The organism is Streptomyces sp. CB01201, assembly GCF_002803085.1.
In the GTDB taxonomy this organism is placed as follows: Bacteria; Actinomycetota; Actinomycetes; order Streptomycetales; family Streptomycetaceae; genus Streptomyces; species Streptomyces hundungensis.
The window spans coordinates 1-57,671 of sequence record NZ_NNBJ01000010.1; the positions used below are offsets into that span (position 1 = coordinate 1).

General features: G+C 71.3%; 48 protein-coding genes (1 of these 48 running past the window's edge). 21 read left to right on the forward strand and 27 right to left on the reverse strand.

Features of this window, described 5'->3' with window-relative positions:
* Positions 1–521 precede the first annotated feature (521 nt).
* The 4 genes from CG740_RS20645 (at position 522) to CG740_RS20660 (ending at position 8,530) form a co-directional block, all read left to right on the forward strand.
* Positions 522–1,082 (forward strand): hypothetical protein, encoded by a 561-nt coding sequence (locus CG740_RS20645; protein ID WP_159030370.1) that lies wholly within the window; start codon positions 522–524, stop codon positions 1,080–1,082.
* A gap of 1,870 nt (positions 1,083–2,952) precedes the next feature.
* Entirely contained in the window at positions 2,953–6,876 is a 3,924-nt protein-coding gene (locus CG740_RS20650; RefSeq protein ID WP_234376402.1) for an SGNH/GDSL hydrolase family protein, read from the forward strand.
* A gap of 654 nt (positions 6,877–7,530) precedes the next feature.
* Complete coding sequence (locus tag CG740_RS20655) at positions 7,531–8,031, forward strand: hypothetical protein (protein ID WP_100576688.1); 501 nt, start codon at positions 7,531–7,533, stop codon at positions 8,029–8,031.
* Between the two features lie 73 nt (positions 8,032–8,104).
* Positions 8,105–8,530 (forward strand): hypothetical protein, encoded by a 426-nt coding sequence (locus CG740_RS20660; protein ID WP_100576689.1) that lies wholly within the window; start codon positions 8,105–8,107, stop codon positions 8,528–8,530.
* Between the two features lie 109 nt (positions 8,531–8,639).
* On the opposite strand, the gene CG740_RS20665 is transcribed toward CG740_RS20660, so the two are convergent.
* The gene (locus CG740_RS20665) at positions 8,640–9,329 is read right to left on the reverse strand and encodes a peptidase inhibitor family I36 protein (protein WP_100576690.1); all 690 of its coding nucleotides are present in this window, start codon (positions 9,327–9,329) and stop codon (positions 8,640–8,642) included.
* 659 nt (positions 9,330–9,988) lie between these two features.
* Here CG740_RS20665 and CG740_RS41940 point away from each other — a divergent pair.
* Positions 9,989–10,255, forward strand: a complete 267-nt coding sequence (locus tag CG740_RS41940; RefSeq protein WP_442802841.1) for a DUF6349 family protein — start codon at positions 9,989–9,991, stop codon at positions 10,253–10,255.
* 753 nt (positions 10,256–11,008) lie between these two features.
* Positions 11,009–11,539 carry a hypothetical protein gene (locus CG740_RS20670; RefSeq protein WP_234376403.1) on the forward strand — a complete coding sequence of 177 codons (531 nt, stop codon included), beginning with the start codon at positions 11,009–11,011 and terminating at the stop codon, positions 11,537–11,539.
* A 278-nt stretch (positions 11,540–11,817) separates the two neighbouring features.
* Here CG740_RS20670 and CG740_RS20675 read toward each other — a convergent pair whose 3' ends face one another.
* Positions 11,818–11,997, reverse strand: coding sequence for a hypothetical protein (locus tag CG740_RS20675; protein ID WP_100576692.1), 180 nt, complete (start codon positions 11,995–11,997; stop codon positions 11,818–11,820).
* Positions 11,998–12,321: 324 nt separating this feature from the next.
* Here CG740_RS20675 and CG740_RS20680 point away from each other — a divergent pair, with 324 nt between their 5' ends.
* Positions 12,322–13,677: a Tm-1-like ATP-binding domain-containing protein gene (locus tag CG740_RS20680; protein WP_100576693.1), complete on the forward strand. Its 1,356-nt coding sequence runs from the start codon at positions 12,322–12,324 to the stop codon at positions 13,675–13,677.
* A gap of 162 nt (positions 13,678–13,839) precedes the next feature.
* A complete protein-coding gene (locus CG740_RS20685) occupies positions 13,840–15,126 on the forward strand; it encodes an MFS transporter (protein WP_100576892.1) in 1,287 nt (428 codons plus the stop codon).
* On the opposite strand, the gene CG740_RS20690 is transcribed toward CG740_RS20685, so the two are convergent.
* The 6 genes from CG740_RS20690 to CG740_RS20715 all read right to left on the reverse strand — a co-directional run bounded on the left by CG740_RS20690 (position 15,099) and on the right by CG740_RS20715 (position 23,632).
* Positions 15,099–16,733: a right-handed parallel beta-helix repeat-containing protein gene (locus CG740_RS20690; protein ID WP_100576694.1), complete on the reverse strand. Its 1,635-nt coding sequence runs from the start codon at positions 16,731–16,733 to the stop codon at positions 15,099–15,101. The genes CG740_RS20685 and CG740_RS20690 overlap by 28 nt on opposite strands.
* Before the next feature lie 186 nt (positions 16,734–16,919).
* Entirely contained in the window at positions 16,920–18,257 is a 1,338-nt protein-coding gene (locus CG740_RS20695; RefSeq protein WP_100576893.1) for a carboxyl transferase domain-containing protein, read from the reverse strand.
* 88 nt (positions 18,258–18,345) lie between these two features.
* On the reverse strand, positions 18,346–19,773 hold the full coding sequence (locus tag CG740_RS20700; RefSeq protein ID WP_100576695.1) for an acyl-CoA synthetase: 1,428 nt from the start codon (positions 19,771–19,773) through the stop codon (positions 18,346–18,348).
* Positions 19,774–19,935: 162 nt separating this feature from the next.
* Positions 19,936–21,513, reverse strand: a complete 1,578-nt coding sequence (locus tag CG740_RS20705; protein ID WP_100576696.1) for a GAF domain-containing protein — start codon at positions 21,511–21,513, stop codon at positions 19,936–19,938.
* 225 nt (positions 21,514–21,738) lie between these two features.
* Complete coding sequence (locus tag CG740_RS20710) at positions 21,739–22,776, reverse strand: rod shape-determining protein (protein ID WP_100576697.1); 1,038 nt, start codon at positions 22,774–22,776, stop codon at positions 21,739–21,741.
* 289 nt (positions 22,777–23,065) lie between these two features.
* Positions 23,066–23,632, reverse strand: a complete 567-nt coding sequence (locus CG740_RS20715; RefSeq protein ID WP_100576894.1) for a hypothetical protein — start codon at positions 23,630–23,632, stop codon at positions 23,066–23,068.
* A gap of 147 nt (positions 23,633–23,779) precedes the next feature.
* Here CG740_RS20715 and CG740_RS20720 point away from each other — a divergent pair, with 147 nt between their 5' ends.
* On the forward strand, positions 23,780–24,475 hold the full coding sequence (locus CG740_RS20720) for an SCO2400 family protein (RefSeq protein WP_100576698.1): 696 nt from the start codon (positions 23,780–23,782) through the stop codon (positions 24,473–24,475).
* A 115-nt stretch (positions 24,476–24,590) separates the two neighbouring features.
* On the opposite strand, the gene CG740_RS20725 is transcribed toward CG740_RS20720, so the two are convergent.
* A complete protein-coding gene (locus CG740_RS20725) occupies positions 24,591–25,013 on the reverse strand; it encodes a MarR family winged helix-turn-helix transcriptional regulator (RefSeq protein WP_100576699.1) in 423 nt (140 codons plus the stop codon).
* 171 nt (positions 25,014–25,184) lie between these two features.
* Here CG740_RS20725 and CG740_RS20730 point away from each other — a divergent pair, with 171 nt between their 5' ends.
* From CG740_RS20730 to CG740_RS20750, 5 genes are all read left to right on the forward strand, one after another.
* Entirely contained in the window at positions 25,185–26,219 is a 1,035-nt protein-coding gene (locus tag CG740_RS20730) for an NADP-dependent oxidoreductase (RefSeq protein ID WP_100576700.1), read from the forward strand.
* Positions 26,220–26,398: 179 nt separating this feature from the next.
* Positions 26,399–26,824: an organic hydroperoxide resistance protein gene (locus tag CG740_RS20735; RefSeq protein ID WP_100576701.1), complete on the forward strand. Its 426-nt coding sequence runs from the start codon at positions 26,399–26,401 to the stop codon at positions 26,822–26,824.
* Positions 26,825–26,985: 161 nt separating this feature from the next.
* A complete protein-coding gene (locus tag CG740_RS20740) occupies positions 26,986–27,801 on the forward strand; it encodes an EI24 domain-containing protein (RefSeq protein WP_100576702.1) in 816 nt (271 codons plus the stop codon).
* 153 nt (positions 27,802–27,954) lie between these two features.
* Positions 27,955–28,845, forward strand: coding sequence for a hypothetical protein (locus tag CG740_RS20745; RefSeq protein ID WP_100576895.1), 891 nt, complete (start codon positions 27,955–27,957; stop codon positions 28,843–28,845).
* Between the two features lie 62 nt (positions 28,846–28,907).
* Positions 28,908–30,305, forward strand: coding sequence for a PepSY-associated TM helix domain-containing protein (locus CG740_RS20750; RefSeq protein ID WP_100576896.1), 1,398 nt, complete (start codon positions 28,908–28,910; stop codon positions 30,303–30,305).
* A gap of 70 nt (positions 30,306–30,375) precedes the next feature.
* On the opposite strand, the gene CG740_RS20755 is transcribed toward CG740_RS20750, so the two are convergent.
* Positions 30,376–31,644 (reverse strand): pyroglutamyl peptidase, encoded by a 1,269-nt coding sequence (locus CG740_RS20755; RefSeq protein WP_442802842.1) that lies wholly within the window; start codon positions 31,642–31,644, stop codon positions 30,376–30,378.
* Positions 31,645–31,714: 70 nt separating this feature from the next.
* Positions 31,715–32,347 (reverse strand): TetR/AcrR family transcriptional regulator, encoded by a 633-nt coding sequence (locus CG740_RS20760; RefSeq protein ID WP_100576703.1) that lies wholly within the window; start codon positions 32,345–32,347, stop codon positions 31,715–31,717.
* Between the two features lie 121 nt (positions 32,348–32,468).
* Here CG740_RS20760 and CG740_RS20765 point away from each other — a divergent pair, with 121 nt between their 5' ends.
* Positions 32,469–34,955, forward strand: coding sequence for a beta-glucosidase family protein (locus CG740_RS20765; RefSeq protein ID WP_100576704.1), 2,487 nt, complete (start codon positions 32,469–32,471; stop codon positions 34,953–34,955).
* 398 nt (positions 34,956–35,353) lie between these two features.
* Here CG740_RS20765 and CG740_RS20770 read toward each other — a convergent pair whose 3' ends face one another.
* Entirely contained in the window at positions 35,354–36,247 is an 894-nt protein-coding gene (locus CG740_RS20770) for an SGNH/GDSL hydrolase family protein (RefSeq protein ID WP_100576705.1), read from the reverse strand.
* Between the two features lie 325 nt (positions 36,248–36,572).
* On the opposite strand from CG740_RS20770, the gene CG740_RS20775 reads away from it, so the two are divergent.
* Positions 36,573–37,067, forward strand: coding sequence for a DUF3145 domain-containing protein (locus CG740_RS20775; RefSeq protein WP_100576706.1), 495 nt, complete (start codon positions 36,573–36,575; stop codon positions 37,065–37,067).
* Positions 37,068–37,161: 94 nt separating this feature from the next.
* Here the strand turns inward: CG740_RS20775 and fabF are convergent, their stop codons facing one another.
* From fabF to CG740_RS20800, 5 genes are all read right to left on the reverse strand, one after another.
* The gene (gene fabF / locus CG740_RS20780; protein WP_100576707.1) at positions 37,162–38,424 is read right to left on the reverse strand and encodes a beta-ketoacyl-ACP synthase II; all 1,263 of its coding nucleotides are present in this window, start codon (positions 38,422–38,424) and stop codon (positions 37,162–37,164) included.
* A gap of 78 nt (positions 38,425–38,502) precedes the next feature.
* Positions 38,503–38,751: an acyl carrier protein gene (locus tag CG740_RS20785; RefSeq protein ID WP_053730594.1), complete on the reverse strand. Its 249-nt coding sequence runs from the start codon at positions 38,749–38,751 to the stop codon at positions 38,503–38,505.
* A gap of 59 nt (positions 38,752–38,810) precedes the next feature.
* Positions 38,811–39,806 carry a ketoacyl-ACP synthase III gene (locus tag CG740_RS20790; protein ID WP_100576708.1) on the reverse strand — a complete coding sequence of 332 codons (996 nt, stop codon included), beginning with the start codon at positions 39,804–39,806 and terminating at the stop codon, positions 38,811–38,813.
* Positions 39,807–39,819: 13 nt separating this feature from the next.
* A complete protein-coding gene (locus CG740_RS20795) occupies positions 39,820–40,737 on the reverse strand; it encodes an ACP S-malonyltransferase (protein WP_100576709.1) in 918 nt (305 codons plus the stop codon).
* 89 nt (positions 40,738–40,826) lie between these two features.
* On the reverse strand, positions 40,827–42,023 hold the full coding sequence (locus CG740_RS20800) for a PucR family transcriptional regulator (protein WP_100576710.1): 1,197 nt from the start codon (positions 42,021–42,023) through the stop codon (positions 40,827–40,829).
* A gap of 343 nt (positions 42,024–42,366) precedes the next feature.
* Between CG740_RS20800 and CG740_RS20805 the strand changes: the two genes are divergently transcribed.
* Positions 42,367–43,026, forward strand: coding sequence for a pirin family protein (locus CG740_RS20805; protein WP_199846526.1), 660 nt, complete (start codon positions 42,367–42,369; stop codon positions 43,024–43,026).
* An 18-nt stretch (positions 43,027–43,044) separates the two neighbouring features.
* Here the strand turns inward: CG740_RS20805 and CG740_RS20810 are convergent, their stop codons facing one another.
* Positions 43,045–43,863: a serine hydrolase domain-containing protein gene (locus CG740_RS20810; protein ID WP_100576712.1), complete on the reverse strand. Its 819-nt coding sequence runs from the start codon at positions 43,861–43,863 to the stop codon at positions 43,045–43,047.
* A gap of 132 nt (positions 43,864–43,995) precedes the next feature.
* Between CG740_RS20810 and CG740_RS20815 the strand changes: the two genes are divergently transcribed.
* The gene (locus tag CG740_RS20815; protein WP_100576713.1) at positions 43,996–44,469 is read left to right on the forward strand and encodes a MerR family transcriptional regulator; all 474 of its coding nucleotides are present in this window, start codon (positions 43,996–43,998) and stop codon (positions 44,467–44,469) included.
* 6 nt (positions 44,470–44,475) lie between these two features.
* Positions 44,476–45,504 (forward strand): aldo/keto reductase, encoded by a 1,029-nt coding sequence (locus tag CG740_RS20820; RefSeq protein ID WP_100576714.1) that lies wholly within the window; start codon positions 44,476–44,478, stop codon positions 45,502–45,504.
* Positions 45,505–45,563: 59 nt separating this feature from the next.
* Here the strand turns inward: CG740_RS20820 and CG740_RS20825 are convergent, their stop codons facing one another.
* The 7 genes from CG740_RS20825 to CG740_RS20860 form a co-directional block, all read right to left on the reverse strand.
* Positions 45,564–46,772 carry an acyltransferase family protein gene (locus CG740_RS20825; protein ID WP_100576715.1) on the reverse strand — a complete coding sequence of 403 codons (1,209 nt, stop codon included), beginning with the start codon at positions 46,770–46,772 and terminating at the stop codon, positions 45,564–45,566.
* A complete protein-coding gene (locus tag CG740_RS20830; protein WP_100576716.1) occupies positions 46,769–47,812 on the reverse strand; it encodes an alpha/beta hydrolase in 1,044 nt (347 codons plus the stop codon). The genes CG740_RS20825 and CG740_RS20830 overlap by 4 nt, the downstream gene beginning before the upstream one ends.
* Positions 47,813–48,497: 685 nt before the next feature.
* Positions 48,498–49,184, reverse strand: a complete 687-nt coding sequence (locus tag CG740_RS20840; RefSeq protein WP_267895417.1) for a response regulator — start codon at positions 49,182–49,184, stop codon at positions 48,498–48,500.
* Positions 49,181–50,485, reverse strand: coding sequence for a sensor histidine kinase (locus CG740_RS20845; protein ID WP_100576718.1), 1,305 nt, complete (start codon positions 50,483–50,485; stop codon positions 49,181–49,183). Before CG740_RS20845 ends, CG740_RS20840 begins: the two co-directional genes overlap by 4 nt.
* Positions 50,486–50,606: 121 nt before the next feature.
* The gene (locus CG740_RS20850; protein ID WP_199846527.1) at positions 50,607–51,473 is read right to left on the reverse strand and encodes a DUF4429 domain-containing protein; all 867 of its coding nucleotides are present in this window, start codon (positions 51,471–51,473) and stop codon (positions 50,607–50,609) included.
* A 129-nt stretch (positions 51,474–51,602) separates the two neighbouring features.
* Positions 51,603–52,814, reverse strand: a complete 1,212-nt coding sequence (locus tag CG740_RS20855; protein WP_100576720.1) for an alpha/beta hydrolase — start codon at positions 52,812–52,814, stop codon at positions 51,603–51,605.
* 217 nt (positions 52,815–53,031) lie between these two features.
* Positions 53,032–53,715 (reverse strand): TetR/AcrR family transcriptional regulator, encoded by a 684-nt coding sequence (locus CG740_RS20860; protein ID WP_234376406.1) that lies wholly within the window; start codon positions 53,713–53,715, stop codon positions 53,032–53,034.
* Positions 53,716–53,831: 116 nt separating this feature from the next.
* Between CG740_RS20860 and CG740_RS20865 the strand changes: the two genes are divergently transcribed.
* Both CG740_RS20865 and CG740_RS20870 read left to right on the forward strand, forming a co-directional pair.
* A complete protein-coding gene (locus tag CG740_RS20865; RefSeq protein WP_100576721.1) occupies positions 53,832–55,430 on the forward strand; it encodes an MFS transporter in 1,599 nt (532 codons plus the stop codon).
* Between the two features lie 163 nt (positions 55,431–55,593).
* Positions 55,594–55,974 carry a peptidase inhibitor family I36 protein gene (locus CG740_RS20870; RefSeq protein WP_100576722.1) on the forward strand — a complete coding sequence of 127 codons (381 nt, stop codon included), beginning with the start codon at positions 55,594–55,596 and terminating at the stop codon, positions 55,972–55,974.
* 39 nt (positions 55,975–56,013) lie between these two features.
* On the opposite strand, the gene CG740_RS40405 is transcribed toward CG740_RS20870, so the two are convergent.
* Both CG740_RS40405 and aceE read right to left on the reverse strand, forming a co-directional pair.
* On the reverse strand, positions 56,014–56,175 hold the full coding sequence (locus CG740_RS40405; RefSeq protein ID WP_199846528.1) for a hypothetical protein: 162 nt from the start codon (positions 56,173–56,175) through the stop codon (positions 56,014–56,016).
* A 260-nt stretch (positions 56,176–56,435) separates the two neighbouring features.
* Positions 56,436–57,671 carry the end of a pyruvate dehydrogenase (acetyl-transferring), homodimeric type gene (gene aceE, locus CG740_RS20875; RefSeq protein ID WP_100576723.1) on the reverse strand. Its footprint extends 1,497 nt past the window's final position, so the window shows 1,236 of its 2,733 coding nt (coding positions 1,498–2,733); its start codon lies off the right edge, out of view; it ends in the stop codon at positions 56,436–56,438.

Here is a 57,671-nt window from a genome sequence, read left to right on the forward strand (position 1 = left end):
TCCACAGCCTCGTCGAAGAGCCCGCCAACCGATGGCTCGTCCGGCACATCCCCGCTCGGTGGCGACGCGTCGCCACCGGTGCGTCCCGCTAGGCCGTTCCTTCGGATCACCTTGCTGACCAGATGAAGATGGCGGCGAGGTGGAGTCCGGCGAGGACCTCCACGGCCACCCCGCCTATTCACCTCCATCTTCGCCGACGCCGGCATGGCCGCGACTGCTGTCCAGCACCGCACGGCGACACCCGTTGATGGACCGCATAGCGGTGGAGAAATGGCCCGATAGGGAAACGGCCCCTGGGCCGAAGGCGATGCTGGTGCGGTTGCAACTGTTGGCTAGCGACCCTGAGGTCCCGTCAGGGCAAAGGGAGAGGGCCCCACAACGTGGGGCCCTCGACCTCTTGGAGCACCGACGGCAACAGGGTGTTCCGAGGGTACGCGCTTCTGTCCTACCCTGGTTAAAATCTATGTGCACGAGTGTGATGACGGGGAGGAGATGGGGTGGCGGGCGAGGGTAGGCCGGCGGTGAGGAAGCCGTATCTGGCTGGTGGGGCGGAGTTCGCTGCGCTCTACAACGTGAAGCGGCTTCAGGTCAGCCAGTGGATCAGCAGGGACCAGACGCTCGGCTACCGGTACGCCAAGATCATCAGTGGCTCGCCCTACTGGCTGCTCCAGTTTGTGAAGGGCTTCGGCGACACCACGCCCCGCCCGAAGTGTCTTAACGAAGCCGAGCTCGCTCGCCTGGTCAAGGAGCAGGACCCGGGATATTGGGTGGGTGAAGTCGACCAGCTCCCGCCGTTGGTAGGGCAGACGGAGCTGGTAGCTCTGTTCGGGTTGCCGTCGACTGCGCTGCTCCGCAAGGCTGTGACAACCGGTCGCCTTCGTCCCTCTGACTACACGCTCTCCGGTTCGCCGATTTGGCTGCTGGAGTCGGTGGTCGAGGACGCTCCGGCGCTTCAGCAGGGTGCGCGCACCGTCGACTGGTCTCTCGATGAGAGCGTTCTTGCGGCTCTTCGTACGGGGACCTATGGCGGTCCGGGGGCGAGGATCATCCCGCGAGGGCCTGCCGCGAAACAGGCCAAGTAGTCATTTCCCATGGCTAGTTGATATTGATCCAGCCCGCCTATGCATATAGAATAGAAGCGTATTTGCTGGGGTGTGCCCCTATTCCTCTTGGGGGTGTCGCGAGCCTGACTGCCGCTGCCGGATGGTGCTGCTTGCGTGGTCCGCCACGCCTGAGTGTCGCTGTTGCCGATCGATATTCGCCACACCCGAAAATAGATTCCAACAATCCAGGGTCTTGGTTCTATCTCTGAGGGGGCTTTGTCGACCCAGCAGCAACCGTTGTTCGGCCTCGAAGACATCCAGCGCGTACGCCACCCAGAAAGCGTCCGTGACCTGACCATCCAGCAGCGTTTTGAGGCGTTTCACACCCTTCGAGTTCGCGCTGAACAACAACTTCCGCTCCCGATACGTCCGGCTCCTGTTGGCCGAACGCCCGGAGTGGTCCCCGCTATTCGAGGTCCGGGCCCTGCGCACGGCTAACTACGGCCTCTTGGAGCCAGATCGTGAACGCATCAGCGGACGCCGCATGACTTCCTGGAAAGAATTGGCATTATTCCCCTAGAGTGTGTTACGCGAAATTCTCAGGGGTCTCCGGATGGGCGGATCGGAACTGCTTGTGCTTGCAGTTCGACTGTCCGCGATTATCCCTCGAAGTTTTCGCCCCGGTTCAGACCGTGCGGCGATATCCCACGTACCCCTGTCAGCTTTCGCCCCTTTTGCCTTCGGTGTGTCAAAGGCGGAAGCTATTAAACCATAGCCAGAGACATCCAGAACGGGCGCGTGGTGGTCACCTTAGTGGTCGGAGATTGGACTGCTTCGCTCCGAGGTTACTTGATTTCTGGTCCTTCGCACTCAACTAAGGCTGATCATAGGTGAGTTCATGCACGTGGCCGAATGCCGGCTGCCTCTGGCAGGTCAGATCCGGGATCTCACCTGCTGGCGTGGGGGCAGCGGGACGGGTGCGTTGAGTTTTATTGAGGAACCTTTAAAAAATATGTGCGCTTCAACATCTCGCTCCTTTGGGCAGCTGCAGCCTTGTCCCTTGGTTCAACCTGATTGGCGCCAACTTGCCTGTTGGGAAATGGAGTTGATACTTCCTCGTGTGGTGGTCCGCACGGCAATCCTCCGGAGAGGGAGGTAATGTTATGGAATCTTTATCTACCCCTATGGGGCGATTCGCCCGAATTTTTGATCTGTAATGGTGTTCTAATATTTCAGTCATCGAGTGGCAAAGTAGTCCCGATCGGACGCTTAGCGGGATGGGCCATATCGGTGCTCGGGGATGAGGGAAGTGTCATAGTTCAAAGGGGGATCGGGGGTTTCTCGCCGCGCTGAGCATGCGGCTTATTTCGCCATGACGATCTTGTGGTGAAATGAGGCGCGCGTGACTCTGAGGTGAGCGTACATATCGGACCATGTGACGGAAGCGAAGTTTTCGCATGCGACATCCGGGATGGAAGTCTCGTGCCTTATCCACTGGCGTCAGTGGGGCGCCGTCGCTGAACTAGAGCCAGTTGTGTCTGAGCAGTAGTCGTATTCCGGGCCGCACCGAGGGTGCCCCCTGTCGATCCTTGGGCCCTGCCTCTCTGTTTCTGGCGCGTATTTCCATGTCCGGCCGGAAGGCCGCTGTCTCCAGTCCGTCGATCGGCTGGGGGCGGCCTCATGCCTGCCGCGAGGCGGGCGCGAACCACCAAGAAAGATCAGATAGTTGAGACGCAACCTCCTGAGATGTGCGCGCATACCGGTGGCGACAGCGGTTGCGCTGTCGCTGTCCGTTGGTATCGCGACGACTCAAGCCTATGCAGCGGCCGCTCCTCCCGGGTCGGCTGATGGCTGGTCAGCACCGGCCCAGCAGCTCTCTAGTGCCGAGCCGGGGAGCCAGCCCCGGGCCGTGCCCGACAAGCAACGGGAAGCAGTCCTCGGCAAGGGCTACGCCAAGTCGGGGGACCAGGCATTCACCACGTCCGGTGACGGCACCGGGTTTCATGTCCTGGTCGCGGACGAGAAGGCAGGCTACGCGTGGAAGACCGCCGCGAGTCTGTCCGAGCCGGGCTTCGAGACGGACACGTGGATCGGAAACGCGTGCGTGACCGAGTCCGGCACGTACGCGGCGGTGGCGTATGCGCCGCGCACCTTCGTGAACAAGCCAGAGCTGATCACACGCGGCGCGTTCACGGCCGTGGTCAACCTGGCTTCCGGGCAGATCACGAAGCTGCCGTTCCAGGCGACGCTCGGCTACTTCTCGCCCGGCTGCGGCAAGGGTGACGAGGCGGTGTTCACCGCGCTCACCGACGACACGTCGAACACGAACCAGACGCGGATCGTCACGGTCAACGCCAAGACCGCGAGCGTCGGGGAGAAGCAGACCGTGGCCGGCGAGGTCACCTCAGCCATCCCGACGGCCAAGGGGATCGTCGCCGCGTCGGGGACCCACATCGTCACCGTCAAGGACGGCAAGGTCCGCCCGGTGGCGCAGACAAAGTCGTGGCCGTTCCAGCTCAAGGCCGACGCCGGCGGCGGTGTGACCTTCATCGAGCGCGCCCCGGCTCCGGCGCTGGCGCGTAACGCCCCGGCTTCCGGGACAGTCGGCGGCACCCCGGCGGACACTGCCGCAGTTTCCCGGGTGAGCGCGGAGCAGATCGGCACGGCGAACGCCAAGGCCGAGCCCGCGCAACTCGCTCAGGGCAAGCTCTCCGAGTTCGACCTCGCGGCTACGCCCGGCGGCGAGTTGTACGTCACCGGTGCCGCCGCTTCCACAGCGCATGTGGCCAGTCCGTTGCGTAACCCGGGAGGGATCAGCAAGGACGCCCGGATCTCCAGCAAGGGACAGGCCGCTGTTACTTCAAAGTGGGCGGACGGCAAGGACTCGCGCATCCGACCCGACGAGGCGCTGATTGAGCGCACCGTGCGGACCACGGTCAAGGTCCTGGACACGGGCAGGGAAGTCGTCTTGGACGCGCCCCCCGCGCTGGACCGGCTCGGCGGAGCCCAGTCTGTGCAAGCTGGCACGCAGACCAGCCCGGTTCTGGCCGCACAGGGCGCCGCACCCCGCAGCGCGCTGCGGGCACCGGCCAATGACACCGTCGACGCCGAGCGGTACTGCTCGGTGCCACGCAACGACCCGAAGAAGCAGGCATTCCAGCCCACCCCTCGCCAGGTGGAGTGGGCCGTGGATCAAGCTGTCGTCGGCCAGTTGAACAAGAGCGCCTCGCGTCCGGCGAATTGGAAGAACACCGGCATGGCGGCATACGCGCCACAGTCGCTGTTCCCGCTCACTCCGCTCGCGGGCGGCTCCGGCGGGGACTGGCATGTGCCCGCGCAGGTGATGCTCGGCATCACCGCGCAAGAGTCGAACATGTGGCAGGCCACCCGGTTCGCGGTGCCCGGTGTAACGGCGAACTCGCTGATCGGGAACTACTACGGCATCAAGTACTCGTCCTCTGGCCAGCAGCAGGACCCGTGGGGTGTCAACTTCACCGAAGCGGACTGCGGTTACGGCATCACACAGGTCACCGACGGCATGCGGATGCACGGCAAGGAAAAGAAAGGTGAGCAGCCCAAGACCACGGTGCAGCAGGAGGCCGTGGCGCTCGACTATGCGGCTAACATCGCAGCGGGCGTGAACATCGTCGTCGAAAAGTGGAACCAGACCCAGGGCGATGGCCTGGTCGTCAACGGCGGCAACCCGAAGTACATCGAGAACTGGTTCTACGCCCTGTGGGCGTACAATGCCGGCTATTACCCCAAGTCGTCGCCGCAGGCCGGCAAGTGGGGCGTGGGCTGGACGAACAATCCGGCCAACCCGCTGTGGAAGGAGAACCGCACCCCCTTCCTGGAAGCGGCCAACGGCAAGGACGACTACAGCCACGCCTCCCACCCTCAGGACTGGCCCTACCAGGAGAAGGTCATCGGCTGGGCCGCACGTCCAATCGCGGCCATGTTCAAGCCCGGCGACATCCAGCCCGGATACCGCGCCGCCTGGTGGACCAACAACGGCGACCGCACGACGGCCAAGCCGCCGATCCACACATTCTGCGACTCCTCCAACGACTGCAAGCCGTCCGCGATCAGCGAAGGCGCGTCCAACCAGGACGGACAGGGCCCGTGCATGCTGCCCGGTGACCCGAACACGAAGAACCCGCTCTATCTGAAGTGCTGGTTCAACAAGCCCGTCAACTGGAAGGACTGCGACAAAGCCGCCAAGTGCGGCAACCCCGTCCACCGCTTCAACGACACCTACCCCGAGCAACCGGACGAGAACTCCTACCCGCCGCGCTGCGACAACGGACTTCCCGCGGGCTCCTTCGTCGTGGACGACCTTCCGGCCGGAACCGTTCCGGCGGGTTCGTCCGGACGGTCCTGCGGGCCTACGAAGTCCGACGGATCGTTCCAGTTCTCCTTCGCCGAGGACGGCGGCAAGTATCCGGGCAAGATCGATCTGCACCAGATCGGTGCGGGCAACGGAAACCACTTCTGGTTCTCCCACACCCGCTGGATGGCCACGGCGGACGGCAAGCGGCTGAACATCTCAGGCAAGTGGAAGCTGAACAAGTCCGGCCCGGGATGGATGCGAGTATTTGCGCACATGCCCGATCACGGTGCCCACACCCGGCAGGCCGCCTACGTGATCGGCGGCACGAACTCCACGAGCCCCAAGCGGGTCCACCCCCAGCGGATTCAATCCAACAAGTGGGCCGACCTCGGCGTGTTCTATTTCACCGGCACCCCGAGCGTGACCCTGAGCACCGACACCACCGATGGTCGCGGAACCGAGGACATCGCGTGGGACTCCGTCGGCTTCCAGCCGTTGGCGGGCAAGCCGAAGGACTTCGTGGTCGCCATGGGCGACTCGTACTCCTCCGGCGAAGGCGCTTCCGAGGGCAACCGGGACTACTACCCGGAGACCAACTACCGTGACAGCCAGAACAAGGATGCGCGCAACGCCTGCCACCGCTCCACCCAGGCGTGGTCGCGGCAAGCAACCATCCCGGGCCGGAGCAAGTCCAACGGAGCCCGCGCAGACGCGCTGGATCCAACGATGGACTACCACCTGATCGCCTGCTCCGGCGCCCGCACTTACAACGTGCTGAAGGAAGTGCAGACGAACGGTGGCGAGCTGCCGCAGATGGACCAGGGGTACCTCGACCAGAACACCTCCCTGGTGACCATCTCCATCGGCGGAAACGATGCCCGCTTCGCCAGCATCATCCAGAAGTGCCTCATCGCGGTCGGCACCGGCAGCTGCCAGGACAAGACCTTCGGCGACGGGGACACCGACAACTCAGTTGGCGGCCGCGACCGCAAGTTCATCGGCCAGAGTCTGGAGAACGCCGCCCCTGGTGTCATTAGGGAAGTCGTCCGTCCGGACATCACCAAGACTCTCCTCGCAATCCATGAGAAGGCCCCGAACGCGAAGATCGCGCTCATGGGATACCCGCCGCTGCTCTCCTCCAAGGGCGAGTGCCTGCGGATCGACCCGCAGGTCGGCCTGACCGAAGCATCGACCAGCTGGCTCAACGGCGTTGCCGACACGCTGACCGCCGAAATGCAAGGGGCCGCGGATGATGCCAAGAAGCAGGGCGTCCAGGCGTGGTTCTCCAACCCGACAAGCGACTTCGAGAACAAGGCGGTCTGCGGTAACCCGGAGTCTGTTCACGGCATTGTCAAGACCCTCGTCGCCTCCGACGACCCAGTCAAGGACTGGCCGATCGTGAGCAAGTTCGGTCTCTCGGCCCAGTCGTTCCACCCGAAGATCGGGGGCGCGCGTCTGTACGCGAACTCCCTCGAACGCACCATGACCCGCATGGGCCTGTAGGGCCCCGTAGGTCACCCAGGGGCCCCGCCCATGGCGGGGCCCCTCACCCTCTGCCTCAAAGAGAATGCGTCATGCGAAAGTCTCTCGCCGCGATGGCCGTCGCGGACGTCGTCCGCCCCGGCGGCGTCGCGTTCGCCGCCACGGCTTCGGCAGTGAGCTCCTGTACGGGCGCTCTCGGGACAGCATTGGCTTCGACCTGCCGGGCAAACGTTCACCGAGAACTGCACGAACGTCACCGACGAGAAGGCCCACAGCGCGCTTCGCTCCACTGGCAGATTTCTGGGGACCAGGACACTCGATGGGCCGCCCGCAAGGTCACCGCGCGCTCAAGGCCGCTCGGGCCCGCCCGAGACCGACCCGGCATCACGTCGAAGATGTGCGGCTTCCCCAAGGCTCTCAACGTCGCACGGGGGCACAACAGCGACGGCCAGCGCCGCACCGCCTCCGCCAAGACACAGTGGTACTCGACGGGCGCCCATGTGGTGCACACCGAAAGTACCCAGACGTGGGAACACGCCGGTTCCCCCGCTGCTGCACTGATCATCTGCCCGGCCCCCCCTTCTGCAGGGGCCGGCCTGAGTAGCCGTACTCATGCACCCTTCTGAGCCGTCCGGAGAGGATGAGCACATGCCCCGACGGAGAAACCTTGTCCCTGTGACCGCCGCTGCTGCCCTCGCGCTGACGGGGTGCGGGAAATCCGCGGACGACCTGTTTTCGAACCTCAACGGCCACAACCCGCCCCGCGCACACGGCTCCTCCTCGCCCACCACCCAGGCACCGAGCAGGGACGCACCGCCGAACCACCCAGACAACAACCGGGTCCGCCAGCCAGGCGAGATGACACCGGAGGACGAGAGCACCGCCCGCCAAAAGGCCACCGCCGTCGAACACGCGCTCACCGGCCTTCGCATGCGGGGAACGATCAACCCGGCGGATGTACGCCCCGTCCTCACACGCATTGCCGGTCCCTCCCACCTCACCGTGGGCGATCTACTGATCGGCACTGCGCTGACCAAGACGGAAGGCAGCGACTACGGCATCTGGATCGGCGACACGGCCTGCGTCACCGGGGCCGTCACCAAGGACCGCGTATGGGTTGAGGTCAACGGCCACTACCCCGAGACCGGCTGCGTAGCCCCACCAGCCAGCCACTGAGTGTTGTCGAGCTTCTGGCGCAGACTGCCGAAAACCACGTAATACCCGCACCACACAGGAGATCGAGCCGGGCATGACCCGCATACCCTTCAAGCCGTCCATGCCCCCTGCCCTGCCGGCGCTCGCCGCCACCGTGGTCCTCGCCCTGTCGGGCTGCACCACTGATCAGCAGGGTGACGGTGGCCCCACCACAGCCGGTCCCACCGCGACATACACCGGCGCCCCCGGTGCGGCAGGCGCCCTGGCCGAGCGTTACCACCGATCCGGCGGGGCAGAAGAGGTGTACGGCATGCAGTACCGCTCCGCCTCTGACGGCACCCTCGCCATCACGGTGTGGACACACAACCCCGATGACAGTGCCCAAACATTCGACGGCCTCAAAAGCAGGGTCACCGCCTTCCTCGCCCGCGAGGAAGGCGTCTCACTGACCCGGGGCTACCAGATGGATGTCTTCGGCCCCACCGGTGCCCTGCAGCACCGCCTTGACGCGCGCCCGTAACCGTCCGTCGCCGCGCCGACTCCCCGTCCGACTGGCTCCTCTGGAAAAGAAGAAGCTCCTGAAAATGCCGGTGCGGCCGGTCGGCAGTATGCCGACCGGCCGCGTCAGGTCAGCCGCGCCAGATCTTCAACGCGTCAGCCTTGTTGTCCCAGTTGCCGCCGCCCGGGTATCCGAGCCTGCTGAGGTCGGGGTAGTCGTCTTCCATCTTGCCGAACTTTATCTCGCGGTTCGCGACCAGTCCCGAACGGTAGTCGATAAGAGAGGCGCCGCCGTAGTTCAGCGGAGAGTTCACGACGATCCGGTAGAGGGAACTGGCCTTGTCCCGGAAGTCGTACTTACCCAGCTCCTTCGTCCCAGGGTCGAAGAACTGAAGCCTGCGGCCCGAGTAATTTTTCCCGTCGAACAGACACCAGTAGTCTGCCGAGCAGTTCTGCACCTTTCCTGCCCGCAACACACCGGATCCGGCTGCCGGCTTCCTGCTCGGTGCCGTGTACTTAGCCACATCACCGGAGCCGGCCCGCGCGGCCATGAACCGGGCGGTATCGGCATCCGCCTCCGCAAACGTGTCGTAGCAGCGGACCTCGCCTGTGGGCAACTCTGTGCAACTCTCTGCCCCCTGCCACCCTTCGGCAAGGTTGATCTTCCGGCCGTTGTAGTCGGCGATGACCGGATCCGTGGCGGCCTCCGCGACCGAAGCCACCGGCGCGTTCTGGGCCGTGGCCGCCGGAGCGCCAGCGACGAGTACACCCCCCGCCGTCGCCGCCGCAAAAAGACATGCCGTTATGCGCTTTCGCATCATTAAAATTCTCCCACTATCACATTTCTGGAACTGCCGGAGCGTGCGGGGGAGTTCGTACTTGCAGAGAATTTCCTCCGCACCGACACTCCCCCCGAACGGGCGGTACTCATTAATACAGGTCCAGACTAGCTTGGGCCGGCAGAGGTAAATGGACAGAGTGTTAAGCGCGGCCTGCTTTACCTGGTGTTTAATTTCATGGTTGCAGCTTGATAGATATCAAAATGGTTACGAACGGCCCCTCGATGGCTGTCCCGTCTTCCATCGTTCAGGGCGCCGTCAACGTGCTTCCGACGACCAAGTCACCGAAACGGGACTGGTCTACGCCTTGCCGGAGTTCAGTCGGCGTTCGCTTCCGACACCCCACCCCGGCGGGCCACTCGTCTCCTGCACACGGGCCGACGAGCCCGCGGTTCCGGTTGAGCTACGGCACGCGGTACCGGATGGCTGCGGCATCTATGCCGAACTGGTTGCCCGGGGGAAACAGGATCAACTCGAAACGCGTAACGCGCCTGATGTGGATCGCGAGCTGGTCACGCTCGCGATGCTGCAGGCCATGCCAGCTTCACCTCTGAGGCCAGGTGGCTCCGACATGCCCGTTCCCACCTGCGACGTCATTTCCCGTCCTGCCCAAGCAGCCCAGCTGCAACAAACGGCTGCGCATGGGCGCCGGACCGCTCGACGCTTCACCTGGCTGCTGGCCACCGACACCTCCGCCTGGAGTATCGACAGGTGGATCGTGGCCCTCCTATGCCGGTGTGGAACGTGCTGGTTCACGCGAGACCGCCAAACACGTGAGAGCGACGAACCCCAAGGGCTGGTTCGACGCCGGCGGACCACTCCGGCTGTACATCGAACCGCCCTTCGATCGACACGAGGCTGGGGCCGCTCCCGGCGGTGGCTTCATCCTCTACGAACCCGTGCCGTAAGCCGCCGCGGTCGGACGCTGTGCAGCTCCTCCTGGAATAGCTGTCGCTCGCCGGGTAGGGTTCGGAAACGATGTCTGGCCTGCATGAACGGCCAAAGAGGCTCCGCCCCAGTTCGGGGGCGGAGCCTCCTCGCGTTGGAAGCGGAATCCGCTGCGGGGTGAGTTCGCCTCCCACACTGAGCTGTCGCGATTCCCCCGTCAGGCCGCCGACAACGTCCCCTTGAGGACTCGGTGAGGACGCGTTGGGGACGCAAGGATAGGAACAGACCGACAAAGGTTCCCGAGCATGGACACGCAACATGCGTGCTGACCAGGGGAAACGTCGAAAAGCGGAGAAGAAGAGCAAGGGCCGCCAAGATCCCCAAAGGACTCATAATCCGTCGGCCGTGGGTTCGAGTCCCACCCGCCCCACTACGAGGCGCAGGTGCAGAAACGATCTGGCCTGCGCCTTTGGCGTTTTCCCGGGGGTCGGGCTGAGGTGGTCCCGCAGGGCAGGACCGGCCGGCCGCGGCTGCCCGTCGACCTCCATCGAGTGATCACCCGCACGGCCCCGCCGAGCCCGGCGCAAAGGTCGCGGCGGGGCGCCGAAGGGGATCCGGGCGCCCCCTGTCGGAGCCCTCGCCTCGACTCCCGCCGGTCCGCGTAGGGTTGGCGGGCAGCCGGCCCATTCGCGCCGAGAGGGATTCGGGGATTCGGCGCCCCTTGCGTTCCGAATGTGTGGCGGCCGGCCTGTGAATCCGCAGGAGGGGGCGCGGTGACGGGTCGTCGCGACGGCATATGGGGCCGTTTTCGGGACCGGATGACGGGCACCGAGTACCCCGCCGACGGGGTCCCCCGGCTTCCCACCCAGGAGATCAGGGACGCGCTGCTCGCGCTGAACGGAACCGGTGTCCCCTTCCGTGTGCGTCACGCCTTCGGTGGGGAGAGGGCCGATCTGGTGGCGGAGTGGCAGATCGTGCTGCCCGGGGGCGTCGGGGACTCCCTCAGGGGCACTCGGGTGCAGCGGTCCATGAAGACCCGTATGCGGCTGGTCGCCCGCGAGCGCGAGGTGCTCGTCCTCGACGAGGTGCGGGAGGTGGGCCTGGTGGGGAACCCGCCCCGGCCGAGCCGTCTGTCCCACCGGTGGAGCCGCGGCCCGAGCGTCGGGCGGCAGTGGACGTACGAGAAGGGTCCGGACGGCCGTCGGCGCAAGGTGGTCCGGTTCGATTCGCGGGGCGTGCGCGACCCTCTGCGCAACACCGTCCTGGCCGCGGGCTGGACGTGGCGCGGAGTGCACCGCCTCTGAGCGGCCGGGGCGTCCGGAGACGGAGGGCGGCACGGAGGGCGGCCAAGGAAGGGGCGCCGCGTCGGGCAAGAGCCCGTCGGGGGCGGGGCGTCAGGGGGCGGGGTGTCGGGCCATCGGCTGCGAGGGCGGCCGGGTGCGTCTCAACGCCCTGGTGCGGAGCGCCACTTGGGGGTGAGCGGGGCGGGCCCGTGGGTGGTGTGGACAAAAGCCCCCAGTGGCGTGCACGGGGCGTGCGGCTGCCGGGGGCTTCTGGTCGGGGGCCGGGGGCTACGAATCTTTCACAGGGCGGACTGGAAGGCCGAGGCGCTCGGCACGTTGGCGGCGGCCGCGGTGACGCGGTCGAGGGCGGCGGGGACGCGGCCGGCGTGCTGGGCCGCGGCCCGTGCGACGAGCGGGACGCGCCGGGCGGTACCCGAGGTGGCGGTGCTGCGGGCGGCGGCGGAGATCAGGGTGTTCATGGTGAGCCTTTCGGCGAGATGCGTCGCCGCCCCCGCCTGAGGACGGCGGGGGCGGCGACGACGCTTACTGATCGGGGGAAGCGTAGCGGCGCTCAGGGCCTTCGGCGCGCGCATGCAGGCGTGGCGCAAAGGATGCGGTGGCCACCGGTTCCGGCCGCCGCGGCCCCCACCTGAGGCGATGTGCTCGTGGGGGCGTGCTCGGCGCCTTCGAACGGCCCGGGATTGCCGGGAAAGTGGGGTCCGGCACATTGACCCGCCCGGGGTACCGGCCCGGCGGTGAGGGGGTCTTGCCGGGGTGGGGGCCGGGCGTGGACATTACCGACCATGGCTGTGGTCGTGCTGGTAGGAACGCTGGACACCAAGGGCGAGGAGTACGGCTGGATGCGCGAGCGGCTGCTGCGCGCAGGGGTCGGGGTCACCCTCGTGGACGCCGGGGTGATCGGGGAGCCACGGGTGCCCGCCGATGTGCCGCGGCACGCGGTCGCCGCGGCCGCCGGGGCCGATCTGGCGGTACTGCGCGCCGAGCACGACCGGGGGGCCGCCGTGACGGTGATGGCCGAAGGTGTCGCCTCGGTCGTCCAACGGCTCTATGTGCGCGATGAGTTGCATGCCGTCCTGGCCATCGGGGGGAGCGGGGGTACGTCGATCGCCACGCGTGCCATGCGCGGACTTCCGCTCGGCGTACCGAAGTTGATGGTCTCCTCGATGGCGGCCGGTGATGTCACGCCGTACGTGGGGTCCTCGGACATCGCCATGATGTACAGCGTCGTCGACATCGCGGGGATCAACCGCGTCACCGGATCGGTCTTCGCCAACGCCGTGGACGCGGTTGCCGGGATGGCCAAGGGTTTCGAGGCGGACCGGAACCGTGCGCTGACGGCACAGCAACTGACGTCTGATGCGCGGCCGTTGGTGGCGGCCAGCATGGCGGGGGTGACCACTTCGGGGGTGGACGCGGCGCGCGAGCGGCTCACCGAACTCGGGTACGACGTGCTGGTCTTCCACGCCAGCGGGGCCGGCGGGCGCACCCTGGAGAAGCTCGCGGGGGAGGGTGTGTTCGCGGGCGTGCTCGACCTGACCCTCAGCGAGCTCGCCGACGACCTCGTCGGGGGCATCCTGAGCGCGGGCCCCGCCCGGCTGTGCGGCGCCGGGCGGCACGGCACACCCCAGGTGGTGAGTCCCGGAGCGCTCGACATGGTGAAGTTCGGGCCGCTCGACTCGTTGCCCGAGCGGGTGCGCGGCCGGAACGTGCGGGTGCACAACCCGTCGATCACGGTGATCCGGACCAGCCCGGAGGAGTGCGCGGAGCTCGGCCGCAGGGTCGCGGCCAAACTCCGGGCGGCGTGCGGGCCCACCTCCGTGTGCCTGCCGCTGCGCGGGCTGTCCACACTGGGCGAACCGGGCGGCCCGTACCACGACCCGGACGCGGACCGGGCGCTGTTCGGGGCGCTGCGGGCGGGGCTGCGGGGCAGCGCGGTGGAGGTCGTCGAGTACGACACGCACCTCAACGATCCCGCCTTCGGGCGGGCGGCGGCGGACCGGCTGCACGCGGCGATCGGGGCGGTCACGGGCGACGGCCGGCGACGGCCGGTGAGGGGCGCGGGGGGCCCGGGGGACGCGGGGGACCCGGGGGATACGGGAAACCCGGGACGCGGGGGATCCGGGCGACCCGGGGGCTGAGAGCACGGCCGGTCACCGGGCGCCCGGCGGCTCATTCGCGCACGTGGCGGGGCTCGTGCTGTGAGGTCGCCCCTACCTGGGGGCTCGCGGCGGGGGTTAGCATCCCGCGTGACCGAACGAGCCGAACAGCCCACCGACGCCCCCGCGGCACCCCCTTCCGCCATCCCCGCCCCGGCCGTCCCCGCCACCGGAACCGGGAGCGGCGGGCAGATACCGGTGCGGCGCCGCATATTCGCCGATCTCACGCCGTTCCGGATATCGGCGGACTACCGCAGGCTCTGGTTCGGCAACATGGTCTCGTGGGTCGGCAGCGGCATGACGGCCCTGGCGATATCCCTCCAGGTCTACGACCTCACCGGATCCAGCTTCTACGTCGGCCTGGTCGGCATCTTCACGCTCGTGCCGCTGGTCGTGTTCGGGCTGTACGGCGGCGTCATCGCCGACACCGTCGACCGCCGCAAGCTCGGCCTGTACAGCGCGCTCGGCTCGGCCGCGCTCTCCGCGGCGCTCTCGGCCGGGACGTTCGCCGGGGTCGCGAACGTGTGGTTCCTGTACGCGGTCATCGCGCTCCAGTCGGTCTGCCAGGCGCTCAACGCCCCCGCCCGCTCGGCGATGATCCCGAAGCTGCTGCCGCCCGAGCAACTGCCCGCGGCCAACGCGCTCAACTCCATGATCATGACGACCGGCACGCTCGTCGGGCCGATGCTGGGCGGCCTCGTCGTCGGCTTCGCCGGGTACAAGACGGCGTACCTCATCGACGCGATCACCTTCGCCGCCTCCCTGTACGCGATGTGGCGCCTGCCCGCGATGCTGCCCGAGCGGACCGCCGGCGCGAAGCGGCCCTCGGTCCTGGAGGGCCTGCGGTTCCTGGCCACCCGGCCCAATCTGCGGATGACCTTCTTCAGCGACTTCTGCGCGATGATCCTGGCCCAGCCCCGCGCCCTGTTCCCGGCCGTCGCCGTCCTCTGGTACGGCGGCGACGCCCGCACCACCGGGCTGCTCGTCGCGGCGCCCGCGGTCGGCGCGCTGCTCGGCGGGGTGTTCTCCGGCTGGCAGGGGCGCATCCAGCGGCACGGGCTCGCGGTGCTGATCTCGGTGGGCGGGTGGGGCGCGGCCATCGCGGCGTTCGGCCTGACCCGGCAGCTGTGGCTCGGGCTGCTCATGCTCGCCGTCGCCGGGTTCTCGGACACCGTGTCCATGGTGTTCCGCAACACGATGATGCAGGTGGCCGCGCCCGACGACATGCGCGGACGGCTCCAGGGCGTGTTCATCGTGGTCGTCGCGGGCGGGCCGCGGCTCGGCGACTTCCTCGCCGGTTCGGTCGCCGACCTCACTTCGCCCACCGCGATGGTGGTGGGCGGCGGCCTCGCCTGTGTCCTCGCGGTCACGGTGCTCGGGCTCAGCCGCCGCGGCTTCGCCCGTTACGACGCGCGCAATCCGGTGCCGTAACCGTAGGAAGCGGAGTGGCCGGGCTGGTCGGAGTGGCCGGGGTGACCGGGTGCCGCGCCCGGGCCCTGGTAGGCGCCGATGTTCGGCGGGGACGCGACCGCATTGCCGAACCAGTCCCGGGTGACGCCGTCGGCGATCGGGACGCCCGCCCTCAACGCCGGTGATCCCGAACGGAGTTGGACGTCGTACGGGCCCGCCGGGACCGGGGCGGTGAAGGCGGGGTCGGCGGTCACGGGGGAGTGGTCGGAGGCGGGCGCTGCGCCCACGCCCCGGTACAGGTTGTGGTCGTAGGTGTTGCGGGGATCGGCGAAGGGGGCGCCGCCGGGTGCGCTCGACACGAAGACGTTGTTGCGGAAGGTGACGTTTCCGGGCCCGTTGTCACTCACCATGGCCGTGCCGGACTGGTTCGTCACGACGGTGTTGTCGTACACCTGGGTACGGGTCGAGGCGCCGCACACCACGGACACGATGCCGTACGGGGCGCTGCGGTTGCGGTCGTTGACACTGATGTTGTGCCGCACGACGTTGTCGGCCGACGTCATGCCGCCACCGTTGCAGACGAGCAGGAAACCGCCCTCGTTGTCGTGGCTGTAGTTGTACTGGTAGACGTTGCCGTTGTTGCCGCCGTCGATGTCGAAGGCCATCGAGTCGCGGGTGCCGTGGCCGTGGGACACCTCGTTGTACTGGTAGCGGACGTGGTCCGAATTCCATGCCCACAGACCGGCGTTGTAGCCGGCGGAGCGGGCGTTGAACCCGTCCACGGTGTTGTGCTCGGCGAGCGCGCCGTCCGCGTTCTGGATGACGATGCCGTCGCCGCCGGTGTCCGCGACGCGGTTGTTCTCGATGCGCAGGCCGGTGATCGGCACGAAGGTGGTCCCCGGGCCTTGGGGGTGCTCGGGGCGCCGGCCCCAGGTGGAGGACGTTCCGATCCCGGTGCGGTCGACGTGGTTCACGGTGGATCCGCTCACCGTGACGTCGTCGAAGCCGGTGGGGGTGACCGTGCCCTGGGCCGCGAAGAGGATGCCGCCGGAGGGGTCGGGGTCCTTGAAGTCGGCGCCGTTCACGTCGTGTACGTCGACGTCGCGCACGGCGTAGTGGTGGCCGGTGCCGAAGTCGGTGAGGCGGACGAGGATGCCTGCGCGGCGGGCGGTCGTGGTCGCCGGGCCGGTGTTGGACACGTCCAGGTCGTGCAGCTCCCACTGCTGGACGTTGTCGAGCAGTACGGCTGCTCGGGCGCCGTTGCCCTCGATGTGCGGCTTGGCTGTGCCTGTGTCCGTGCCGTACGCTCCGGCCGCTATCGGCGCGCCGGGGGTGCCGGAGCCCTTCGGGGCGAAGGTGCCGGTGCAGGTGGTGCCCCGTTCGAAGAGGATCCGCTCACCGGGCCGGTACGTTCTGGCGCTTGCCTTCGCGAGGGTGCGGAGGGGGTGGGCGGGGTCGGTCCCGGCGTTGTTGTCGTTGCCGGCGCGGCAGTCCACGTAGTAGGTGGCGGGGGGTGGGGCGGCGGCTTGGGCGGGCGTGGGGGTGGGGGTCAGTAGGGCGAGGGCGAGGGCGACGGTGAAGGTGGTGAGGGGGAGGGTGCGGGTGAGGCGGGTGGCGTGTCGGCTCATGCGGGTCAGGCTCCCCCTGAGGGGTGGCACCCCAATCGCCCCCGCCCAAAAGTCCAAGAGCCGGGTTGCGTTTGTCCGGGGCGAGGGGGTGGGCTCCGCGTCGGCCCGGGGGCCCACCCGCCCGGCCGTTGCCCGGGGTTGGTGGGTTTCGGCCCCTGGGCCCAACCCCGGCCCCCCGCCCGGGAGTTACGCGCCAAGCACCCCCCTCGCCACCCCCAGCCCCACCAAGTCCTGCGGGCGCAAACGGAGTTGGGACGCGGTCCGTCGCGCCTCCGATGCGGGGCGCTTCAGGATCGCCGCCGCCGGCTCCGGCGCGATCACCGAGAAGTAGCTGTCCGCCGTCACCCACATGCGGTCGGGGGACGTCAGGGCGAGCGCCCCGCCCGAGCCGCCCTCGCCGATGACCAGCGTCGTCACGGGGACCCGCGCGGAGGCCACCGCCGCGAAGGCGTCCGCGATCGCCGCACCCTGCCCCTCCCGCTCCGCCGCCGCGTCGTTCGCCGCGCCGGGGGTGTCGATCAGGGTCAGGACCGGGATGCCGAGGCGGTCGGCCAGGCGGATGAGGCGGGCCGCGGCCCGGTAGCCCGCGGGGCGGGTCGCGGTGCCGGTCTGGGCGGCGTACGCGTAACTCGCCCCCGCGTGCAGCCCGAAGCCGCACAGCATCCCCGGGTCCACGCCCCCGCACCGGTCACCCACCAGCGCCTGGCGGTGCGGGAAGTACGCGTCCAGGTACGCCTCGGCCCGCGGACGGTCGGCCGCACGCGCCCGGGACACCGCCTCCCAGCCGTCCGACGGCAGGCCCGGGTGGTCGAAGGGAGCCGGAACCGGGGCCGGGCCCGGCTCGCCGGGGCGGGCGCCGCCGAGCAGTGTCAGCCAGCCCGCCAGGACGCCCCGCAGGTCCTGGCGGCGTACGATCGCGTCGATCTGGCCCGCCGCGAGCTGGCCCTCCGCCCGGTAGGCCGCCGGGTCCGCGTCCGCCGGGCGCACCCGTGAGCCCGCGAAGCCGATCTGGGCGCCGGGCAGCGCGAGCACCACATCGGCGCCCGCGCCCAGCGTGGCCCACCCGCCGCCCGTCGTCGGGTCGCGCAGCACCGCGATCTGCGCCAGGCCCGCCTCCCTCAGCAGCGCCGACTGCCGTGCCACACGCTGGAGTTGGGCCAGCGCGAGCATGCCCTCCTGCATCCGGCTGCCGCCGGTCGCGATGAGGGAGACGAGTGGCAGGCGCCGCTCGCGCGCCGTCGCGTACGCCGCCTCCAGGCGGTCGCCCGTCCGCAGCCCCAGCGAACCGCCGAGGAAGCCGAACTCGAAGGAGATCAGGACGCAGGGCCGGCCCGCCACCTCCGCGAGCCCGGCGATCACCGACTCCTCCTCGCCCGTCCGCTCCGTCGCCCGGTCCCGTGCGGCCCCGTAGCCCTCCCAGGCCAGGGGGCCGTCCATCGGGAAGTCTCGCGCGGGGACCGGCAGTTCGGTGAAGTCATTCGTCACCGTGGCGATCGCCGCCCGAGCCGACAGCCGCTCCGCCACCCGGGCCGAAGCCCGTTCCGCCGCCCGGTCCGAAGGCCGTTCCGGCGTCCGGTCGGTCGGCCGCTCCGGAGTCCCCTTCGTCATCCGCTCAGACATGCAGGGCTCGCTTCATGATCTTCCCCATGTCGTTGCGGGGCAGTTCGGCCAGGAAGTGCACCGCCCGGGGGCGCTTGTGGGGGGCGAGTTCGCGTGCCACGTGGTCCGTCAACTCGCTTTCGTCCGGGGGCGATTGGGGGTCGGTCGGCACCACCCACGCCACGATGCGCTCGCCCAGGTCCTCGTCCGGCTCGCCCGTCACCGCGGCCTCGCGGACGCCGGGGTGGTCGAGGAGCGCGTTCTCGATCTCGCCGGCGCCGATCTTGTAGCCGCCGCTCTTGATGAGATCGGTGGCCTTGCGGCCGACGATCCGCACCTGGCCGTCCGCGTCCAGGCTCGCCATGTCCCCGGTGCGGAACCAGCCGTCCTCGGTGAAGGCCGCGGCCGTGGCGTCGGGACGGTTCAGATAGCCGGTGAACAGGTTCGGGCCGCGCACCTGGATCTCGCCGATGCCGTCCGACTCGTCGGCCAGGCGCAGTTCGACGCCGGGGAGCGGCGCGCCGACCGTGCCGGGCCGGGCTCCGCCGTCGGCCCGCTCGGCGCACAGCATCAGCGTCTCCGTCATGCCGTACCGCTCGATGACCGCCCGGCCCGTCGCCCGTGCGATGCGGCGGTGGTCGGGGGCGGGCAGTGCCGCCGAGCCGGACACCAGCAGGCGTGCCCCCGCCAGGGCCTTCGCCAACTCCCGGTCGGTCGAGGCCGTTTCGGCGATCCGGTGGTACATCGTCGGCACCCCGAACAGCAGGGTCGCGCCCGTCGACAGCTCGCGCGTCACGCCCTCCACCGAGAAGCGGCCCAGGTGGCGCACCGAGCCGCCGCGGCGCAGCGGGCCGAGGACGCCCAGAATCAGTCCGTGCACGTGGAACAGGGGCAGGCCGTGCACCAGAACGTCGTCGGCCGACCACTCCCAGGCGTCCCGGAGCGCGTCGAGCGTCGCCGCGATCGCCCGCCCCGGCAGCACCGCGCCCTTCGGCGGGCCGGTCGTTCCGGACGTGTAGACGATCAGCGCCGCCGACTCGTCGTCGGGCTCGGGTGGCAGTGCCGGGGCCGCCGTCCCGGTCGTGGGTGCGTCCGCGGCCACGTCGATCCGGGGCAACCCGTGCAGTGCGGGCGGGAGTTGGTCGTCCGCTGCCGCCAGCACCACCGCGGGCTCGCTGTCGCGGACGATGTGGGTCAGCTCCCGTTCGCCCGTCTTGGGGTTCAGCGGCACCACCGGTACGCCCGCGACGAGCGCCGCCACCACGCCGACCACCGTCTGCGGCGTCGGCGTCGCCCAGACGGCGACCCGCCCGGCGTCCGCGATCCGTTGGGCCAACGAGCCGGCGGCTGCTGCCAGTTCGGCGTAGGTCAGTGCGTGGCGGCCGAAGCGGATCGCCTCCCGCGGCTCGGCGGCATAGAGGGAGGGGAAGAGAGGGGACACGTAAGGGACTCCTCGGGGTAGACGGCGCGGGTCGGGGCAGACGGCACGGGCGGGGCCCGAACCGTGTGCCGGGCCCCAGGTCCCCGACCCTACGCGGCGCGCTCCGGTTGCATGATCGGCATCCTGCCGTACCCGCGCGCCCGGCCGGGCCGCGGCACGGGGCTAGCGCAGCGGCGCCTGCCAGGTCAGGGTCGTGCCGCGGATGCCGTCGTCCCGCATGCCGTTGTCGACCACGGTGAGCCGTACTCCGGGCCGCCCGTCGGGGAGTTCGGCGCCCGCGTCCACCACGACACGGACCGAGGACACCCCGGCCCGCCGGTGGGCCGCGGCCAGCGCGCCGCGCAGGGCGGCGACGAGCTGGGTGTCCGCCGGGTCGCCGACCAGGGTGTCGACCGCGCCCTCGAACCGTACCGAGGGACGGAAGCCGAGCAGGGCGCCCGCGCCGGCGGTCTCGCGCAGGACCCGGCCGCGCAGGGTCGTCGGGGCGTCGGCGGGCGGCTGCTGAAGGGCGAAGATCGCGGTGCGTACCTCCTGGATCGTGGAGTCCAGCTCGTCGACGGCCCGGGTGAGCATCTCGTCCGTGTCGTCGGCGGCGGCCTTCTCGGCCCGACGCCGGGTGGACTCCAGCATCATCTCGGTGGCGAAAAGACGCTGTACGACCAGATCGTGGAGGTCACGGGCGATCCGGTCGCGGTCCTCGTACACGGCGAGCTGCTCGCGGTTGTGCTGGGCGTCCGCGAGGACGAGGGCGAGGGCGGCCTGCGAGGCGAACTGGCCGGCGAGCAGCCGGTCGACCGCCGTGTACGGGCGGGCGCCGCGCCTGCGGGGCAGCGCCAGGGTGCCGATGAGCTTGCCGCCGCTCTGCAGCGGCAGCATCATGCTCGGCCCGAACCGGCTGCGTACGTGGGTGGTCATCCTCGGGTCGGTCGCCGAGTCCTCCAGGAACACCGGCTCCCCGCCCAGGAGTTGGACCAGGACCGGCGAGCCGGGCTCGATGGTGGTGCCGATGATGTCGTCGGGGTCGTCCGGCGCGGAGGCGGCGACGATCTCCATGCCGCCGGCCGTCGTGGGCTGGAGCACCACCCCGGCGGCCGCGTCCGCGAGCAGCCGGGCCCGCTCGGCGACCTTCATCAGGGCGTCCGCCGCGGTCTCGCCGGTGAGCAGCGCCGTGGTGACGGCGGCCGCGCCCTCGATCCAGCGTTCCCGCAGCCGTACGGTCTCGTACAGGCGGGCGTTGCCGATGGCGATGCCGGCCTGCGCGGCGAGGACCCGCAGCAGCGCCAGGTCGTCCTCGGTGAACGGGCCGCCGCGCTTGTCGGTGAGGTACAGATTGCCGAAGACCTCGGTGTGCACCCGGATCGGTACGCCGAGGAACGAGCGCATCGGGGGATGGCCGGGTGGCAGCGCGGCCGAGCGGGGGTCGCTCTCGCGGTCGTCGAGGCGCAGGGGCTGGGGGTCGTGGACGAGGGCGCCCAGCAGTCCGGTACGGCCGTCGGGCAGCCGGCCGATCTCCGCGCGCTCGGCGTCGGTGAGGCCGACCGTGAACAGGTCGGTGAGCCGGCCGCGCTCGGGGTCGATCACTCCGAGCGCCCCGTACCGGGCGTCGGTCAGCTCGGCCGCCGACTCCACGATGTGCTGGAGGGTGGTGCGCAGTTCGAGGTCGGTGCCGACGCCCAGCACCGCCTCCAGGAGCATCGGCAGCCGGGGCGCCTTGCTGTCCGGGGTCTCCGCTTCACTCATCCTTCGAGCATCCCTCACCGAGGCCGGCCGCCCCGTCCGCGGCGGCTGTTGTGCCGCTCACGCCGGTGCCGGCCGCGCACGGTGCCGTGCCGGCCACGGGGGTGGCGGTCGCGCGCCCCGGCGTGCCGCCCGCGGGCCCCGTCGTGCCGCTCGGGCGGGTGGCAACTCGCCCCGTGGCGCCCGTCGCTCGGCCCGCCGGGCCGGTCGCTCGCCCCGTCGTGGCGGTCACTCGGCCAGCGGGTCGAGGACCATCGGCTGGATGCGGCCTTCGAGCATCGAGCCCAGGCCCTGGATCGCGCAGACGTCGGGGCGCTCCGCGATGTGCACGGGCATGCCCGTGGAGTCGCGCAGCATCTGGTCGAGGCCGGGGAGCAGGGCGCTGCCGCCGACCATCATGATGCCGCGCTCGGCGAGGTCGGCGACCAGGTCGGGCGGGCACTCGCGGAGCACCTTGCCGATGCCGTCGAGCACCGCGGTGAGCGGGGTGTGGATGGCGCTGCGCACGGCGGCCGTGTCGACCAGGACCGAGCGGGCGAGGCCGGTGGCGACGTCGCGGCCGTGGATCTCGGTGGACGCGGGGCCCTGCGGGGTGAGGCCATTGCCGTGCAGGGCCAGTTGCAGGGGGCGTACGGACTGGCTCGGCAGCATCAGCTCGTGCTGATGGCGCAGGTGCTGGATGACCGCGTGGTCGATGGCCTCGCCGCCGACGGGGATGCGTACGGCCGTCACGATCGCGCCGAGCGAGAGCACGGCGATCTGGGTGGTGGCGGCCCCGCACACCATGATCATGGTGGCGGTGGGCTGCTCCACCGGGAGCCCGCAGCCCACGGCGGCCGCGATGAGGGTGTCGACGAGCTCGACCCGGCGGGCGCCGAGTCCGACCAGGGTCTCCATCGCGGCGCGCTGGGCCAGCGGGTCGCTGTCGTGCGGGGTGCAGGCGGCGGCGCGCAGCCGGGGCTTGCGGCGCAACTGGCGGCGCAGCTTCTCGCCGATCAGGTGACGCAGCATGCGCTGGGCCATCTCGATGTCGACGACGGTGCCGCCGGACACCGGGCGGGCCACGCGGATGTAGTCGGGCGTGCGGCCCGTCATCTGTTCGGCGAAGGCGCCGACGGCGATGAGGGCGCCGGTACGGGTGTTGACGGCGGCCACGCTCGGCTCGTCCACGACGAGTCCGGCTCCCTTGACGTAGACCCGGGTCCTCGCGGCCCCGAGGTCGACGGCGACATGGCAACGGCGCAACTGCTCAAGACTGACGGTCACGGCAGATCCTCCCGAGAGCGGTACTTAGTTCGCATCTTGCGACCGCCCGGGGACCGGCGCGCGCTGGGATGCGCCGGTCGGGGAGGGGCCGGCTGACGACCAGCCAGGGAGGGTCCGGCTGACGACCAGCCAGAAAGAGCACGCCCATGCGGACGCTCGCGCGGAACGCGCACGCGTCGCAGGTGGAACCCCCTCGCGTCGCCTCAGTGGAACGCGCTCTCGTCGGCTCGGCGGAACCCCCTCTCGTAAGCGCCAGGGTGACGGCTCAAGGTGGCGGCCTCACGGGGTGTCAGGGCAGGAGGCGCTGGAGCAGCCCCCAGGTGAACTCCGCCACGCGGGTGCCGCCGCCGGGCAGGGTGATCGACAGCTGCCAGCGCGTCGGCGCCGAGCCCTCCATCGGGCGGGCCGGGGCGTAGGCCCGCGCCACCTCGTCCACCGTGCACGACCAGGGCCGCAGATCCTCCTCCCGGTGCAGCTCGGGGCCCGGTATGCCGGGGGCTCTGACCAGCCATTCGTTCCACACCGCACCGCCCGGCCCGGCCAGCACCTCGAACCGGAGGTCCGGCCAGAGCGGCACCGGCCACAGCTGGGCCTCGCAGTCCAGGTCCCCGATCCGGCGCCGCACCACCGCCTCGGGCGGCCCGAGCACCGAGCGGTAGCGGGACAGCGCGCCACGGGAGCGGGCCGAGCGGAGCATCGCCTGCCAGCGCTTGTTGGCCTCGCGCATGTCCGCGATGGAGGCGCCGAGTTCCTGCCGTGCGTCCTCCACGAGGGCCGGCTGGTGGTCGGCCATCCGTCGCAGCAGCACGAGTTGGAAGTCCAGCGGACCGAACGGCCGCGTCACGGTTTCCGTCATGACGTCCATCCTGCCCGGCCCCACTGACAACGCCCCGGTCCATGGCGATTCGTCACGCGGCCACGCCCCGGAAGCCGCCCTTCCGCACAAGATCCACACAACTGCGGCCCCTTTTGTCTCCCGGCCGCCGCATAGCCTCCCTGGGCCATGGATTACTGCCACTCCTGCCGACGGCACCTCAACGGCGCACTGGCCTGCGCCGGTTGCGGAACACCCGTGGAGGCGCTGGCGCCCGCGCCCGAGGACGAGCTCCTGGTGTACGCCGGTGCCGCGTCCGGCGGCCCGGAGGTGCGCGCGCCGTCCGGCCATCGTCGTGCCCAGGGCCGAGGCCGAAGCGGGGGCCGGGGCCGGCGGGCCCGGCGCAAGCGGGGCAAGGCGATCCTCTTCGGTGGGGCCGGTCTCGTGCTGGTGGCCGGGGCGGTGGGATTCGTCCAAATGGCGATGGAGCCACCGGTGCACGACCGGGCTTCGGCGGTCCGGGAGGACCAGGAGATCTCCGACCCCCAGCCGCTGCCGTCGGGCAGTGCGGCGGGGGTGCCGTCCGCGCCGACGGCGAAGCCGGGCTCCTCTCCTGGGCGGGACCCTGGTGCGGGGGCGCCCGCGCACGGCGTGGAGGTGGCCGACGCGCACACGGTGGGGCCCTCGCCCAAGCCGTCCCGCTCGGCCGCGCCGCGCCCCGGGCCGTCCTCGTCGTCGTCCGCGCCGGTGCCTTCCGGTTCCCCCGCGGCGTCCGATTCGCCGACGCCCGGTGGGCCCCCGTCCTCCGAGCGGCCTCCGCCGCCACCGCCACCCAGTCCGAGCCCCTCGCCGACGTGCAGGCGCTTCCTGTGGTGGTGCGCCTGACCCGCCGTTGCCCGGGTTCCGCCCCCGGGCCGCGGCCGTGGGCTGGTCGCGCGGTTGCCCTGCCTCTTCGGCCTCTTCAGCCTCGTCGGGGCGCTGGCTCGGCCCCTTCGGGGCGCTAGCTCCCCAGCATCCGCTGGAGCAAGTCCCTCAGCACCCTCCGCTCGTCCGCGGACAGCTCGGCCAACGGCTCCCGCGCGAAGTTCAGGGAGTCGCGCAGGTGCGTGGCGGTGGTGAGACCGTCGGGGGTGGGGGCGGCCAGCTTCACTCGGCGGTCGGCCGGGTCGGGGCGGCGTTCCACCAGACCGCGGGCCTCAAGGCGGTCGACGATGCCGGTGATGTTGGACGGTTCGCACTTCAGCTTCTGGGCGATCCGCCGCATCGGCATCGGCTCCAGGGACAGCAGCCCGAGGACGCGGGCCTGTGCGCCGGTGAGGGAGTGCTCGGCGGCGGCCCGCTCGTACTCCTCGTAGTAGCGGCCGACGACCGTGCCGATCAGCTCGACTACTTCGAGGCTCAGGGGATCCATGCGAGAGGCCATGCCCTCAGCCTATCGAGTTACTTGACAATCTCAAATATCCGGGCGCATTGTTCTTTCAGCACCTGAAGTATTTGGGCGCCCGACGCGGTGACGAGACCCGCGCCGTACCGGGTACCCGTACTGACGTACCCGATCCATCGATCAGCCCTTGTTCGCAGGAGGACACCCCCCATGGCCACCTCGCCCGTACTCCCCGCCACCAGCCGTGAATGGCACCTCGTCGCCCGCCCGAACGGCTGGCCCGTGCCGTCCGACTTCGCGCTGCGGGAGGCTCCGGTCGCCGAGCCTGCGGCCGGGCACATCCTGGTCCGCAACCTCTTCATGTCGGTCGACCCGTACATGCGCGGCCGTATGAACGACACGAAGTCCTACGTCCCGCCGTTCCAGCTGGAGCGGCCGATGGACGGCGGCGCGGTCGGCGAGGTCGTGGCCTCCGGCGACGAGCGGTTCGCGGTCGGCGACCATGTCCTGCACGGGCTCGGCTGGCGCGAGTACGCCGACGTCGACGCCAAGCACGCCACCAAGGTGGACGGCGGGCTCGCGCCGCTCTCCGCCTACCTCGGCGTGCTCGGCATGCCGGGCCTCACCGCGTACGCGGGCCTCCTGGAGGTCGCCTCCTTCAAGGAGGGCGACGCCGTGTTCGTCTCCGGCGCGGCCGGTGCCGTGGGCAGCCAGGTCGGCCAGATCGCCCGGCTCAAGGGTGCCTCGCGGGTCATCGGCTCGGCCGGCTCCGACGAGAAGGTCAAGTGGCTGGTGGAGGAACTCGGCTTCGACGCCGCGTTCAACTACAAGAACGGCCCGGTCCTGGAGCAGCTGCGCGCGGCCGCCCCGGACGGCATCGACGTCTACTTCGACAACGTCGGCGGCGAGCACCTGGAAGCCGCGATCTCCACGCTCAACGTGCACGGTCGCGCCACCATCTGCGGCATGATCGCGGCCTACAACGACACCGAGCCGTCCCCCGGCCCCCGCAACATGGCCATGATCATCGGCAAGCGTCTGCGGCTCCAGGGCGTGCTGGTGGGCGACCACTACGGCATGCAGCAGCAGTTCACCGGCGAGGTCGCCGGCTGGCTGGGCTCCGGCGAGCTCAAGTACAACGAGACGGTCGTCGAGGGCATCGAGAACGGCGTGGACGCCTTCCTCGGCATGCTGCGCGGGCAGAACACCGGAAAGATGGTCGTCTCCCTCGGCAAGCAGGCGTAAGCGGCCCCCTTGGATCCTGTCTCCTCGGGTACGCGACCGTCGGCACCCCGCGAGCACTGCGGGCGCCGAGTGACCCATCGCACACTCCGCCTCACGGTTTCCGCGATCCGATAAGGTTTTTCCACATCCCGGCGGCCGTGAGGCGCGAGCGGCCGCGTACCCAGGAGGAGCACCCCAGCATGTCCATTCAGAAGTCCGAGGTCCTCTACACCGCCGTCGCCACCGCCGAGAACGGCCGTGACGGCCGTGTCTCCACCGACGACGGTCAGCTGGACGTCGTCGTCAACCCGCCGAAGGAGATGGGCGGCAACGGCGCGGGCACCAACCCCGAGCAGCTCTTCGCCGCCGGCTACAGCGCCTGCTTCCAGGGCGCCCTCGGTGTCGTCGCCCGCAACGAGAAGGCCGACATCTCCGGCTCGACCGTCACCGCGCACGTCGGCATCGGCAAGAACGACGACGGCTTCGGCATCTACGTCGAGATCACCGCGACCATCCCGAACGTGGACCGCGCCACCGCGCAGGACCTCATCGAGAAGGCCCACCAGGTCTGCCCGTACTCGAAGGCGACCCGCGGCAACATCACGGTGAACCTCGCCGTCGCGTAACCGCAGCACCTGCCGCCTGGTATCGGGCGGACAGCGAAGGGCCGCGCCCCGACAGGCGCGGCCCTTCGGCGTGAGCGACGCCCGGCATCATCGTCCCGGCGCCGGGACCGGCCGGTTGTGCGGCAGGTTCCGGGTCTTCGGCGGCCGGATAGGGTCGGCGCATGCGTGATCTAGGGACAGGTTTCGGATATCTGGTCAAGGGGCAGCGCTGGGCGGCCGGACACGGCAAGTCGCTCGGCATCGGCCTGCTGCCCGGCCTCATCACCCTCGTGATGTACGGGGGAGCCCTGGTCGGACTCGCCTACGGCGCCGACGACTTCGTCGGCTGGGCGACACCCTTCGCCGACGGATGGGGCTCCCCCTGGCTCGCCCTCTTCCGCGGCTTCCTGACCGTCCTGGTCTTCGCGCTCGGCCTGTTCCTCGCCGTGATCTCCTTCACCGCGGTGACCCTGCTCGTCGGACAGCCCTTCTACGAGAAGCTGTCCGCCGACGTCGACCGGGCCGAAAGCGGCGGCGAGGCCCCCGAGTCGGGCCTCTCGCTCGCCCGCGAACTGTGGATATCGGCCCGCGACTCCCTGCGCATCCTGGTCCGGGTGGCGTTCTACGGCCTGCTGCTCTTCGGCCTCGGCTTCGTCCCGGTGATCGGCCAGAGCGTGATCCCGGCGATCGGCTTCTGCGTCACCGGCTTCTTCCTCGCCGAGGAGCTGACCGCGGTCGCCCTCCAGCGCCGCGGCATGGAACTGCGTCCCCGCCTCACGCTCCTGCGCTCGCGCCGTCTGCTGGTGCTCGGCTTCGGCGTGCCCCTCGCGCTCGCCTTCGTCGTCCCGCTGGTCGCCGTCTTCCTGATGCCGGGGGCGGTCGCGGGCGCGACCTTGATGGTCCGGGATCTGCTGGGCGAGTCGGCCGAGCCGGAGGACGCCACCGCCGGCACCGCCGACGCGACCGGCCGCCCGGCGGCCCCGACGCCGGCGCCCTGAGGCCTGAGCCCTGGCGACCGGCGCCACCGTCGACAGGCACGGCCCTACCTGCCGTGGGCGCTCGTCGAGCTGGCGGTGATGGAGTGGTGGCCGCCGTCGCCGGTTGACCCCGACGGCCGGGCGCGCGCCGGCCAGTGGCATGATCTGGCCGTCATGACGAATGCCCGGTCGCCGCTGCGCACCCTGCGGGCCGCGATGTTCGCGGCGCTGTGTGTGGCGTTGGCGGCGGTGGGGCACGCGGCCATGTCCGGCCACGACATCCCGATCCCCGTCCTGCTCGCCGCGTTCGCCGTGACGGGAACGGCGGCCTGGTGCGCGGCTGGGCGGCGGCGCGGGCTCCTCGCCATCGCGGGCGGCCAGGTCGCGGCCCAGGGGGCCCTGCACTTCCTCTTCGCCCGCGCCCAGCCGATGTCGATGACGGGGATGCCGGGCCCGGCGCACGGGCCGTTGCACCCGATGCCCGAGCCCACGTCCATCCCTATGTCCATGTCCATGCCCATGCCGACGTCCATGCCCATGCCGACGTCCATGGGCATGCCGCTGTCCATGCCGACGATGACCTGCGGGGCGCGGTACGCCCACCTCATGCCGGCCGCCCCCGACGGGCAGATCATGCCGGGCGCGGCGGACATGCCGGCCATGCCCGGCATGGCAGCGGAGCCCATGGCGGCCGCGGTGGGGCAGGCCCACGCCCTGGGCATGGGCGCCGCCGCGCATGCGATGTCCGGCGGCATGCTCGCCGCCCACCTGGTGGCCGCGCTGATCTGCGGCATCTGGCTGTGGCGCGGCGAGGCCGCCGCGTTCCGGCTCGCCCGGGCCGTCGGTGCTCTCGGGGTGGTGGCCACCCGTCCGCTGCTCCGGGCGCTCCACCTCCTACGGACCCACGTGCCCGCGCCGCCGCGCCCGGTACGCGCGCCGCGTCCGCACCACCGACCGCTCCCGGGGCTGCGCGGAGCGGTGCACGGCCATGCCGTCATCCGGCGGGGGCCGCCGGCGGGGGGAGCCGTCCGAGCCACGGCCCCCGGCCGCTTCGCCCTCAGCTGATTCCGTACGAAGGCGTGGCCAGGGGTCCCTTCACCCTGCCCACGTCGATCGTCAGGATCCTCATGTCCGTGGACACCCCTGCGCGGGAATCCGCACCACCCACCATCCCAAAGCCCGGCCTGTGGGCGGCACTTCGCCCGCTCGCCCTGCGGCTGCACTTCTACGCGGGCGTGCTCGTCGCCCCGCTCCTCTTCGTGGCCGCCCTCACCGGCCTGCTCTACGCCCTGTCCTTCCAGGCCGAGAACATCCTGTACCGGCATGAACTGCGGGTCCCGGTGGGCGAGTCGGCCAAGCCGCTGACCGCGCAGGTCGCCGCCGCGAAGGAAGCGCATCCCGAGGGCGAGGTGACCGCCGTGTGGCCGGCACCCGAGCAGGGCGCCACCACCCGGGTCCTGATGAGGGCCCCGGGCCTCGCCGACGACGAGTCGCTCGCCGTCTTCGTGGACCCGTACACCACCGACGTACGCGGCGCCCTCACCAGTACCGGAAGCTCGGGCGCCCTGCCGCTGCGCAGCTGGCTCTCCTCCTTGCACGCCGACCTCCAGCTCGGTGAACTGGGCCGCAACTACAGTGAAATGGCCGCCAGTTGGCTCTGGATCGTGGCGCTCGGCGGGCTCGCGCTGTGGATCGGGCGGCGCCGGAGGATGCGGCTGCTGCGGCCCGAGCGCGGGGCCACCGGCCGCCGCCGCACCCTGTCCTGGCACGGCTCGGTCGGCCTGTGGGCGGTGACCGGTCTGGTGCTGCTCTCGGCCACCGGCCTCACCTGGTCGCGGTACGCGGGCGAGAACATCGCCGAGCTGAAGGACAGGCTCGGCGGCGCCACCCCCACGGTCGCCGCGGCGACGGCGGGCGGTCTGGGCGGGGCGGGTCACGAGCACCACGAAGGCATGGCCATGCCCGGCGCCGCGCCCTCGGCGCTCACCCTCGACCAGGTCGCCGCGACCGCCCGCGACCAGGGCGTACGGGCGAGCATTCAGATCAGCCTGCCCGGCGCGGGCAAGGGATTCGTGGTGCGTGAGCGCGACACCGAGTTTCCCGTGCACCTCGACGCGGTGGCCGTCGACCCCGCCGACGGCCGGGTCATGGACGTGCTGCGCTTCGCCGACTACCCGCTGCTCGCCCAGCTGACCCGGTTCGGCATCGACGCGCACATGGGCGTCTTCCTCGGCCTGCCCAACCAACTCGCCCTCGCGGCACTCGCGTTGGCGTTGATGGCGCTCATCGTCTGGGGCTACCGCATGTGGTGGCAGCGCGGTCCGGTCAGGGGCCGCGCCCCGGGCCGCCCGCAGCCCAGGGGCGCCTGGCGCAGGGTGCCGCTGCCCGCGCTCGCCGCACTGGCGGCGGTGACCCTGGTGGTCGGCTGGTTCGTGCCGCTGCTCGGGATCGGCCTGGTCGCGTTCCTCGGCGTCGACGCCCTGCTCGGTCTGCCGGCCCGGAGGAAGGGGAAGGCCGCGTCCTGAACACCCCTGGCCCCGCGCGCGGTTGACGCGCGCGGGGCCCGCCGGTCCGCGCCGATCGGCCGGCTCGGGGCTACTCGGCCGCTGTCCGCACGATCGCCCGGATCTGCGCGACGATGTCGAGCCGGTTGCGTACGAACTGCGGGTCCGTCACCGTGCCCGTCGCCGGATCGGTGTTGCCGTCCCCGAACTGGAGCACCGGGGTGTGCACATGGCCGCCGGGGATGCTCAGACCCAGGCGGTCGCGGAGCAGGGTGGCCCGGTAGGCGATCTCGTTGGAGAGGTAGTCGCCGCCGCCCCCGGCCCGCGCGGCCGAGCCGGGCGTCGGTCCGTCCGGCCGGTCCACCGGGGCGGTCGCGCCGGCCGGGATCTCGGTGACGTCGGTGTGGTCGTACACCGGGAAGCGTCCGGTGCGCGCGGCCACGATGTCCCGGTACGGCAGCGTCGTACGGGTCCACTGCGGCTGGGTGGTGGGGTCGTTCACCGGGACCTGCCCGGTGCTGGAGGCGTTCACGTTGTCCGGGAAGCCGCCCCGCCAGGCCCCGTTGAACCGCTCGACGTCGATCCGGCCGACCCGGCCCTGGCTCACCGTGGTGAACAGGTCCACCTTCGGCAGCACCGGGGTGAGCGCCCGTTCGACCACGCCGTTGGCGAAGTCCTGCCAGCGCACCGGGAACGTCATGGTCTCGATCCGGGCGCGCTGCCCGTCGGCGGTGCGGATCCAGGTGCCGTCCAGGGCGAGCGCGGTCGCCCCCGACGGGTTGCTGATCCGGATGTCGCTGTCCAGCGTGAACGGGTCGAAGCCGGTCAGCAGGATCCGCTTGTAGCCCCCGCCCGCGGGATGGTCGACGGTGGTCTGCCCGCGCGAGGTCTGCTCGACGCGGTCGATCAGCGCCGCCCGTTGCGTCTCGGACAGGGCGAACTGCGGCTTCCAGAGCCTGAGTTCACGGGTCAGGCCGAGCCGGGCCCAGTACAGCGGCCGGTCGTCGTCACGGCTCAGATCGCCGCCGGCCGGGCCCCGGCCCTGCACCCGGTCCACCGCGCGCCGCCACAGCCGGGTGCCCTCGCGTTCGACGAGTTGCCGCGCGGTGCCGTAGGACCGCGTCGCCTCGATCGCGCGGGTGAACTCCGGTGCCACGTCGTCGAATCCGCTGCGGGCCAGGATCTCCTGGGGCACCGCCTGATCGAGCCGCTGCTCCTCGACCGTGGCCTGCCGGGCCTCGGCCGTGGTCTGCCGGGGTCCGGGCGCGGCCTCGGCGGGGGCCGGGCCGAGCAGCGTGCAGAACGTCATCGCCGCCACCGCACAGCCCAGTTGTGCCACCCGTACACGTCGTCCCACCACAGGTCCTTCCGTCCGTCGAAGTCCGGTGGCGCCCAGTATTCGCAAGGAAGTCCCGTGTGCATAGGGGGACTTATGAGCCGCCGGGACAGTCGCCCGGGGAGTCGGCCGGGAGGCCGTCCGGTGCCCCTTCCGGTCCGTGCAGCAGCGTCACGAAGTCGTGGAAGGCGGCCGCCATGTCCACCGCGCCGGGGTCCAGCAGCCACTGGTACTGGAGGCCGTCCATCACCGCGGTGAGCAGCGGGGCCGCCCGCTCCGGGGTGAGCCCGCCGGGCAGCCGGTCGCCGAACTCGGCGCGCAGCACCCCCGTCATCTCCTCGCGCACCTGGGTGTAGCGCCGGGTGAAGAACGGACGGGCCGGATGCCCGTCGGTCACCGATTCGCCGAGCAGCGCCGAGAACGTCTGGACGATGCCGGGCCGCATCGCGTTGTACTCCACGAGGGCCGCGAGCAGTTCCAGGCGCCAGCCGTCGGGGGAGGCCCGCCGCCCGCCGGTGTCCCACTGGTCCCGCTCCTCCAGGACGGCCACGAGGAGGGCCTCCTTGGTGGGGAAGTAGTGCAGCAGGCCCTGCTGGGTGAGGCCGACCCGCTCGGCTACCGCGCCGAGCGAGGCGCCCCGGTAGCCGCGCTCGGCGATCACCTCCAGGGCCGCGCGCAGGATCTCCGCGCGCCGCTCCTCGCTTCTGGCGCTCCTGGTCCTCGCCATGTCCGCCCCCGTCTCGTGCTGGTCCTTCGTGCTGGTCCTTCGTACTCCGAGAGGACCGTACGGCATTCGATTATCACGGACAGGTAACTAACCCTACCGTTCTACAGGTAAACCGGTCACCATGGGTGCCACCAGTGGACTTCTCCGAGGAGGTACGGCCGTGGCCGGTGCACCCGTTTCCACCCCCGACTACAGCGAGGCCGTCGAGGCGGCGCTGGGCAAGCTCGACCTGGAGGCCAAGGCCCGGCTGCTCGCCGGACAGGACATGTGGTCACTGCCCGCGCTGCCCGAGATCGGGCTCGGCTCCCTGGTGATGTCCGACGGCCCGATCGGGGTGCGCGGGGTCCGCTGGACCGCCGAGGACCCCTCGATCGCACTGCCCTCGCCCACCGCACTCGCCGCCACCTGGGACCCGGAGCTGGCCCGCCGGGCCGGCACGCTGCTGGCCCAGGAGGCCCGGCGCAAGGGCGTCCACGTCCTGCTCGCGCCGACCGTGAACCTGCACCGCTCGCCGCTCGGCGGCCGGCACTTCGAGTGCTACTCCGAGGACCCGTACCTGACCGGCGAGATCGCCTCCGGCTACGTCGACGGCGTCCAGGGCGGCGGCGTCGGCACCACCGTCAAGCACTTCGTCGCCAACGACGCGGAGACCGACCGCTTCACCGTCGACAACGCGGTGGCCCCGCGCCCGCTGCGCGAGCTCTACCTGGCCCCCTTCGAGGCCATCGTCGAGAACGCCCACCCCTGGGGCATCATGTCGGCCTACAACCAGGTCAACGGCACCACGATGACCGAGCACCGCTACCTCCAGAACGAGGTGCTGCGCGGCGAGTGGGGCTTCGACGGCTGCATCGTCTCCGACTGGATGGCCGCCCGCTCGACCGTCGGCGACATCCTCGGCGGCCTCGACGTCGCGATGCCCGGACCCCGGACCGTGTACGGGGACGCGCTCGCCGCCGCCGTCCGCAAGGGCGACGTGGACGAGTCGGTCGTCGACGACGCCGTACGCAACGTGCTGCGCCTCGCCGCCCGGGTCGGCCTCCTCGACGGCGTCCCCGGCGCCGTCCCCGAGCCGCCCGCCGCCCTCGACGGCCAGGCCCTGGCCCGCGAGGTCGCCCGCCGCGCCTTCGTCCTCGTACGCAACGAGGACGGGGCCCTGCCCGCCGACCCGGCCCGCGTCCGCAAGGTCGCGCTCAGCGGCGCCGCGGCCCGGGACGCCCGGGTCCTGGGCGGCGGCTCGGCGACCGTCTTCCCCGAGCGCGTGGTCTCCCCGCTCGACGGCCTGGCCGCGGCGCTGCCCGAGGGCGCCCTCACGTACGCGGTCGGCGCCGACCCGAGCGATGAACTCGCCCCCGCGGACCAGGGGTTCGAGCTGCGAGCGGTGTGCCGGGACGCCGAGGGCAACGTCCTCGGCACCGGCTCGCTGCCCAGCGGCCAGGTCCAGTGGATCGGCGACGACCTGCCCGCCGGGGTGACCCACGAGACGCTGCACTCCATCGAGGTCACCGGCACCTTCACCCCGCGCGAGAGCGGCGAGCACAGCTTCGGCACCCGGGGCATCGGGGCCTTCGTCCTGTCCGTCGGCGGCCGTGCCCTGTGGGAGGGCGCCGAGTCGATGAGCGACGCGGCCGACCCCTTCGAGGCGTTCTTCGGCGCCCCCGCCGAGCGCGGCCGCGTCCGGCTCACCGAGGGCGAGCCGGTCGAGGTGTCCCTGCTGCACACCGTGCACAAGATGCCCGACGCCCCGCTCACCGCGGTGATGTTCTCGCTCACCCACCTCGGCCCGCAGCGCGACGCGGACGAGCTGATCGCCGAGGCGGTCGAGGCGGCGCGGGACGCCGAGCTCGCCGTGGTGGTGGTCGCCACCACCGACCGCGTCGAGTCCGAGGGCTTCGACCGGCGCGATCTGCGGCTGCCCGGGCGCCAGGACGACCTGGTGCGCGCGGTCGCCGCGGTGAATCCGCGCACGGTGGTGGTCGTCAACTCCGGCTCCCCGGTGGAGCTTCCGTGGCGCGAGGAGGTCGCGGCGGTGCTCCTGAGCTGGTTCCCCGGCCAGGAGGGCGGGGCCGCGCTGGCCGACGTGCTGCTCGGCCACGAGGAGCCCGGCGGTCGCCTGCCCACCACGTGGCCGGCCGTGCTCGGCGATGCGCCGGTGACCGAGGTGCGGCCCTCGGAGGGACAACTCCCTTACGCCGAAGGCTTGTTCATCGGCTACCGCGCCTACGACCGGGCCGGGGTGGCGCCCGCCTACCCCTTCGGGCACGGGCTCGGCTACACCACCTGGGAGTACGAGTCCCTGGAGGTGACCCCCGCGCTCGCGAAGGTCCGCGTCCGCAACACGGGTCCGCGCGGCGGGCGGGAGACCGTCCAGATCTACCTGGCGCCGGTCGCCGACCCGGTCGAGCGTCCGCGCCGCTGGCTCGCCGGTTTCGCCTCCGTCGCGGCCGCGGCCGGGGACTCGACGGAGGTCGAAATCCCGCTGCGCGGGCGGGCGTTCGAGGTGTGGGACGAGGCGGAGGGAGCCTGGACGTTCGTCCCGGGCCAGTACGAGGTGCGGGCCTGCGCGTCGCTGACGGATGCGCGGCTTTCGGCGACGCTGGAGGTCTAGGTGCCGGGGGTCGGGGGTGCGCGGGGTTTCGACTGCGGTCCGCCGGGGGCCGTCGCGCGGTTCCCCGCGCCCCCGGGCTTTCCCCCACCCCGCCCCTTCCCGAAACCCTCCGGGGGGTGAAGCGACCCTGGGGGCTCCGCCCCCAGACCCCCGTTCGCGCCTCAAGGGCGCTCGTCCTCAAACGCCGGACGGGCTGAAATGCCCGATGCGGGCCAGCGCGGAGGCCTTTAGGGGCGCGGGGAACTGCGCGACCAGCCACGCACGGTCCGCAGCCGAACCGAGCGGGGCCCGGGGCGCAGCCCCCGGAAGCCCACCCACCCCCATTCCACCCCCGGAGGGTTGCGGGAAGGGGCGGGGCGGGGCGATTCCCGGGGTTTGGGGCGGAGCCCCAGGGGTGTTCAGCGTGCCGCCGTCACCTTGCGGTACGCGATCTCCGCCAGATGCGTCTGGCCGTCCTTGCTGGGGTGGAACCAGTCCCAGGGGCTCAACTGGGTCCCGTCGAAGGCGTAGTCGAAGACCGCCCCGCCGTCATAACGGCAGGCGCGGTCCTTCGCGCAGACGTCCCGCAGGACCCCGTTGTACGCCACGACCCGCGCGTACACCGCACCGCGCCGCGCCGTGGCGGCGGCCCCGAGGTCGTCCGCGTCGGCCAGCATCGACTGGCAGATGCCCAGCTTCCAGATCTGCTTGCCCAGCGGGCTGCCGCGCCCGGTCGACCAGAGGCGCTTGAGGTCCGGCACGCTCGACACGTACACCTGGGACTTGGGGGAGACCGCGCGCAGCCTGCGCAGTGCCGTCTGGAACTCGGTGCGGAAGGACGCCACCGGCGTCATCGCGGCCACATCGTCGCGGCACGCGTCGTTCGCGCCGGCCATCACCGTGACCAGGCCGGGGTGCTGAGCCGCCGCCAGGTCCATCTGGGCCGGCAGGTCCGCCATCCGCGCGCCGGTCTTCGCGTAGTTCCAGCTGCTTGCGGGCGCCGCCGCGCCCAAGAGGCGGACCGCGAGCGAGTCGACCCGGGGGTCGCTGCCGGTCGCCCAGGAGACCTCGGGGCAGTCGGCCAGGACCGTACAGGCGTCGAAGCCGCGCGTTATCGAATCACCGATCGCGGCGACGGACTTCGGGCTGCGGTTCCAGGCGGGGGAGGGGCTCGGCGAGGGCTTCTTCGACGCGGACGGGCCCGCCGCGGAGTGGCCGTCGCCGGACTCGCAGCCCGCGGTCAGGGCGAGCGCCGCCGCGGCGAGAACGGCGGCCGCGGTGCGGACGCGACGGCTCCGGTGGCTGTGCTGCATCCCGGTCCCCCTCCGTGCGGCGGTCGTCGGTCCTTCGCGGCGTCCTCGCGGGTGAAACCTTGGTGTTCGAAGGCGCTCCGACCGACATTACGACACCCTGGGCACAGCTCCGCGCGGTAGCTTTGGCCCGTCCAGCCAGAGGAACCACGCCAGACGGCTCCGGTAAATTACATCACGTCACATACTGTCCCATTTCAGGAGATTTGCTCCCGATGCTGTTTACTGTTGAGCCCAGGGGCAGAATGTCAGGTGCTGTCCTGACCGGGAACGGCAGGGGCGCGAGGCCGCTGGGGAAGGCGAACCTCGAACCGCACTGGAGGTCCCGGTGACGACACGTGGAGTTCTCTACGTCCACTCCGCCCCGCGCGCGCTGTGCCCGCACGTCGAATGGGCGGTGGGCGCGGTCCTGGGGGTGCGCGTCCAGCTCGACTGGATCCGCCAGCCCGCCTCGCCCGGCACCTGGAGAGCGGAGTTCTCCTGGCGGGGCGAACCCGGCACCGCCTCCAAACTCGCCTCCGCGCTGCGCGGCTGGCACCTCATGCGCTTCGAGGTCACGGCCGAGCCCTGCGCCACGGCGGAGGGCGAGCGCTACAGCGCCACGCCCGACCTCGGCATCTTCCACGCCGTGACCGGCATCCACGGCGACATCCTGATCCCGGAGGACCGGCTGCGGGCCGCCCTCGCCCGTTCCGTACAGGGCGAGACCGACCTGGAGGCCGAGATCGCCAAGCTCCTCGGCAAGCCCTGGGACGACGAACTGGAGCCCTTCCGCTACGCGGGAGAGGGCGCACCGGTGCGCTGGCTGCACCAGGTGGTCTGACCCACCCCGACAAGACCCCGCGTACGCGAAAGGGCCCCACCGAGGCGGTGGGGCCCTTTCAGCGGCGTACGGAAGCCGCTCGGAGCGGGTGCGCTCAGACCGAGCGGAAGGCGAGCACCACGTTGTGGCCGCCGAAGCCGAACGAGTTGTTGATCGCGGAGATCGAGCCCTCGGGCAGCTTGCGGGGCTCGCTGCTCACCAGGCCCGGGTCGACCTCGTCGTCGAGCTCGTCGACGTTGATGGTCGGCGGGGCCGTGCGGTGGTACAGGGCGAGGACCGTGGCGACGGTCTCGATGCCGCCCGCACCGCCGAGGAGGTGCCCGGTCATCGACTTCGTCGCGGAGATCGCCACGTGGTCCAGATCGTCGCCGAGGACCTTGCGCAGCGCCTTGATCTCGGCGATGTCGCCCTGCGGCGTCGAGGTGGCGTGCGCGTTGAGGTGGACCACCTCGGACGGCTTGAGGTCGGTGGCGTCGAGCAGGTTCTGCACCGCGGCGGCGACGCCCCGGCCGGTCGGCTCGGGCTGCGCGATGTGGTGGCTGTCGGCCGAGAGGCCCTGGCCGAGCACCTCGCAGTAGACCCGGGCACCGCGCTTGGCGGCGTGCTCGGCGGACTCCAGGACCACGACACCGGCGCCCTCGCCGAGGACGAAGCCGTCACGGGCCTTGTCGTAGGGGCGCGAGGCCTGCTCGGGGTGGTCGTTGTTCTTGGACATCGCCATCATGTTGGCGAACGCCGCGATGGGCAGCGGGTGGATGGCCGCCTCGGTACCGCCGGCGACCACGACGTCGGCGCGGCCGGTGCGGATCATCTCGACGGCGTACCCGATGGCCTCGGCGCCCGATGCGCACGCGGATACGGGGGTGTGCACGCCGGCCCGGGCGTTGACCTCAAGGCCGACATTGGCCGAGGGGCCGTTCGGCATCAGCATGGGCACGGTGTGCGGGGAGACGCGGCGTACGCCCTTCTCCTTCAGTACGTCGTACTGGTCGAGCAGGGTGGTGACACCGCCGATGCCCGAGGCGATGACCGTGCCGAGCCGCTCCGGCTGGATGCCGGCCTCATCGCCCGCGGGGGCGGTGAAGCCCGCGTCCGCCCAGGCCTCCTTGGCCGCGATCAGCGCGAACTGCGCCGAGCGGTCCAGCTTGCGGGCCAGCGGGCGGGGCAGCACCTCACCGGGGTCGACCGCGGCCGGGGCCGCGATCCTGACCGGCAGTTCGGCGAAGCGCTCGCCCTCCAGGGGGCGGACACCGGAGCGTCCCGCCAGCAGACCCTCCCAGGTCGAGGCGGTGTCGCCACCCAGCGGTGTGGTTGCGCCGATACCGGTGACGACCACGGTGCGATTGGTCGAGCTCACAGGAAGTTTCTCCACGTGTGTAAGGGACGTGAATCAGCGGCGCCACCGCTGGGTGGCAGCCCGAATTCAGGTCCTGAATCAGGCCTGGTGCTTCAGGATGTAGCTGGCGGCGTCGCCAACGGTCTTGAGGTTCTTGACGTCCTCGTCCGGGATCTTGACGTCGAAGCGCTCTTCGGCGGCGACGACGACCTCGACCATGGACAGCGAGTCGACGTCCAGGTCGTCGGTGAAGGACTTGTCCAGCTGGACGTCCTCGACCGGGATACCAGCGATCTCGTTGACGATCTCGGCGAGACCCTCGACGATCTCTTCCTGCGTGGCGGCCATGTTGGCGCTCCTTCGGTGTAAATGCTTCGAATTGCGGGCTTCCGGAATATCCGGAGTGCCTAGGGGAGGGTAACGACCGTCGCGGCGTACACGAGACCCGCCCCGAAGCCGATGACGAGCGCGGTGTCGCCGCTCTTCGCCTGTCCGGTCGCCAGGAGCCGCTCCATTGCGAGCGGGATCGAGGCGGCCGAGGTGTTGCCGGTGGTCTCCACGTCACGGGCGACCGTGACGTGGTCCGGCAGCTTGAGAGTCTTCACCATCGAGTCGATGATCCGCATATTGGCCTGGTGCGGAATGAAGACGTCCAGGTCGTCCGGGCTGATTCCGGCCGCGTCCAGCGCCTGCTGGGCGACCTTCGCCATCTCGAACACGGCCCAGCGGAACACCGCCTGGCCCTCCTGCGTGATCGCGGGGAACTTGCCCGAGCTGTCGTACTCGTTCCACGGCACGGTCTGCTTGATGGTCTCGGACTTGTCGCCCTCGGAACCCCAGATCGTGGGGCCGATGGCCGGCTCGTCCGCGGGGCCCACGACGACCGCGCCGGCGCCGTCGCCGAACAGGAACGCCGTGGCGCGGTCGCTCAGGTCGGTCAGATCACTGAGCCGCTCGACGCCGATGACCAGGACGTATTCGGCGGAACCCTCGACGATCATGCCCTTGGCGAGGGTCAGGCCGTAGCCGAAGCCCGCGCAGCCGGCCGAGATGTCGAAGGCGGCGGCCTTGCCGGTGCCCAGCTTGTCGGCGATCTCGGTCGCCACCGCGGGGGTCTGCTTGAAGTGCGAGACCGTGGAGACGATCACGCCGCCGATCTGGTCGGCGGCGATGCCGGCGTCGGCGATCGCCTTGCCGGAGGCCTCGATCGACATCGCGGCCACGGTCTCCTCGGCGGAGGCCCAGTGCCGGGTGGCGATGCCGGAGCGCGAACGGATCCACTCGTCGGAGGACTCGATCGTCTCCAGGATCACCTCGTTGGGCACCACCCGCACGGGCCGGTAGCCGCCCACGCCCATGATGCGGGCGTACGGGGCGCCCTTGCTGGGGCGGATCTTCGACATGGCTCTCGGCTCCTTAGGCGGATGCATGCTCGGCGACGAGCGCACGAGCCGCGTCGAGGTCGGCGGGGGTCTTCAGGGCGACGGTCTTGACACCCGGCAGGGCGCGCTTGGCGAGACCGGTCAGCGTGCCGCCCGGGCACAGCTCGATCAGCGCGGTCGCGCCCAGCTCGTTGAAGGTCTCCATGCACAGGTCCCAACGGACCGGATTGGAGACCTGGTTGACCAGACGGTCCACGATGTCCCGGCCGCTCGCCACGGCCTTGCCGTCCGCGTTCGAGACGTAGGTGAAGCGCGGGTCGGCGATCTCCAGGGACTTGGCCGCCTCCGCGAGCTCCGCCACGGCCGGGGCCATGTGGTGCGTGTGGAAGGCGCCGGCCACCTTGAGGGCCACCACGCGGCGTACGCCCTCGGGCTTGTCGGCCTCCAGCGCGGCGAGCTGCTCGGCGGTGCCGGCGGCCACGATCTGGCCCGCGCCGTTCACGTTCGCCGGCGTCAGGCCGAGCTTCTCCAGGTGCGGCAGCACGTGCTCGGACTCGCCGCCCAGCAGCGCGGCCATGCCGGTCGGCGTGACGGCCGCGGCCTCGGCCATGCCCAGGCCCCGCTTGCGGACGAAGCCGAGCGCCGCGTCCTCGGACAGCACGCCCGTGAACGCGGCGGCGGTGATCTCACCGACGCTGTGCCCGGCCACGGCGCCCGGGGTGATCTCACCCAGCGCCGAGGCGGACAGCAGACCCGCGGCGACCAGCAGGGGCTGCGCCACGGCGGTGTCGCGGATCGCGTCGGCGTCCGCCTGCGTGCCGTAGTGGACGAGGTCAAGACCGATGGCGTCCGACCACGCGGCGAGCCGGTCGGCAGCGCCGGGGAGGTCGAGCCAAGGGGTCAGGAAGCCGGGCGTCTGAGCGCCTTGGCCGGGAGCGACGAGTACGAGCACTCTCACACTCTCTCTTGTGGACGGCTCCGCCCGCCCGTGGGGACAGGGACGAAGAACCGTCGGGGGAATTGTGGGTGTCCGACAAAAGTCTAGGACTGCGGATCTCCGTCGGCCAGACGCCCCAGGATCAGCGCGATCCTCAGCGTGAACGCGGAACGCACATCCGACGGCGACCACCCGGTGACGTCCGTCACACGTCGGAGCCGGTAGCGAACGGTATTGGGATGGACGAACAGCATCCGGGCCGCGCCCTCCAGACTGCTCGCCTGCTCCAGATAGACGCTCAAGGTCTCCAGGAGAGCCGAGCCCGCCTCCTCAAGCGGTCTGTAGATCTCCTCCACCAACTGCTCGCGCGCGGCAGGATCCGACGCGATCGCCCGCTCCGGCAGCAGATCGTCCGCGAGGACCGGCCGGGGAGCGTCCTGCCAGGCCGAACACGCCTTGAGGCCGGCCGCCGCGGCCTGCGCGGACCGGGTCGCCGCCAGCAGGTCCGGCACGATGGGCCCGGCCACGACGGGGCCGGCCGCATACGGGCCGATCAGGCTCTTGGCGACCTGGAGCGGGTTGTCGCTGCCGCCCGCGATGACGACCAGGCGGTTGCCCAGCACGCCGGTCAGGACCTGGAGCTTGGCGTGCCGGGCGGCCCGCCGGATCGCCTCCACGGTCAGCTCGCTGTCGCCGTCCGGGGCCGTGCCGAGCAGCACGCACACATGCTCGGGGGAGTTCCAGCCCAGCGCCGCGGCCCGCGACACCGCGCCCTCGTCGGCCTCGCCCGACAGCACCGCGTTCACGACCAGGGATTCCAGCCGGGCGTCCCAGGCGCCGCGCGCCTCGGCGGCCTGCGCGTACACCTGGGCCGTCGCGAAGGCGATCTCGCGGGCGTACACGAGCAGCGCCTCACGCAGGATGGACTCGTCCCCCGGGGCCGCGACCTCCTCGATCGCCGTCTCCATGACCTCGATGGTGGTGCGCACCATCTCGACGGTCTGGCGCAGCGTGATCGCCCGGGTCAGTTCGCGCGGGGCCGTGCCGAAGACATCGGTCGAGATGGCCTGGGGTGTCTCGGGATGCCGGAACCACTCGGTGAACGCGGCGATACCGGCCTGGGCGACCAGACCGATCCACGACCGGTTCTCCGGCGGCATCGCCCGGTACCACGGCAGCGTCGCGTCCATGCGGGCGATCGCGTTCGCGGCGAGCCGCCCCGAGGACTGCTCAAGACGCTTCAGGGTCGCGGCGTGCGGATGGGCATTCTTCGCGGGGTGTACGGGATCGGGTGCTGGCACGGGGACAAGACTGCCTTATGTAGAGGAGTCGGCTAACACGGACCGGTGAGACTGAGCAAAATCGCAGGTCACAGGCTTGGGACCGCATAGCGATCCGGGGTCCTTTGTCGTGTCGCGCTGGTTTGGTGCCAGGGTGCCAGGTCCGGTGGTGACCGGGGCCACTGCCGGCGGGCGAAAGGCGATGCCTCAAGGGGAGCCGAACCGGACCCTGGCCGTGCGGGACGATCCTGCCGCCTTCGACGAAGTCCGCAGGTTCCTCGGAAACCGACCGGCGGCCCCCGGCGGTCGATCGGGGTGGCGCGAGGAGCGCCCCCGGTCTCCCCGCGGGTCTACCGTGGTGGGCGTGATTTCAGTCAGGCGCGGTGACGAGCGCTATCGGGGCGGCGACCCCGACGTCGGTATCGAGTCCCTGCACGCCTTCTCCTTCGGCCGGTTCTACGATCCGGACAACCTCCGGTTCGGGCCGGTCCTGGCCTGCAACGAGGAGCGGCTCGCGCCCGGCGCGGGCTTCGACGAGCATCCGCACAGCCACACCGAGATCCTCACCTGGGTGATCGAGGGCGAGCTCACCCACCGCGACTCGGCGGGCCACACGACCGTGGTGCGCCCCGGTGACGTGCAGTGCCTCAGCTCCGCGGGCGGCGTGCGGCACGAGGAACGCAACGAGGGCACCGACCCGCTGGTCTTCCTCCAGATGTGGCTCGCCCCGAGGAAGCCCGGCGGCGAGCCGTCGTACGACCTCGTGCGCGGCATCGCGGACTCCACGCCCTACGCGGTGCTCCCGGCCGGCGCGATGCTGTACGTGCGCCGCCTCGCGTCCGGCGGCCGCACCGCCGTGCCGGACGCTCCCGGGGTGTACGTCCACGTCGTGCGCGGCCGGGTGGGCCTGGCCCAGGAGATGCTCGGGGCCGGCGACTCGGCGCGGATCAGCGGGGCGCTCGGCCTGGAGCTGACGGCGCACGACGACACCGAGGTGCTGTTCTGGGAGCTCGGCTCGGTGTGAGCCCCGTTCCGCGCGGGCTCAGCTGCGGGTGGACTCGGCGAGCACCGAGTCCGTCAGGACGGGCCACACCTCGGCCGCCCAGGGGCCGAACGCGCGGTCGGTGAGGGCGACGCAGGCCAGGCCCGCGTCCGGGTCGATCCACAGGAACGTACCGGACTGGCCGAAGTGGCCGAAGGTGCGCGGCGAGGACGAACTCCCCGTCCAGTGCGGGGACTTGGCGCCCCGGATCTCGAAGCCGAGGCCCCAGTCGTTGGGGTTCTGGTGGCCGTAGCCGGGCAGCACGCCCTTGAGGCCTGGATACTGCACGTGCATCGCCTCGGCGACCGTGGCCGGGTGGAGCAGCTGCGGCGCCTGCACCTCGGCGGCGAACTTCGCGAGGTCCTCGACGGTCGAGACGCCGTCCTTGGCGGGCGAGCCCTCCAGGGCGCTGGCGCTCATGCCGAGCGGCTCGAACACGGCCTGGCGCACGTAGTCGGCGAAGGGGATGCCGGACTGTTTGGCGATGTGGTCGCCGAGGACCTCGAACCCGGCGTTGGAGTACAGCCGCCGGTCGCCGGGCGGGGCCATCACCCGGTGCTCGTCGAAGGCGAGCCCCGAGGTGTGCGCGAGCAGGTGCCGGACGGTGGCGCCGGGGGGCCCGGCCGGCTCGTCGAGCTCGATCGCCCCCTCCTCGTACGCGACGAGGGCCGCGTACGCGGTGAGCGGCTTGGTGACGGAGGCCAGCGGGAACCGGTGCGACAGCGGCCCGTGCGTGCCGGCAAGCGTTCCGTCGGCGCGCACCACGGCCGCCGCGGCGGTCGGTACGGGCCAGGTCTCGATGATCCGCAGGCTGTCCATGCGTACGAGCCTAATGGGCCGCGTGCGGGCGCCGCAGGGCGGGCAACCGGGCGGGGCGACGGACGACACGACACGAGAACGTCACGCATTTCGCTTGCTTGGAGTGCACTCCAAGGTTCTAGCGTGGAGGACATGACGGTGATCGACAGCACAACGGTGACGATGGAGCGGGCCCGGCAGGACCTCTGCGCGACCGAGCCGCGCCATCCGCGTCCCGACGGCCAGGACCGCTACACGATCAGCGAGGTCGTGGCGAGCACCGGACTCACCGCCCACACCCTCCGCTGGTACGAGCGGATCGGCCTCATGCCGCACGTGGACCGCTCGCACACCGGCCAGCGCCGGTTCACCAACAAGGACCTGGACTGGCTGGCCTTCGTCGGCAAGCTCCGGCTCACCGGGATGCCGGTCGCCGACATGGTCCGCTACGCCGAGCTCGTCCGCGAGGGGGAGCACACCTTCGAGGCACGGCAGGAGCTTCTGGAGCAGACCCGGCGCGACGTCATAGCGCGCATGGCGGAACTCCACGACACGCTCGCCGTACTCGACTACAAGATCGACTTTTACGCCGGCGCTCGCAAGGCGTCGGAATCGGAAAGGGCCTGAACACCCATGAGCAACAGCCCCCTTGAGAAGATCAGCACCGTCCGCCTCGGTGCCGAAGGCCCGCGGATCGGCGTCCAGGGCTTCGGCGCCATGGGCATCAGCGAGTTCTACGGCGACACCGACGAGGCCGCCGCCCGCGACACCCTGGAGGCGACCGTCGAGGCGGGCGTCACCCTCATCGACACCGCCGACATCTACGGCCTCGGCGCCAACGAGGAGTTCCTCGCCCCGTTCCTCGCCGCCCACCGCGACGAGGTGACCCTGGCCACCAAGTTCGCCATCGAGCGCCGCGCCGACGACCCCGCCCACCGGGGCATCAACAACAGTCCCGCCTACATCAAGAAGGCCGTCGAGGCGAGCCTGCGCCGCCTGGGCGTCGAGGTCATCGACCTGTACTACATGCACCGCCGCAACCCCGAGGTGCCGCTCGCCGAGTCGGTCGGCGCGATGGCCGAGCTGGTCGCCGAGGGCAAGGTCAAGTACCTCGGCCTGAGCGAGGTCACCGGGGCCGAGCTGCGCGAGGCGTACGCCGTGCACCCGATCACCGCCCTTCAGTCGGAGTGGTCGGTCTTCAGCCGCGATGTCGAGCGCAGCGCGGTGCCGGCCGCCGCCGAACTCGGCGTCACCTTCGTGCCGTACTCGCCGCTCGGCCGGGGCTTCCTCACCGGGGCGTTCGCGGACGCGGGCAAGGAGCTGAGCGCGGGCGACTTCCGCAAGTTCCAGCCGCGCTTCACCGGCGACAACGCCGTGACCAACGCCGCCCTGCTCGAACCCCTCCACAAGATCGCGGCGGCGCACGGCGCGACGACCGCACAGATCGCGCTCGCCTGGGTGCAGCAGCGGGCCCAGGTGCACGGCCTGACCGTCGTCCCGATCCCGGGCACCCGCAAGCGCAGCCGCCTCCTGGAGAACGCCGGGGCCACCCGCATCACCCTGAGCGCACAGGAGCTGGCGCTCCTGGAGCCCATCGCCGGGCAGGTCGCGGGCGACCGCTACCCCGACATGTCCTCCACGTCGGCGGCCCGCGAGCAGTAGGCCGCACTCCCGGTCTCCCGGCAGGTCGCACGAGCCGGGGTCCGCACGGGGGCCGGGGCTCACGCGAGCCCCAGCGCGAACACCGCGAAGCCCGCCGCGAGCAGCCCCGCCGCTGCCCGGCGGGCCTTGGTCGTCTTCGTCCAGGGTGCCTCGAAGCCGCGCGCGTACCGGGCGATCACCACGAGCAGCACCGCGAACACCGGCATCCAGGCGAGGCGTTCACCGATCCACGCCAGGGTGTCGGGCGCGGTGGTCAGGCCCGGCACCCGCCCGGCGAACGAGGCCGGGACGGCGGCGGCGAGCATCGCCGTCTGGTGCCAGCACAGAATGGTCATGGCGGACAGGTTGACGACCACGACCGGCGCCCAAAGGGCAGGCCGCTTCAGCCAGTTGGCGATCCGGTCGCGCAACAGGATCGCGGCGCCGGACTGGGCCGAGGCGAGGGCGAGCACGAGCAGCGACGGCGGATGCGAGTTGGTGCGTGCCTCACCGGGCACGCCGACCATCGACGCCGGGTAGTGGAAGACGACGAGCAGCGCGGCGAACAGCAGCGCCCCACCGCCGAACAGCAGCCACGCGCCCCGGCGGCCGATCCTCTTCTCGCCCCAGGAGACGCCGAGTTGGTACGCGAACATCCACCCGGGCAGGATGTTGACGAGCGACAGCCAGGACGGCACGGAGTCGGCGAACGGCCCGTAGCGCAGGAAGTCGACGAGCGCGACGACACCGAACAGCGGAGCCGCGGCCCAGCCTCCCATCGCCCGCGCCGCCCGCACGCAGTACGGCGTGAGCGCGGTGACGACGACGTACACGCCCACGAACCACAGCGGCTGGATGACGAGCGTCGAGCCGGTGCGCAGGGTGTCGTGGGGGACGCCGAGGGCATGGAGCACGGGGATCATCGCGGCCCACACGGCGGTGACCCCGAGCACGGGCCGCCCGAGCCGGGCGACCCGACCCCGCAGCCACGCCCCGGTCGACCCCTTGCGCCGGTGGAAGGACAGCACGGACGCGTAGCCGCCGACCAGGAAGAAGATCCCGAGCATCTGCAGAACCCAGCTGGCGGGCGCGAACCCGGCGAAGCCGGAGAGCGGACTGGCGTTGTGCAGCGCGCCCGAGCCGTCCCGGGTGAACCCGCCGAGCAGCCAGTGCCCGGTCGGCACGGCGAGCAGTGCGAGGGCGCGCAGCCCGTCGACGGCGCGGTCGCGGTGCGCCGGGGTCTTCCGCTCGATGTCCGAAACGGCCCTGCTGAGTGCGGAGTTGGTCATCGGACGTCTCCCAGGGCGATGGCGGCGAAGGAGTCGAGCGACTCGGTGCCGGGGGCGAAGTAGCCGGTGTGGCCCTTGGCGTCGGCGGCGGGTATGCGGCGGGCGCCGAAGGCCGGGTCGGTGGGGTCGGCGCCGTGGCCGAGCCCCGCGAACTCGATGTGCGGTACGTCGTCGATCCAGTCCGAGGGGTCCTTCGCGGCCCACACCCGGGCACGGGTGCCCAGCTCGGTGACGCTGCCGGCCCGCATGCCGGGGGAGCCGAGCGCCACGACGTCCGAGGCGTCGGTGTGCCGGGCGGCGAGCCCGCACACCACGGAGCCGTAGCTGTGGCAGAACAGCACGGGGTCGGGTGCGCCGACGGCGTCCAGCCCCTCCGTGAACCGCGCGAGCCGCCCGGCCCCCGCCTCGGCGAGCCGCCCCGACGCGGCGTCGATCCCCACCCCGACGGGCGTGGTGTACCCGGCCCAGGCGATCACGGCGACCTCGCCGCGGGTGGCGCCGCGCAGCGCGGCCGCCATGCCGGCGGGGGTGCCGTAGGGGTCGTTCGTGCGGTCGAAGGTCCGGGCGTCGATGTCGGATCCGGGCACGACGACGGCCACGTGGGTGGCGTGCGGCAACTCCCCGTACACCTCGGCCACTTGACCTCGCCCGCGCGGGTCGAAGGCGAGGATCTGCCGATCGGGGGCGGCGAGCCGGGTGTAGCGGGGGTCGTGCGTGGCGGCGATGGCGAGCCGATTGGCCTCGTAGCGCAGCGGGACGGGGACGCCGTCGAGGTTCCCCACGACCTGGGGGTGGCGGCGGGCGAGGCCGTGCTGCTGAGCGGGGCTCAACCTGCCCATGAACAGGGCCACTTGACGGGGCGTCGACCCGACCGGGTCGGGCAGCGGCTCCCCGTCCACCCGGTCCGCCCGCCAGGCTGCGGTCCCCGGCGGCGGCCCGGTGACGGCCACCTGCGCGTCACCCGCGGCCCACCCCGCGCTCCCCGCGACCCCAGCGACCACGAGCGCCCCCGCGACCAGCACCCTCCGAATCCGCCCCATGCCCCGACTCCCTCTCCTCGCCCGTTCCTTGACGAGGGCGAAGGTAGGGAGCGGGTGGGGCGCCGGGCGTCACCCTGGGGGGCTGGGTGGGTGGTGCTACCGGGGTAGGGGGTGGATGGGGGGATATCCCCACCCCGGCGTCACCCCGGAGGCCGGGGGAGGCGTACGGGTGCCGTGGCCGGTGCATGCCGGCGGTGGGGGTATGGAGGTGCGCCTGCTCCTGCCGCACGCGCTCCGGTGCCGCGCCGAGCCGTCCGCTCCTGGCCTGCGCCTTCGCGTGCGGATCGTGGGTGGCTGGTCGCGCAGTTCCCCGCGCCCCTGGGTCCGCTTCGAGCTGCGGACCGTGGGTGGCTGGTCGCGCAGTTCCCCGCGCCCCTAAACCCGTTTCGGTCTGCGGGCCGTGCGTGGTTGCTCGCGCAGTTCCCCGCGCCCCCAACCTCGTTCCGTCTGCGGGCCGTGGTCGCTTCTCGCGCAGTTCCCCGCGCCCCCAACCCCGTTTCGGTCTGCGGACCGTGGTCGATTCTCGCGCGGTTCCCCGCGCCCCTGAGGGCCTCGGTGCTGGTCCGCATCGGGCATCTTCAGCCCGTCATGGGGGTCGCCCTGGCCCTCAATGCCTTGGGGGAGTTTGAGGACGAGCGCCGTTCAGGCGCGAACGGGGTCCGGGGCGGAGCCCCAGGGGGTGGGGCTAGCCCGGGTCGCCGGGGCGGACCAGGGCCGCTTCGTAGGCGAAGATCACCGCTTGGGCCCGGTCCCGAAGGTCCAGCTTCGCCAGGACCCGCCCCACATGCGTCTTCACCGTCTGCTCCGCCAGCACCAGCCGCCCCGCGATCTCCTGGTTGGACAGCCCCCGGGCGATCAGTTCGAGCACCTCCGTCTCGCGCGGCGTCAGCCCGTTGAGGCGCAGCGCCAGCGGCCCCCGCCGCGGCGCCGGCCGCTGCGCGGCGAAGTCCGCGATGAGCCGCCGCGTCACGGACGGCGCAAGCAGCGCCTCGCCCGCCGCCACGACCCGTACCGCCCCGATGAGATCCGCGGGCGGCGCGTCCTTGAGCAGGAACCCCGACGCCCCCGCGCGCAGCGCCTCGTACACGTAGTCGTCGACGTCGAAGGTGGTCAGCATGAGCACCTTCGGCCGGTGCACGACCCCCGCCGGCGGGTCCAGGATCTCGCGGGCCGCCGCGAGCCCGTCCATCTCGGGCATGCGGACGTCCATCAGGACCACGTCGGGGTGGGTGGAGCGGGCCACGGCCACCCCCGCGCGGCCGTCGGGCGCCTCGCCCACCACGTCGATGTCGGCCTGCGCCGAGAGCAGCGCGGCGAACCCCGCACGCACCATGGCCTGGTCGTCGACGATGATCACTCGGATGGGGCTCAACTGGTGTCCTCGGAGCGGGAGTTCACGGGCAGGGAGGTGGAGGTCGACGGGGCGTCCAGGGGCAGGCGCGCCGCGATCCGGAAGCCGCCGTCCGGCAGCGGTCCGGTGTCCAGCGACCCACCGGTCAACCGTACGCGTTCGCGCATGCCGACGAGCCCGTGGCCCGTCCCGCTGGTCTCAAGGGGCGAAGTGCGGCCCGCCGCCGGGCCGTTGACGACAACCACCGTCAGATGCCGCTCGTCGCCGGTGACGGAGACGCGGGTGGGGGCGCCCGGCGCGTGCCGTACGACGTTGGCGAGCGCCTCCTGGACGATCCGGTAGGCCGACAGGTCGACCGCGGGCGGCAGCGCGGGCAGGTCCGCGGCCAGCGAGAGCGTGGCGGGCTGGCCGGAGCGTACGGTCGCCTCGACGAGCTGCTGGAGGCGGTCCACCCCGGGCTGGGGCGCCCGCTCGCCCCCGTCCTCGCCGCTCCCGTCGCTGCGCAGGACCGCGAGCAGCCGCCGCATCTCGCTCAGCGACTCCCGCGCGCCGGCGGCGATGGACGCGAACTCCCCGCGGGCCGCTTCGTCGAGCCCGGTCAGCCGGTACGGCGCCGAGTCGGCCTGCACGGTGATCACCGACATGTGGTGGGCCACCACGTCGTGCAGCTCGCGGGCGATCCGGGCGCGCTCCTCCAGGAGGGTGCGCTGCGCGCGCTCGGCCCCGCTGATGGTCTCCTGCTCGGCCAGCAGCCGCTCGGCCTCCTCGCGCTGGTGCACGGCGCCGGTGACGGCCAGCACCACGCCCGCCAGGACGATCAGCAGGACGTACGTACTGGTGGAGCCGCCCGGCGGGAAGACGCCGAGCGCGAGGCCGGCCGCGCCGGTCACCAGCCACACCGTGACCAGCGTGCGGGTCCGCTCGCGCAGCCCGAGGGCCGCCATGAGCACCAGACAGCCGACGATCACCGTCGGGGGCCACGGCCAGGCGCGCGCGGTCGTATCGGCCCCGTACAGCAGGAGCGCGCCCAGCACGTCGAAGGCGAGGACGAGCACCCAGGCCTGGAGCGGCCGGGTCACGGCGAGCAGCAGCGGCACCGTCTGGCCCACCCCGAGCGCCCCGGCCCAGCCGCCGCCCAGCCGGTAGTCGTTGGCCAGGACGGTGATGGTGACCGGCAGCAGCGCCGCCACGAAGCCGCCGGCGACGACGTACGGGCTCCACCGCTGCCAGCGCCGGGGCGCCCGCGCGAACAGGGGCCGGGTGGCTTCGGCCGGGGGCCGCAGCAGGTCGAGTGCGCGGCGCGAGAGGGGTGTGGTCTTCATGGCCCGGCCAGCCTAGGCAGGGCCGGGCCGTCCGCGCGTCATACCGGGGTGCCACCCGCACCCCGGACCTGGGTATCGGTCCCGGCCGCCGCCGGGGACGCCGCCCCTGCAACTCCGCCGGCTACAGCTCCGCCAGCAGCTCGGCCTTCTTCGCGCTGAACTCGTCGTCGGTGACCAGACCGGCCCGGTGCAGATCACCGAGGTGGCGGATCCTTTCCGCGATGTCGGCGGGGTCGCGCCGCCCCGCGGCGACCGGCACCGCCTGCAACGGGATCGAGGCCCCGCCCCCGCCCCGTACCGCCGCGAGGACCGCCGCCGCGAACGGCAGCGACTCGTGCACGGGCCCGTAGCCGAGGCCGAAGACCACGGACGCCGGATCGCGGTCGGCCTGGGCGGGGCCGCCCTCGGCATCCCGGCGCAGCAGGCGCAGATGGCCGTCGAAGACCTCGGGGGAGCGCCACTCGATCCCGCTCAGCGCGGCGATCGGGAAGGCCTGGTCGCCGGCCTTCCACTTCTCCGACGAGGCGCCCGTCCAGAACCAGCGGAACGTGACCTGCCGCCCGTCGAAGGCGGCCCTGCCGTCGTACGCCTTGAAGTGCAGCGGGGTCTCGGGCGCGTCCACCAGATGGCGGTCGGCGGGTTCCGAGGCGTACGGCACCAGAGCGGTGCGCAGTTCGTCCGCGTAGTACTCGGCGAGCGTCTCGCGTTCGGCGGGCAGGACCAGGCGGTAGGGGTCGCAGGACTCCTTCAACTGGCCCGCCGCGGCATCCATCAGCGGATCGGCGCCCGGTCTCGGCACCGCGTGCAGCACCACGGTGCCGCGTTTGCCCTGGGTCAGTGACACCGACTCCAACGCCTCGTGGGGGATGCGTCGTTCGCGCAGCGCCTGGAACAGCTTCGGCGCGCGGATCCCCCGTTCGAAGCGGATGAGCACGGAGTCGGACTCGAACTCCCAGGTGGCATGAATTCCGGCCAGCACATCACCCATGCGCCTCATCGTAGGCGGCGCGCGCCCGCGCGTCCCCCCTCGGAGGGAACCCCGCTGTCAGCCTCCGCGAAACACGGGTGCCCGGGCGATCGCACGGCGTCTACGCGTGTCCGCCCGTCGATGTGCCCGTCAGGCGGCCGTACGGTCGGAAATTCCGCTGCCGCAGTCGGTGTCGTAGGCGGCACAGCCGACCGTCCGGTACGCGCCAACTCCGATGGCGGCGAAGTTGGCGAGGCTCTGCGTGCCGGGCTCGAAGTACCCGGTGTGGCCGATGGCTCCGGAGGCGGACAGGATCCGCGCGCCGAAGGCCGACGAGACCGGGTCGGCGCCGTGGCCGAGCCCCGCCACGTCCAGGTACGGCACGTCCTGGATCCAGTCGTCCTTGTCGCGCATCGCCCACACCTGGGCCCCGGTGCCCAGCTGCGCGGCGTTGCGCACCCGCATGCCGGGGCTGCCGGCCACCGCGATGTCGCTCACGCGGGGCGGAAGCTCCCGCGAGGAGACCCCGCACACCACCGAGCCGTAGCTGTGGCAGAACAGCTCGACCGAGGATTTCCCGGGCAGTGCGCCCACCATCGCGGAGAGCCGCACGGCGCCTTCCTCGGCCAGCCGGCCGATGGCCGCGTCCACCCCGAGCCCGGCCGGAGCGGTGTAGTCGGCCCAGGCGATCACGGCGGTCCGGGTCTTCGGGGCGGCGGCCCGCTCGGCCGCGTACAGCGACTCGGCCATGCCGACCGGGGCGGTGTTGGCGCGGGTGCTCTTCTCGAAGGTCAGGACGTTGGTGTCGACGCCGGGGACGATCACCGAGACCCGCTGGGCGTGGTCCAGGTCGCCGAAGACCTCCGCGACCCGGCCGGTGTCGCTGGGGTCGAAGGCGAGGATCTGACGGCCGTCGTCGAGCAGCGAGTCGAACCGGTGCATGCGGCGGCCCGCGTCCTGGCGGCCGTCGGCGGTGAGCCGGGGATCCACCATCCGTTTGTTCTCGACCGCGCGGGCTTCCGTGAGCGCGACCCGGTTGGCCCGGTAGCGCAGGGACACGGGAGCGCCGTTGAGGTTGCCGACGACCAGCGGGTAGTGGTCGGCGAGCCGGTCGCGCTCGGCGGCGGTCAGCGAGCCGAAGAACCGGGCCAGCTCGGTGGCCTTGGCGTCCGCCTTGGGCAGCTTGTGGCCGTCTATGGTGTCGCGCGCCCAGGCGGCGAGCGCCTTGGCACGGGGCTCGGAGTCGCCGGAGTGGCCGCGGATCGCCGTCCAGCCGGAGGTCGCGAGCATGACGAACACGACGGCGAGCGCGAGCAGCGCGCGCCAGGCGTTCAGTGTGGGGGAGGAGTCGAAGGAAGTCACTGCTGAACACAGTAGGAGACCCTGAAGGTCCACTGGGGTGACAGTGACTCAGATCACGTTTGAGCGGGGAGTGGTCTCACCAAGAGCGCGCGCGGGCGCACGCTGTGTGCGGCCGGAGGGGCTGGTTCCGCAGGTGCGGGAGACGTGCGTCATACGGCCGGCGACCGATCCCGGCCCGACGGGGGCGCATCCGACCCGTGCCCGGGAGCCGCCCGGCTCAGGCCGGCTCGCGCCAGTCGTCGGCCAGCGCCGGTCCGAGGTGGTCGAGATAGCCGGCGGTCAGCTCCCGGATCGCCGCCACGCTCGGGTCCCCGCCCTGACCCCAGAGGCCGCCCGCGACCCGCATCACCCCGGTGAAGGCGGCCACCGCCACCCGGGGCCGGGGGTCGGCGTCGATATCGAGGCCCTCGCGCTCGGCGATGAGCCGCGCGACGTGCTCCTCCAGCTCCGCCGAGCGGCGCAGATGGATCGCGAGCAGCGCCGGCGTCGACTCGATCACCTGGTACGTCCGCATGTAGAGCGTGACCGGCACCACGGGTGAGAGCCGCTCCTCGATGCTGTCCCAGGCCGAGAGTGCCGCCCGGCGCATCGCGGTGAACGGGCCCTCGGCGGGCGGCCGTTCGCGGAGCGCGTCGACGAAGTGCCACTCCACGGTGTCCTGGGCCGCGAAGACCACGGCCTCCTTGTTGGCGAAGTAGCGGAAGAAGGTGCGCTGGGAGACGTCGACGGCGTCCGCGATCTCGTCGACCGTCGTCTGCTCGTACCCCTTGGTGGTGAAGAGCTCCAGGGCCACCCGCAGCAGGGCGTCACGGGTGCGCTGCTTCTTCAGCTCGCGCAGGCCGCCCGTGGATGCACCCGTGGATGCACCCGTGGATGCGATCGGCTGCTGCTCCACCGTCACTTCGTGGTCCTCTTTCGGTCAATTTGGCGTGTTCAGTCTAGCTGTGAGCTACGTGACAGTTACCGACTTGTGAATTGGTTCGTCAAGTGTCAGTGGCTGACACTATCCTCTGTCGCATGACTAGTCAGACCACCGTCGAAAAGGCGCCACAGGACGAGATACCGGTGCCGGCCAAGGGGCTGCGCGGCCACCCCTGGCTGACGCTCTTCGCCGTGGCCATCGGCGTGATGATGGTCGCGCTCGACGGCACCATCGTGGCGATCGCGAACCCCGCGATCCAGCACAACCTCGGAGCCTCGCTCCAGGACGTGCAATGGATCACCAACGGCTACATGCTGGCGCTTGCCGTCTCCCTGATCACCGCGGGCAAGCTCGGTGACCGGTTCGGGCACCGCCAGACCTTCCTCATCGGCGTCGTCGGCTTCGGCGCCGCCTCCGGGGCCATCGGCCTCTCCCACAGCGTCACCTTCGTCATCGCCTTCCGCGTCCTCCAGGGCCTGTTCGGCGCGCTCCTGATGCCGGCCGCGCTCGGCCTGCTGCGCGCCACCTTCCCGGCCGAGAAGCTGAACATGGCGATCGGCATCTGGGGCATGGTCATCGGCGCCTCCACCGCGGGCGGCCCGATCCTCGGCGGTGTCCTCGTCGAGCACGTCAACTGGCAGTCGGTCTTCTTCATCAACGTGCCGGTGGGCCTGATCGCCCTGGTCCTGGGTCTGCTGATCCTGCGCGACCACCGTGCCGAGAACGCCCCGAAGTCCTTCGACGTCCTCGGCATCGTGCTGCTCTCGGGCGCGATGTTCTGCATGATCTACGCCCTGATCATGGGGTCGCAGTGGGGCTGGGGCAGCGACGGCATCCTGGCACTCATCGCGGGCGCCGTGGTCGGCTTCGCGCTCTTCGCCTTCTGGGAGACCAAGGTCAAGGAGCCGCTGATCCCGCTCGGCCTGTTCCGGTCCGTGCCGCTGTCCGCGGGCACGATCCTGATGATCCTGATGGCGTTCGCCTTCATGGGCGGCCTCTTCTTCGTCACGTTCTACCTCCAGAACGTGCACGGCATGTCGGCCGTCGACAGCGGCCTCCACCTGCTGCCGCTCACCGGCATGATGATCGTCGCCTCGCCGATCGCCGGCGCCCTGATCACCAAGCTCGGCCCGCGTGTCCCGCTGGTCGGCGGCATGGTCTGCACCGCCGTCGCCATGTTCGGCATGTCCCGCCTCACCATCGGTACGGGCACCTTCACCATGTCGATCTGGTTCGCACTGCTCGGCATGGGTCTGGCCCCGGTCATGGTCGGCGCGACCGAGGTCATCGTCGGCAACGCGCCGCTGGAGCTGTCCGGTGTCGCGGGCGGTCTCCAGCAGGCCGGCATGCAGGTCGGCGGCTCGCTCGGCACCGCGGTGCTGGGCGCCGTGATGTCCTCCGAGGTCACCTCGAAGCTCCCGGACAACTGGGCCGCCGCCAAGCTGCCGCCCATGACGCCCGGGCAGACCTCGGACCTGTCCAAGGCCGTCGAGGTCGGCCTGGGCCCGGTTCCGCCGAACACCCCGCCGGAGATCGCGTCCAAGATCGCGGGCGTCGCCCACGACACGTTCGTGTCGGGCATGAGCACCGCCTTCACCGTGGCCGGCATCGTCGCGGTCCTGGCCGCCGCGGTCGCCCTGTTCACCAAGCGCGGCGTGAACGCGCAGGAGGGCGCGGGCGTGGGCCACATCTGATCCCGTCAACTCCCGTACGCGAAAGCCCCGCCGGACCCGATCCGGCGGGGCTTTCACCTATTCGGATGGTTGTCCGCGGGATGCCCCGACCCGCGGAACCGACCCCGTACGCCGGCCGTTTTCCGATTCCAACTGATCGAATCGACACGGGGGTTGACCTCTCATGCGTACAACGACGACCGCACTCGCCCTGCTCGCCGCCACCGCCTTCCTGCTGCCCGCGGCCCCGGCCACCGCGGCCCCGGCCGCCGCGGCCCCGCGTATCGGGGATTGCGCGCCGGGCGAGCTGTGCCTGTGGGCGAAGGCCGCCTTCAAGGGCTCGCGGCAGGTGTACGACCTGACGCGTATCGACATCGAGAGCTGCACCCCGCTGCCCCCGGGCGCCGACGTCCAGTCCCTCGCCAACCGCACGGGCCGGCCCGTCACCGCCTACCAGTCCGACGAGTGCCAGGAGACGGCCGAGTTCGACACCTATCCGGGTGGCGGGACCTGGGTGCCCCAAGTTCCTTATCGGGTAAGGGCGTTCAAGGTGTGGGAGAGCTGAGACGTGGTACCCGACGCAGTGAGGCCGAGCCGACCGGCCTCAGGGAGTGATGATGGCGGGCCTCTGCATCAGCACCCCGGTGCGCAGGACCCCCCGGTCACGGAACCGCAGATGGCCCCGGACCGGGCCGGACCGCGCGACGCCCGGCATCGGCACCCTGCCGGCCGTCATCTGCCCGGCGGGAGCGGCAACTCCGGGCAACGGCATCTCCTGACCGTGCCGTGAACCGGCGAAGGGTGGCAGGCCCCGCAAGGGACCTGCCACCCTTCAACTCTCCACGCGGGGCCACCTACAGGGCCGCGAGCAAACGCGACGCCGGACCACCTACCAGGGGCGCGGGGAACTGCGCGACCAGCCACAACTCACCCGCACGGCCCCAACAACACGCGGAAGCGATGGGCCCCGGGAACGAACCCCGCAGCACCCACCGCACCCCGCACTACACGGCCCGGCAGCCGCGACTACGCGTCACCACCCGCCGCACCGGGGTCGGCCGCGGTCACATCCAGCAGCCGGTACCGATCGACCGCCTGCTTCAAGGCAGACCGGTCGACCTTCCCCTCCCGGGCCAGCTCGGTGAGGACACCCAGCACGATCGACTGCGCGTCGATGTGGAAGAAGCGCCGCGCCGCACCCCGCGTGTCCGCGAAGCCGAACCCGTCCGCGCCGAGCGACTGGTACGTGCCCGGCACCCAGCGCGCGATCTGGTCGGGCACGGCCCGCATCCAGTCGGAGACGGCCACGAACGGGCCCTGCGCGCCCTGGAGCTTCTGCGTGACGTACGGGACGCGCTGCTCCTCCTCGGGGTGCAGGAGGTTGTGCTCCTCCACCTCGACGGCCTCGCGGCGCAGCTCGTTCCAGGAGGTCGCGGACCAGACGTCGGCCCGTACGTTCCACTCCTCGGCGAGGATCCGCTGCGCCTCGACCGCCCACGGCACGGCCACGCCGGACGCCATGATCTGGGCCGGGATGGACCCCGAAGTGCCCGCGCTGTAGCGGTGGATGCCCTTCAGGATGCCGTCCACGTCGACGTCCGCCGGCTCGGCCGGGTGCTGGATCGGCTCGTTGTAGACGGTGAGGTAGTAGAAGACGTCCTCGCTGTCCGGGCCGTACATCCGGCGCAGACCGTCCTTGACGATGTGCGCGATCTCGTAGCCGAACGCCGGGTCGTAGGCGACACAGGCCGGGTTGGTCGAGGCGAGCAACTGCGAGTGCCCGTCCGCGTGTTGGAGACCCTCACCGGTCAGTGTCGTACGTCCGGCGGTCGCGCCGAGGACGAATCCACGCGCCAACTGGTCGGCCATCTGCCAGAACTGGTCGCCGGTGCGCTGGAAACCGAACATCGAGTAGAAGACGTACACCGGGATGAGCGGCTCGCCGTGCGTGGCGTACGCCGAACCCGCGGCGATCAGCGACGCGGTGCAGCCGGCCTCGGAGATGCCGTCGTGCAGCATCTGCCCGGTCGGCGACTCCTTGTAGGCGAGCAGCAGTTCGCGGTCGACCGCCTCGTACTGCTGGCCCAGCGGGTTGTAGATCTTGGCGCTCGGGAAGAACGCGTCCATGCCGAAGGTGCGGTACTCGTCGGGGGCGATCAGCACGAAGCGCTTGCCGATCTCCTTGTCCCGCATCAGGTCCTTCAGGATGCGGACGAACGCCATCGTGGTGGCGATCGACTGGTGGCCCGAGCCCTTCTTGGC

Bases quoted from the DNA above. Each gene is read 5' to 3' on its own strand.
- CG740_RS20680 (WP_100576693.1), top strand. From the start codon at position 12,322: ATGGCTGTGGTCGTGCTGGTAGGAACGCTGGACACCAAGGGCGAGGAG.
- CG740_RS20760 (WP_100576703.1), bottom strand. From the start codon at position 32,347: ATGGCGAGGACCAGGAGCGCCAGAAGCGAGGAGCGGCGCGCGGAGATC.
- CG740_RS20830 (WP_100576716.1), bottom strand. From the start codon at position 47,812: ATGGGGCGGATTCGGAGGGTGCTGGTCGCGGGGGCGCTCGTGGTCGCT.
- CG740_RS20740 (WP_100576702.1), top strand. From the start codon at position 26,986: ATGCGTGATCTAGGGACAGGTTTCGGATATCTGGTCAAGGGGCAGCGC.
- CG740_RS20705 (WP_100576696.1), bottom strand. From the start codon at position 21,513: ATGAGTGAAGCGGAGACCCCGGACAGCAAGGCGCCCCGGCTGCCGATG.
- CG740_RS20690 (WP_100576694.1), bottom strand. From the start codon at position 16,733: ATGAGCCGACACGCCACCCGCCTCACCCGCACCCTCCCCCTCACCACC.
- CG740_RS20745 (WP_100576895.1), top strand. From the start codon at position 27,955: ATGACGAATGCCCGGTCGCCGCTGCGCACCCTGCGGGCCGCGATGTTC.
- CG740_RS20790 (WP_100576708.1), bottom strand. From the start codon at position 39,806: ATGTCGAAGATCCGCCCCAGCAAGGGCGCCCCGTACGCCCGCATCATG.
- CG740_RS20870 (WP_100576722.1), top strand. From the start codon at position 55,594: ATGCGTACAACGACGACCGCACTCGCCCTGCTCGCCGCCACCGCCTTC.
- CG740_RS20725 (WP_100576699.1), bottom strand. From the start codon at position 25,013: ATGGCCTCTCGCATGGATCCCCTGAGCCTCGAAGTAGTCGAGCTGATC.
- CG740_RS20660 (WP_100576689.1), top strand. From the start codon at position 8,105: ATGACCCGCATACCCTTCAAGCCGTCCATGCCCCCTGCCCTGCCGGCG.
- CG740_RS20765 (WP_100576704.1), top strand. From the start codon at position 32,469: ATGGGTGCCACCAGTGGACTTCTCCGAGGAGGTACGGCCGTGGCCGGT.
- CG740_RS20850 (WP_199846527.1), bottom strand. From the start codon at position 51,473: ATGGGTGATGTGCTGGCCGGAATTCATGCCACCTGGGAGTTCGAGTCC.
- CG740_RS20820 (WP_100576714.1), top strand. From the start codon at position 44,476: ATGAGCAACAGCCCCCTTGAGAAGATCAGCACCGTCCGCCTCGGTGCC.
- CG740_RS20665 (WP_100576690.1), bottom strand. From the start codon at position 9,329: ATGATGCGAAAGCGCATAACGGCATGTCTTTTTGCGGCGGCGACGGCG.
- CG740_RS41940 (WP_442802841.1), top strand. From the start codon at position 9,989: ATGGGCGCCGGACCGCTCGACGCTTCACCTGGCTGCTGGCCACCGACA.
- CG740_RS20770 (WP_100576705.1), bottom strand. From the start codon at position 36,247: ATGCAGCACAGCCACCGGAGCCGTCGCGTCCGCACCGCGGCCGCCGTT.
- CG740_RS20785 (WP_053730594.1), bottom strand. From the start codon at position 38,751: ATGGCCGCCACGCAGGAAGAGATCGTCGAGGGTCTCGCCGAGATCGTC.
- CG740_RS20750 (WP_100576896.1), top strand. From the start codon at position 28,908: ATGTCCGTGGACACCCCTGCGCGGGAATCCGCACCACCCACCATCCCA.
- CG740_RS20825 (WP_100576715.1), bottom strand. From the start codon at position 46,772: ATGACCAACTCCGCACTCAGCAGGGCCGTTTCGGACATCGAGCGGAAG.
- CG740_RS20730 (WP_100576700.1), top strand. From the start codon at position 25,185: ATGGCCACCTCGCCCGTACTCCCCGCCACCAGCCGTGAATGGCACCTC.
- CG740_RS20865 (WP_100576721.1), top strand. From the start codon at position 53,832: ATGACTAGTCAGACCACCGTCGAAAAGGCGCCACAGGACGAGATACCG.
- CG740_RS20815 (WP_100576713.1), top strand. From the start codon at position 43,996: ATGACGGTGATCGACAGCACAACGGTGACGATGGAGCGGGCCCGGCAG.
- CG740_RS20845 (WP_100576718.1), bottom strand. From the start codon at position 50,485: ATGAAGACCACACCCCTCTCGCGCCGCGCACTCGACCTGCTGCGGCCC.
- CG740_RS20715 (WP_100576894.1), bottom strand. From the start codon at position 23,632: ATGACGGAAACCGTGACGCGGCCGTTCGGTCCGCTGGACTTCCAACTC.
- CG740_RS20675 (WP_100576692.1), bottom strand. From the start codon at position 11,997: ATGAACACCCTGATCTCCGCCGCCGCCCGCAGCACCGCCACCTCGGGT.
- CG740_RS20810 (WP_100576712.1), bottom strand. From the start codon at position 43,863: ATGGACAGCCTGCGGATCATCGAGACCTGGCCCGTACCGACCGCCGCG.
- CG740_RS20735 (WP_100576701.1), top strand. From the start codon at position 26,399: ATGTCCATTCAGAAGTCCGAGGTCCTCTACACCGCCGTCGCCACCGCC.
- CG740_RS20720 (WP_100576698.1), top strand. From the start codon at position 23,780: ATGGATTACTGCCACTCCTGCCGACGGCACCTCAACGGCGCACTGGCC.